Genomic DNA, 42,024 nt, shown 5'->3' on the forward strand with positions numbered 1-42,024 from the left:
ATTGCATGCAAAGTTTCTGAAGGAGGTGGGGTTACGAAAGGGTGGTGGACTTTGGTAATGGGGAAAGAAAGGGAAAAGGGACAAGGGATATAGAGACCAGGGCGTTTCTCCTCTTGCTGTGGAGCGATCCCTGCCTGGCCGCTAATACGAATACGCGGCGAGGGTGGGGCGTCCGAACTTTATACCTTCGGGAGAGATGCTTTAGTATCAATGGGATACATTGATAATAATACGCATGGAAACGTAAATTTACACGTGTTTTGGATGAGACAAGATCCAGCGGGAATCAATCATTCCGCAAATCTGAGCAATTTGGTTGGGGAGGCTGTAGATGGTGGCCGAGGTCGGACTTGAACCGACATGAGGTTGCCCTCGGCGGATTTTGAGTCCCAGTCCCCAATTTTCTAGCTATTGAAAATGCAGTGTTTACAGCGACTTAGCGGACTCGCTGATGCGGTTCCATGCGGTTCTGTGAGGGGTTGTTCTGGATGTTTGGGCACAGTTTTGGGCACAGTAGAAGAGCGATAAACGCAGCGGACTTTCGGCGGATTTTCATCGAACTGTAACAATACAAAAGTCCGTTGCGGTTGCCTTGGCAAGGGCTCAGGAGCCTTCATTGTAAAAGTTTTTGGCAGGCCGACGCTCTCGTTTTCAGGCGCTCACTCAACCTCGTGATCGTAGCGTGCGACAGTCCCTCTCCCTCAATCTGCTTCTGAACATCCATTGCATGGTCAGGGAGAGTAGAGGCCATTACCCGGATGCGATCTATGATCGTGACCTGGTCCAAGTGGAGTTCGGTCGCCAACTTTTGCCAGTGCCGTAATCCAATGTTCCTTAAGCGATATTCACCGCCGATCTTCATGGCGAGTTTCACTCTCCGCAAATCCACTGTGCGATACGGAAGGATACTTGCCAAGTCGTAGATTGGCGCTAGTCGCACTCCGGCCCCCTTGCCTAGCAGCAGCGAATAGTTCTTGGCATGGGCATCCGTCCCCGCTATCAGCCAGTTGAAGGCTATGGCATCGACAAACGACTGCACATCTTCATCAGGGCTACTAGACTGGTTTCGTAACAATTCCACAATTCTGCGTACACCTGGGCCGCCATCGTTCTCGTATTTGCGCGTAGTGTGAAGGCCAAGAGCCTGACACATATCCTCCTGATGAATGCGGGACCACCCGCGCCCGTTGCGCACGCGGTCATAACGCTCTACCACGATTGCTATTTCATCTTTGAAATGTAAGACCCTGGAGTTCGGGACAATGAGGCCAGAGGCTCTGGCTAGTTGCAAGGAGAAGTGCTCGTTTTCTGCATGTCCGTCCCAGTCTCCCGTCGGTGGCTTCAGGATATGCGTGGTTGGAGTACGACCGGAAGGAACTCCCCATCGCTTGCGCTCGAAAAGGAGTGCTGTCTTAGGCTGTGCGCCAGCCAAGCTGAAGCGGCCCGTATCGCGCTCGGCCCGCCACGCAGAATGGTCAGCTCGCAACGCACTCAGGCGATCTGCTACATCGTCCTCGGTAAGCCACGCAACTTCCTTGGCGGTTGGCTCCCCACGCAATGTCACCAGACGTTCTGGACTGACGAACTGGACGGCACCCGCACAGTCTTCGCCTACGTTGGCAATCAGTCGAAAGACATTCCGTGGCGACACATGAAATTGCCTTCCCCAACTCTGGAGGACACGGTCGTTGTCGGGGAGTAGGCCCCATAAGAATGCTTCGATTCGTGCGTGGCCGTGAGTAGCCGAGCCTAGCGGCATTGAAAGCGATAGGGGGTAAGCGTTTGGATCGCTGCGCCAAGTATCGTTATAAGTGAATGAGAGTCTGGCGTTCTTGTAGCTGACGTTCCCGACTTCTCGGCTATCCAGCAGGACGATAAGTTCATTTGTCATGGGCGCTTCTTCAAGGCGTTAAGAACGCTGTTGATGTCTCCCGCTTTGGCTTCGCTGTTGGTGGAAGCTGCTGGTGAAGGATCGATCTGGAGGTCAATTGACACTCCAAGGGTCTTCAGCGTGCGCAACAATAGACCAATTTCAGCACGAGGTTTACCTTGTTCAACCTCGATAATCCACTTTCGGCTCGTTCCTGCCGCCTCAGCCAATGCACCTTGATCCATACCAAGCTTGGTACGACGCTCCCGGATGAAAGCCCCTAAATCAGTGGCGGTTCGGATACGCATAACATCGACCTCGGCTACTGTCCTCTTGCAGAGTAACCGAACGGTGACATTTTGTAAAGAGAGCGAACGGTGACATCACAGCATGACACCGGACGGTGACATTTGGAAGAAGTCGCCTCTTCTGGCATTTCCAGAATAGCTATTCGCCTCTCTCTACACGGAATGGGCTTTGCTGCTCTCGCGCATCCGTCCTTGTTTTCATGACTGCCTCAATTTCATCTACATGCCAGGGACGAAAATCGTGGGTATCCGCTCCAACATCCATCGACAGGGACAGGGGATCGTCCGGCAATTTGCCGTGTCCATGCCTATACGCAATTGTTTTGCGTGCCACCTCTATAAACTGGTGCAAATGGATGGACCCTCATTATGAACAAAGTCGATCACGAGCGTTCGATCTCTGAGGCATCTTTAGCAGAAGTGCGACGGCTGCGGGAAGAGAACGTCCGTTTGCGTAGCCTCTTGACTGCAAATGGCATACCAATTCCAGAGGCCCTTATATCCGTTACCGAAAGCCCTCAAGTTGCAAGTGCAGTACCTGGAGTTCGCAAGCAAGAAGTGGGTAAGGCGGAACAGCGAATCGCTTTGTTTCGCAGTCTGTTTTTCGGGCGGGACGATGTCTACGCCATCCGCTGGGATAACGCCGACGGGCGATCTGGGTATATGCCCAAGGCAGATCGCGACTGGAAATCGTATCTAGGTGCCAAAGAGGAGGATCGCAAGAAGGTTGATCGTCTAACCCGGAAATATAGGCCACTAACCGATGACGTTATCCGTGCGCATCTTGTGGGGGAGCAAACCGTCGGGCTTTATCCTCTCCTCCAGGATGAGACCTGCTGGCTGCTGGCGGTCGATTTTGACAAGAAGACATGGCAGCAAGATGCCACCGCGTTTCTCGCGGCCTGTAGCGAACAGGGCGTGCCAGCGGCAATGGAACGCTCACGGTCAGGAAATGGTGGCCATGTCTGGATATTCTTTGAGAGGGCACTCCCAGCCACAACCGCACGAAAACTTGGCTCTTTAATCCTCACTCGAGCCATGGAGTTTCGACACCAGATAGGACTGGATTCCTATGACCGATTCTTTCCCAATCAAGACACGATGCCAAAGGGAGGGTTTGGCAACCTAATCGCTCTCCCACTGCAAAAGGTTCCGCGCGCAAACGGGAACAGTGTTTTTGTTGATGCAGAGTTCCGCCCCTATCCAGATCAATGGCAATTTCTCGCCAGCGTTGAAAGGATGTCTGCTAACGCCGTCGACGCAGTGGTACTTGAAGCGCAAAAGCGCGGAGACCTCATCGGTGTCAGATTCAGCGTTGGCGAAGACGAAGAACTCGATCCGTGGATGTCTCCGCCGTCACGAACGAGAACGGAACGTCAAATACCTGGACCCTTCCCAACACAAGTACAAATTGTTCGATCAAATCTTGTGTACATCGAGAAAAGTGGACTGCCTGCCGCAATGTTGAACCGGCTACTACGCTTGGCAGCTTTTCAAAATCCAGAGTTCTATAAAGCCCAGGCTATGCGGCTCCCCACATTCAACAAGCCGCGCGTGATTGCTTGTGGCGAGGATCTCACAAACTACATCGCGGTGCCGCGCGGTTGTTTTGCGGAGGTAGTGCAACTGTTTGAGGCGCACCGCGTCGCGACAGTGGTTCGTGACGAGCGGTTTGCAGGCCATCCAATCGACATAGAGTTCTCCGGCCAGTTGCGTCCGGCCCAATTGGATGCCGCGTCCATAATCTCCGGACACGATGAGGGGATTCTCTGCGCGCCCACGGCTTTTGGAAAAACCGCTTTGGCCTCTTGGTTGATTGCCGCACGAAAGGTGAATACGCTTGTGCTGGTCCATCGCCAGCAACTGCTCGATCAGTGGCACGCTAGGTTAGCAATGTTCTTCAAGCTCCCTACCAAGTCAATTGGTCAGGTAGGCGGCGGGAAGAACGAGCGCAGCGGTTGCGTAGACATTGCCATCATCCAAAGCACTCAAGACAAGGCAGGAGTGAAAGACTTCGTGGCGGAGTATGGTCAGGTCATTATCGATGAATGCCACCATCTATCTGCATTCACCTTTGAGCAGGTGATGAAGCAGGTAAAGGCAAAATACGTCCTCGGCCTAACGGCAACTCCCGAACGCAAAGATGGACATCAGCCCATAATTTATATGCAGTGTGGCCCGATACGATACAAGCTCAGCGCCCGCTCGATGACCGCAGCGTCACCCTTCGAACATGAGGTAATCCCGCGATTGACAGAATTCGGTTTGTCGCCAGAACAGACTGACGCGACAATTCAGGAATTGTACGCCGCGCTTGTAGACGATAGCGCCCGCAATGAGCTGATCGTCGGCGATCTATTGCATGCAGTCCAAGATGGGCGCTCACCGCTACTCCTCACTGCCAGAACTGAGCACCTGAAGTATTTCGAGACAGCTCTCGCGAATCAAGGGGACAGCGTATTTGTGTTGAAAGGGGGTATGGGGAAGAAGCAGCGGCGGGCGATAGCGGAGGCAATTGCGGCCGTACCGGAAGATGCGCCAAGAGTCATCTTGGCAACTGGCAGCTACATAGGAGAGGGCTTTGATGATGCTCGCCTGGATACGTTGTTCCTGGCGATGCCGATTTCATGGAAGGGCACATTGCAGCAGTATGTTGGACGCCTTCATCGGCTTCACGACGCGAAGCGCGTTGTCAGAGTCTACGACTATGTTGATTCCAATGTCCTCATGCTGGCAAGAATGTATGCACGTAGATTAAAGGGTTATAGTGCCATCGGTTACCGGATTTGTAACACTCCCTATGAGTTCGTAGATTGCCCTGATCAAGAATCCTCGCGGCATCGAACGCGATCTGGCGAAGCTGTCAGGCAATGGACTTGAGATGGTCTGCATAATCACACCCTAATTTATGCAGATGAGAGAGGCTTACTGATGCAGTTCGCGCTAGTGAACGGAATGGCAGTCGAACCTTCTCCAGGTTTGAAAGGTATTTGTAAAAACTGCGGTTCGGAAATGGTCGCAAAGTGCGGGCAGCATAAGCTGTGGCATTGGGCACATAAAAGCAGAGTGCATTGTGATCCCTGGTGGGAAGCTGAGACTGAATGGCATCGTGCGTGGAAAAATCATTTTCCGAAAGAATGGCACGAGAGCATTCTCTTCGACCCCAATACCGGGGAGAAACACATCGCGGACGTGAGAACGGAGCATGGCCTGGTCCTCGAATTCCAACACTCCCCGATGACGCCTGCGGAGATGAAGTCCAGGGAGGACTTCTACAAGAATATGGTGTGGGTTGTAGATGGTTGCAGAGGCGAGCTGGATGCGGCGCACTTCAATCTGAGCTTAGGTGGCCGGATAAATGAGAGCCCGGTTGCGCATTCACTTCATTGGTACGGGCGCGGCAAGCTCTTTCATAACTGGATACAAGCAACGAAGCCAGTCCTTATCGATTTCGGGGGGGCAAATCTCTGGCGTTTGGTGATGTTCGATACTTCCACCCAAAAAGGAGCCGTTGGCCCGGGGGGGAAGGAGTATTTCATCCAGGATTTCATGCAAGGAAATCCTCTGGCGAGAATCGTTCGCTAACTCCTTACCGTGGATGACGCCGTATCGTGGCGCGGAACAAATTGCCGTCCCTGTCGTTCTCGAACTCAATCGACGGATATTCACGCAGGGCTCTCAAGATGCCGGTGCCCAAGCCGCGATAAGGAAGTAGCTTCGTGGCAAAAGATGCGAGGATCGGGTTTCGGATATTGGAATTGCCGGTTTGAATATTTGCCACGGTCAGGTTGTTGGGAAGGTGCCCCGGACTGATGATCTCCACGCGGTCATCAAAGACGAACACGCGTATGGGGGCGGAGACAAAATAGTCACGGTGCATCAGGGCATTAGCAAGTAATTCCTCCAGAACGATCCGTGGGATTTCTAACTCTCCAGTCGTGTTTACCCCCTGCTCTCCTTGATCCCTGCGCAGATTGCGGGTAATAAAGCCCAGTGCATCGTCAAACTGCGCCTGAAGCTTTCCGGTTATATCAACGCTGTCGAGATATGTCGTGACGTGAATATCGTTGCCGGGATAGCAGACGGCCTTAACATGGAAGACTGGCAGGAAAACTTGAGGCTCGCGCGCAAATAGTAGTGCTCCTGCAACCGTCAAGACGCCATTATTGACAAGGCGCATGTTGGTAAGAACCTGGCCCAACGACAGCTCTTGCTGGTCCAGCTTCCTCTCATAGCGGGAGCTATAAAATCTTCGGAAATAATCAAGGTCTATGTCAGCGATGGATGATCCGGTAACGGGGATGTCGTCACCATGCACGAGCTGCGCCGCCTGGAACATGCGCTGCATTTCCTCACGCGCCGTCACCTTTCGCTTGTCACTGCCGCTCTTAACCCAGATCGCCCCGGAGTTGTCCATGTAGGGTTTGGCGATCCCGTCAGGTATCGTCACGACGACGACGATGCCGTTTGCCACTGGCACGTTTTCAGTCACTGGATTGATCGCCGGGCGTATCTGAGTGGAAGCTGCGTTGCCGATGAGTTGATTTATCCGCTGAATATCAGTGGCATCGAGCGCCTCAATGCTGCCGTCATCCGCCACACCAATGAGGAGCTGCCCCCCGCCGGAATTTGCGAAGGCGACTATCTCACTTGCAAGAGAAACAGCATTCGTCACATCAGCCTTGAACTGATGGCGGGTATCCTCTCCACGTCCAGCTATTTCAAGAAGTTCTACTGTTTCCAAATCTCGTAAATCTCCTTTCGGCGCTGGAAGGCTTCGCTGCCTCCCTCCATGATGCTGACGATGGCTTCCTGCAAGGTGGGGGAATCAATGCTTCCTGCGGTCGCCTGAATCGCATCCTGCGTATAGGAACAGGCGATGATTTGCTCCGCATCGCCCAGCACAGGAATATTCGGATTGTGGGTCGCAAAAATGAACTGGGTCTTCATCTTCAACTTCCTGACCAACTTGATCACGTCTTCATAGATCGTCTGGTTGTCAAGATCGTCTTCCGGCTGATCGATGATGATCACATCGTTTTCGTGCTGGCTCAGGACGAACAGAATCAAGGCCGACGCACGTTGCCCGAGCGAATGATTCTTCAGGTGCTTGCCGTGGTATTTGATGGCGTAGGCATTGGGTACTTGCCACGTCAGCATGGCGCTCAGATTTTCGTGCAGATACTCCTCGAAGGTCCCTGCCGAAGCTCCGACCGATGTTTTCGCTTTATCCAGTTCGCGGTATATCGCCGCGCCATCGGCAAACGAATTCGCCAGCTCCGTAAGAGTAGTCTCGCGCAGCTTGCTGCCGCGAAAGATGTCCTTCAAGTAGCGTACGAATGCCGCTTTATCACCTTTATAGTCGATTTCGATCTGAAGCGCGGTTTCTTGGGCATTGATCTTGTCCAGCTCTTGCTTAATCAATCTGAACTCTTGATGCCACAGCTCGTTAAGCGCGGTCAAAGCGGCGGAAAGCTGCGTCTGGAGCGTCGTTTGCTGCTCTTTTTCCTTCGACAGCGCTTTAAGTATTTGCGCTGCATTTTCGACGGCCTTCCGCTGCCGCAGAAATTCATCGGGCTTGATGGCCGTAGCGCCGCTGGACTTCAATTCGTCGGAGAGCTTTCTCGCAATCTCCGCGAATTCTTCCTTCAGCTCGTTTCGCATAAGCTCGAATTGCTTAACCTTCGCCTTCAGTTCTGTCGATGCCGTTTTGGCCTGTGCGACGGTCTTCCTAAGCTCGGAGAAGCCTTTCGCCACGAGGTCAAATATCGCAAAGACCTCCACAAAAAAGGCCTGGTTTTGCTTGGAGGTGTATTTTTGACGGCTGACAAACTCATCGGAATGCTGCGCTATCAGGTCTTCAAGTTCCTGAATGTAACCGGTGACGAATTCGCTGAGGTCTCTAACCGTGCGGTCGTCCTGCTCGAAATCGACCTGTTTCTGAAGTTTCTCTTCAACCCCGTGCTGCTTGAACACTTTCAGGCGAAACTCGGCATCCTGCTTCTTACTTTCATACTCCTTCTGCTTCTCTCCCACGTCGGACAGCTTTTGCAATCGGCTGGTGATTTCGACGACTGCCTGCCGTTGCACGGCGATGTTTTGCCGAACATCTGCGAGCTTGTCCCCGACCAGTTTCTCTACCAGATCGTTTTCGAACCCCGCGCCTGTGTTGGAGAGGTCCTTCTGGCCGAAATAAATGGGCTTGTGCAGCACCGTCTCGCGGATGTTGATGCCAGGCTGTAGCTTGCCGTTGAAATATACATCCGGTTGCTCGCCCACGATTCGCCTTACTTCATACTCCTGGCCGTGGCGGTCGGTGGCGCACAGCGTAATCTTGCCGCCGCTGCCCAAGGCATATTTTGCCGACTGCTCCTTATACTCTTTGTCCGCCGCGTTTTTGCCGAAGGGAATATCCAAAGCATATCGCAATGCTTCGATAATCGTGGATTTTCCGCTCCCCCGGATGCCGATAAGCGTATTGAGCTCCGGCGAGAAATCCAAGGTCTTGTCGTCCAGCTTGTCGCCCTGAAATTCGACGCTCTTGATGAAAGAGTTCTCTTGCTTCGGCTGTTCCAGGGCAACACGGTTGGCGCAATCCATGAGCGCGAACTTCACCGCTTCGAAGGTGAACGCACCAATCTTTAGGTAGGTATGCTTGCCTTTGCCAATGTCGCTGATGGATTTGCAGTCGCAGCCCTCGACCTCGGCGGGATACCAGTCTCCCAACCACTGCTTCACCTGGACGCGCTTATCGTGGGTACTGATTTTTTGAAAGGCCGCGCAGCGCTGTCGGAACAGCTCGGACTTGCCGACTTCCGTGAGGCGACCGCCGGAAAGGCCGCCCCATAGCCCATTGCTGGCCTCCACGTGGGCGCAGACAAGAAAGTAGTCCTTGTTGAATTTATCGAGTTCGCGGATCGTCTCAGTGAGATCGTGGTTCGATCTGCCGTTTTCATGCTCGAAATTGGCCTGGCCCGCGAAGGTGACGCTCAAAAAGCTCTGGATATAGTTGGCGTTCTCTTTGTTCGAGATCCATTCGCTGCTGAAGATCACCAGGATATGAATACCGTTTGAGCCGTCCTTGACGGACAGTTCGACCCCAGGGAGCAGACAGATTTCCTCTTTCTTCGCGTGTTTCGACAACGCTTTGAAATCTTCCCGGTCAAACTTGTTGTGGTTTGTGATGGCCGCTACTCGAATGTTGGCCTGTTTCAAGGCCGCGACATATTCCGAGACGAAATAGTTCGAATCGCCTGTATAGCTGAATTCCTTATCGGCGGCGGTATGCATATGAAAATCCGCCCGCACCCAAGTTGAACCGTGGGCAAAGAGCGATGGGGTAATGACGGGACTACTCATTGCTGGCCGCTCCCCTCGTGTTGCCGGTGCCGGATTGTCCGGCAACATACAGCTCAGCCGCATCGCGCACGATCCAGGCGAGCGAAACCTTCTTCAATTTGGCGAGATTCTCAAGGCTGCGATAGAGCTTCGGGGGGAAGGTGATGGATGCCCTCGGCTGGTGTCCTGCCCTTTTGACTTCCTTTGCGCCCCGTTTTTCGTCCATGTTGAATATCCTTCTCTTTGCACCACGTTACACCGGCGCGGTGCACAACGCAATTGAGGAGTCTTTTCGAGAGCTTCCGAGGATTATTGGCTATCAAAGAGAATGCCGTCGTCATTGGTGACTTCGCAGATGGCGCGGATGACTCTCTCTATGTCAGCGATGGAAGTGGAGCCCCGCCAAGCAAGTCCAGGTCTTTCGTTGGTCGATGGACTTCCCCTCTCCATAGCGTAAAGAGCGTTGCTCCTTTGAGCACAAAGCGATCTCCGTAAGTCGATACCTCCAGCCGATACAGGTATCGCTCGATTGCGAATCTGCCAAGCACTCTCTGATAGTCTTCGCCCTGCTCCTTTGACAGGGAGAGGAGCCTAGCGCGGATGGATGCCGCCGAATTCTTGTTGGGTTCTCGCGTCATATGGCCTCCATATATGGGCGGATGACATTACTGACGCGGCAAGTCTTAGCGTAACAGTAGATGTCATTGATAGTGGCCTTCCTCTGCGAAAGGCAATCTCTTAGCGCCTCGATGGCGATGTCAAGGCCGATCTTGTTCCGAAATTTGAAGCAGTCCGCGACGGTCTTTGCGGCGGAGTAAACGCGGACAGAAACGCCCTCGACGCGGTAGGTCTCAATGCCTTCTGTGAGGGATGGCCCGGACAGCCGAGCAATCCTGAGCGAATGAGACTCCAGGGCCGGTGTTCTGGCTCCCTTCCCCAGCGCAATCCATATCGAAGACGGGTTCTGAGTCGTGATCTCGTGGAAAGCGAGCGCCGTCAGAAGGCAGAGGACAGCTCCTGGAACTCGCTTCGTCACCTCAGCGTAGGAATGTCTCTCTGTGACAGCAGCGTTTGGCAGAGTGTACACACCCCGGCTAGATCGGCTGAGTTTGCCCCGCCGGTACAGACGCAGAAGATATTCGCGGGGAATGCCAAGCGCTTCAAGATCGCGGGGTCTGACGATCCCGTGCTTGCCGACATAACGCATTGTCTTCATCATGTTGTTTGTCATCGCCGATTGTCTCAAAACGTCATTAGTTGATTATAAAGGATGACGTATTGCAACATCGTTACAGGCTAAGGCTCAATCCAAGCTGTTCTACGATCTGCTGAACTGGCTGAGGATCGAGAGTTTTCGCAATCGCTACATCCTCAAGAGCAACAGACTTTGATACATCACGGCTCAGTTCTTGGCCCAGCGTTGCCGCGTCGTTCGTGTAAATCTGTACCTCGTACTGCGCCCGCGAGACAGAGACGTAGGCCATGCGGTTATTCAGCAGCCCGCCGTGCGCCTGGTCGGAGTCAACCTGGATGAGCACACGGTCGGCGGTCTGGCCCTGGCTGCTGTGACTCGTCACTGCATACCCGTAGTCGAGATGCGGATGCTGTCGCGCGTTGAACTCGACCTCACGCCCCGAGTCCATCTTCAGTTTCAGGTTGCCGCCGCCGTCGATCTGCTCCACCGTGCCCAGCTCACGATTGGCTAGCTTTTGCTCGTGATACGGGGCGGTCAACTGCACCCGGTCACCCTCGGCGAACGTGCGCTCGGTGTCGCGGTAGATCGTCACGCCCTGCAAGCGGCGCGGATCGTAGCTCAGCTCCTCGCCGTTCTTTCTTGTCACCGTGACGGTGTTGCTCTCGCGGTCGGTGTGGGCCACACGCGCATACTCTCCGGCCTCGATTCCCAGCGGCTTCGACCCCTTCGAGTAACGGATGACATCGCCGGTTTCATAGTTCTGTGCGTGCTGCCGGTCGGCTCCGGTGATGTCCTGCCGCGCGTAGAGCACATGCACCCGATGCTCTTCGATTTTGACCTGGCCCGCGTCCTGCATCGCTCGATGGATGCTGCTGTTGATCTCTCGGCGCGATTCGTTGTCGGGCGAGATGACCACCCGATTCAATCGCTCCAAGCACCTCATCACTGGCACCGAAGACTCCATCGAAGAGTTTGAATTTTTCGTCTAAGAGCTGATAAACCCGAACGTCGGCGGCGTTGGCTTTGTTAAGAAAATTCACCACCACTACGTCAAACTTTTGGCCGTAGCGGTGGCAACGGCCTATGCGCTGCTCAATCCGCTGCGGGTTCCACGGAAGGTCGTAGTTGACGACCAAATTGCAGAACTGAAGATTGATACCCTCTGCGGCGGCCTCCGTCGCAATCATGATGCTGGCTTCTTCGCGGAAGTAATCGACCAGGGCAGCGCGTTTGTCAGCCGTCGGTGAGCCGGTGATGCGGTCCGTACCCTTATGCCGATCCATCCATGCGCGGTAGATGGTCTGACTCTTCTCATCCGTGTTCGATCCATTGAAGAGAACGACTTTCCCGGCAAACTCAGTCTGTTCCAAAAGACGATAGAGGTACTCCTGTGTTCGGCGCGACTCTGTAAAGAGTAGAGCCTTCTGTTGAAGAGTTCCCGGCTGGCCCGACTGCGCGACGGCTGCGGCGGCAAAACCGCGCTTGAGAGCCGTTAGGAGCTGTTCGCCCTTGGAGTTGCGCTGGATACTCCGCGCAAGCTCATGGAACTCCCTGAGCCGTGCAATCTCTTCCCGTCTCTCCTTGCGCTGCTCCTCGCTTAGCGGAGTTTGTTTCGCGGCAATGGCCTCACCTTCGGAATCCTCATCGTCTTCTGCCCACTCCTCTTCAATCTCGGGCATCAGCTCGAAGTTTTCGGCAAAATCTTCAACTAGGATTGCCGAGGAGTCGCTTACCCGCTCGGCTTCTTCAAGTTTCGCTGCAAGGCCAGCGAGTGTATCCGAGATAGCGTAGGTCGAACTGGCGAGCAACTTGCGAAGCATGAGAGTCATGAGCTGTCGCTGACTCGATGGCAGTGCATAGAGGTTGGGACTCTGTAAGTAGTCCGATACGAGGTCATAGAGCTTCTGCTCCTCGGCGGTCGGGACGAACTCCTGTACAAGCGCATGGCGGCGGGTGAAAGCGACGTACTGACTTACCTGTCGGCGAAGGGTGCGCTGGCAAACTGGCCGGATACGCTCTCGCAGTGAGCTGTATTCCTCCTGGCCTTCCTTGGCCGAGGTCTTCGACGCTGCCGCCCTGGTGAATTGAGCACGAAAGCTGCGAAGGTCACCGAAGATGAACTCGTCCACAATGCTGACGAGGCCATACAGTTCCAACAGCGAGTTTTGCAAAGGTGTTGCCGTGAGCAAGACCTTCTGGCGAACCGCAAGGGCACTCTTGATCGCAACAGCAATTTTGTTGGAGGACTTGTAGACATTCCTGAGCCGATGAGCTTCGTCTATAACGACCAAATCCCAGGCCGTCTGACGGAGATAAGGCTCCTTAGATCGGGCAAACTGGTAGGAGCAGAGAATGATCTTCGACTGGTCGAAAGGGTTGAGATTGCCGCCCCGGATGGCTTCGTTGAAAGTCTTGGCCTCAAGAATTGCCGTGGGCAGAAAGAACTTGTCGCTGAGTTCCTGGCTCCACTGCTTGCGTAGGTTTGCCGGGCAGATGCCGAGCAGTTTCCGGCTACGCTCCGCCCATCGCTGCGCTAGAAGGATACCGGCTTCGATAGTTTTGCCGAGCCCCACTTCGTCAGCGAGAATCGCTCCTTTAGAAAGCGGTGAGCGAAAAGCGAAGAGCGCTGCTTCAATCTGATGCGGATTTAGATCGACTTGAGCATCTGAAAGAGCGGACGCGAGTTTGTCCACGTCGTCCGAACTGGACCGTTTCGTCAGCTCATGCGCAAAGAGCTTGGCGTGATAGGCCGTCAGACTCATCGGCTCGCAGTATTCTCCGTGCACCAAGTTTAGAGCACTCCGTAACTTTGGGCACAGTTTGGGCACAGAAAAACGCATCCGAAGATGCGTTGATTTGGTAAATCATTGATCTTATTGGTGCCGGGAGGGGGGGTCGAACCCCCACGAGGTTGCCCTCGGCGGATTTTGAGTCCGCTGCGTATTCCAGTAACTATAGCTCTTTCAGCATGATAGCTACGAGACGCTGGAAACTGTGTAAGAAAATGTGTAAATTCCAACTATTTTTTACAAAAATCAGCCTCGGCCCCGACTGATCACCTGAGGTATCTTTTCATTGATTTTTGGGGAAGACGCTAGATGGTGGCGGGTATCGGAATCGAACCGATATGAGATTGCTCTCGGAGGTTTTTGAGACCTCTGCGTCTGCCAGTTCCGCCAACCCGCCAATACCTCTATTAGACCATACAAAAAGCTGATCCGAAGACGAGTCGAGCCTGCTGTGGTTACCAATTTCACCACTCGGCCACCATGAAGATCGTACCGCAGCGGGTCAGAAACTCCATGGCATTAGCGAATCCCTACGCATTATGGAGTAATCGGGGCGGACTGCTCCATACAGCTTAATGAGGTGTACCAGGGCCCGTGCAGGAATCCGGGATGCAGCCCATAGCATACGGGATCGCCTACGCGCGTCGTGTTGTAAGTTCGCATCGGAACATCCACGTCGTCGGTGTAACTGATCGGTCCCCAGGGAGCAACGCGGAGGAAATAGCGTGTCCCCTTGCTTGAGTGGCTCTCGCTCTTCTTCAGCACCCAAGTGGCATAAGGACGCGGGGCCGAATGGTCCAGCAAGGTGTTGCCTGAATTCACGAGCCCCATGCTGTACATACCGCCGGAAATTACGAGAAAAAAGAACACACCCCAACGAGAGGGGCTTTTCCAAACCGCTGGGAAAATGGCCGCGAGGAAAGATACGAGGACAGCCAGCACCAAATACGTCAATTGGAATGTATCTACAAGATGAGTTGGGTCGTTCGAATTCTGGTAAGAAAAGGCCACTCCAATGCCCGGCCAGATAAGGAGAAAACCAAGGTCTGCGCGCGGATCGGGCTTTCTTTTGAAGACCGCGAACAGAAGCGGAAAACGGCGAAGGAGCAGGATTCCGGCGATTGGGCAAACGAGCAACACAATTAACGAGGCTTTGTAGACCGGCGCATAGCTTACAAACATCACCGGGACGCTTGCAACACCGGCGACGACACTGATCCCAACTGCCCACGCTTTCGCTAGACTAAACGCCTTTGAAGCGCCGCTCTCCGGTTGCGTTGGAGATTCCTGAAGGCTGACCTCTTTGGTAATCTCGTCGGCATCGCGCCCATCTAAATCAGGCAGGCCTTTGAACCACTCCTTCAGACTGTCATTACATGCGAAGAAGTCGGAGACGCTGAAACTGCCGCGATCTTGCTTCAGATAAACGCGCGTCCAGCGACCGTATTGATTTTCTATTTTCCGCAGTCCCTCGATTTCAGCGCGGGTGGCGCTACGGGTGCGAAACGCCGAGCGCACCTCGATCCGATCTTCGTCGAGGATCAGGCGCGAAGTCCATACCTGCGCGACGAGCATGAGTCCGAGGATTAGCAAGATCCCGCCAATCACCAAGACAAAGTCCCGGCCGATTGGGTTGACCGCCAACTTAAGAAAGAAGCCTGCGCCGACCAAAAAGACCCCGGCGTAAACACCTTGACTGATCTTCCGGCCGGTCGTGAGCGGGTATTCGCGGCGAGTGGTACTCGTCTGATCGAGGGGACGCATGGGATTTTGAGTCTGCTGTGGCTGCCAATTTCACCACTCGGCCATGGGAAGATTGTATCGCAGCAGTAACTCGGCTGCTCTCGGCCAACCCACTTTTCTATTCAAAGTACTGAGGAGCACTTATGCTCCTCATGACCTGTCCTCACTTTGCAGGGCAGAATCGCCTGTGGTTCCGGGCGGATTTAGAGGACCGCGGAATTTGCAATGCTCCGTTAACCGGAAATTTTCTTTGCAAAGATGATTCGGTAAACAACCTACAGCGTTTTCCTTACATCTCAACTGTGCAGGCGCACCGTCAAGGGGAATACGGAGCCCTCGTTAACAAAAACTTCACTTTAAAAAGTATCGCAAAATGGTACAACAGGGTAATAATCCCTGGTTTCGATTGTCATGAAAAATCGGAGGGACCGCGAATTGTTCCAGAAAACGTGGAGTTGTACTCGGTTTAAACAGACCGACGGTCAATACCTGCTTTCTGCGGATAAAAGTTCAAATGAGAACCGGCTGGTTCGATTGAAGCCTGAGTTCGAACAATCCTTAGGAAACTACAAAGTCAAACTGAAGACTCTTTCTCAGTCCTTCTGAGACACAGAGAGAATCTTGCAGGCGCTATTGCGCTCAGCAAGTCTCGATGCAGGACAACTGTTGGAAAAATGCGGAGCCTTGGTCTCTTGTTCTGCTGGCAACCACCAACGATGTAAAAAAGACGAAAGACGTCAAAGAATCTAACCAGACTGTTTAACAGTGCTACTGATTCAAGGAGAGTTTGTGGCGACAAATCTGTCTTCCACGCATGTGCGTATTCTGTTGGAGGAAGAAGGTTATGCAGCATGGGAGTTACCTGATCCCGTGTATGTGGAGTATCCGGGCGTGCCGTGGGAATCCTGGCGCTACCGGTATGCCAAGCGCGCGGTAGATATTTTTGGCGCCTCTCTCATGCTTGCTCTGTGCGCGATACCTTCGTTGGCAATTGCAGTTGCGATCCGGCTCACCTCGGAAGGACCTATCTTTTATCGGGAGGAGCGGATTGGTCGTGCCGGCCGCACCTTTCGAATTTGGAAATTTTGCTCGATGCGCCCGAAAAGCTCCGGAAGCGCGGCATTTGATGCAGCGAATATTGACGATCAATGGCGCCTTTCCAAGGGCAGGAGCAGCGAGGCCGACCCGCGAATTACGCCTGTCGGCGGTTTTCTGCGCAAATGGAGTCTTGATGAGCTACCGCAGTTGTTGAATGTGCTGCGTGGAGAAATGTCGTTGGTTGGACCACGGCCCATCGTTCAGGCGGAAACCGGCTTTTATCGTGACCTGCTGCCCTTTTATCTGGCGGCAACACCGGGACTGTCGGGACTGTGGCAGGTCTCCGGACGCGTCCAGCTTGATTACGAAAAGCGCATCAAGCTGGACGCTTTCTATGTGCAGACATGGAATTTGACCACGGACTTCTATCTGCTGGTGCGTACTGTCACAGCCGTGCTGTCCCGGGCCGGTGCTCAATAGAAAGGCCCGAACCACTCCGCACGATTCAGCCAAGACACAAAGGCCGGAGTACGTTTATTGCAGCGGCGCGGATAATAGAGCGCTGAGCGTCTGCGGACCTTGAAGGGTCGCCATCCCGGCCTGCCTCGGCGGCAATTTGGAGGGGCAGATTAAAGTATCCGCACGGGCGTAACTTGCTCTGCCACAGCGTTCCTAGTTTCTGTCCCTGCTTTCCACAAGCGCGTACTTTGACACGACCCGCGCAGGAATTGTGAATATCATGCGACAATGGGATCAGAGCGATGAATCCTATCCCCTCTGCTGCTGTACCTCCCGAGCCCGTTGCGCTGACCCCGGAGCTGTTAACTCAGCACAGTATTACTCCGGAAGAGTATGACCGCATCCTTAAAGCGCTTGGACGCGTTCCCTCCCTCACAGAGCTTGGCATTTATAGCGTGATGTGGAGCGAGCACTGTTCCTACAAGTCCTCCAAGGTGCATCTGCGCCGGCTGCCCACAAAGAGCGACCGCGTCGTCCAGGGGCCGGGTGAGAATGCCGGCATCATCGACGTGGGCGATGGATGGGCCTGTGCCTTCAAGATCGAGAGCCACAATCACCCCAGCTACATTGAGCCGCACCAGGGCGCCGCAACCGGCGTGGGCGGCATTCTGCGCGACATTTTTACCATGGGCGCGCGGCCGCTGGCGGTCATGGATTCGCTGCGCTTCGGCCCCATCGATTCCGACGCCGCAGTCGGACCGGAACTCATTCGCAAGAACCACTCCATTGTGGAAGGCGTCGTTGAAGGTATCGCCAGCTATGGCAACTGCTTTGGCGTGCCCAACCTCGGCGGCGAAACCAAGTTCGAGCCCTGCTACAGCGGCAATCCGCTGGTAAATGCTTTCGCGCTCGGCCTCGTCCGCCAAAACGAAATCTTTTACGGCAAGGCCAGCGGCACCGGCAATCCGGTCATCTATGTCGGCGCCAAAACTGGCCGCGACGGCATTCACGGCGCCACCATGGCCAGCGAAGAATTCAAGGAAGGCTCTGAGCAGAAGCGGCCCAATGTGCAGGTGGGCGATCCCTTCATGGAGAAGCTGCTTCTCGAAGCCTGTCTCGAAGCCATGAAAACCGGCGCAATCGTCGGCATTCAGGACATGGGCGCGGCCGGCCTTACCTGCTCCACCTGTGAGATGGGCGCGCGTGGCGGCGTGGGACTTGACGTAGAGCTCGACTTCGTTCCGCAGCGCGAGACCGGCATGACCTCCTACGAGATCATGCTTTCTGAAAGTCAGGAGCGCATGCTGCTTGTCGCGGAAAAGGGCCGCGAAGACGAAGTCCTCAAGGTATTTGCCAAGTGGGGTCTGGATGCGGTCGTCGTCGGCACGGTCAAGCCGGAGTCGCGGCTGCGCATCCGGCATCATGGCGTGCTGGTCGCCGACATCCCCAATGAGTCGCTGACCGATGACGCGCCGCTTTATCACCGTCCCGTCGGTACATGGAAGTCGCCTCTGCCTGCCGAGCCTCCAGTGCATGCGCAGGAAGAGCTCGCAAAGGACCGCGATTACACAGCCGATCTCAAGAAGCTGCTGGGCAGTGCAAATATCAGCTCCAAGCGCTGGGTGCATGAGCAGTACGACACCATGGTGCAGACCAACACGGTTCAGGGGCCTGGTGGTGAAGCCGGCGTCATGCGAATCAAGGGCACCGGAACGCCCGGTCACGAGCGCGGCCTCGCAATGGCTCTCGATGGCAACGGCCGCTGGTGTTATCTGGACCCCAGGTTGGGCGCAATGCACGCCGTGGCCGAAGCCGCCCGCAAGGTCGCTCTGACCGGAGCGGAACCCGTAGCCGCCACCAACTGCCTCAACTTCGGCAACCCTGAAAAGCCCGAGATCATGGCCCAGCTTTCCGCAGCTATTGACGGCATTGCAGAGGCCTGCACAGTGCTGGGCACGCCCATCACCGGCGGCAATGTCTCGCTTTACAACGAGACCCGCGGCGAAGGAATTTATCCCACTCCGGTTCTCGGTATCGTCGGCATACTGGATGACGTGACAAAGGCCGTTCCGGCGGATTTTCAAGCTGTGGGTGACACGATCCTGCTGCTCTGGCCCGTGCCGCGCGGCGAAGAACCAAATCCCGATCTGAAGGTGCCGTTTACGCCGGAGCCCATGCGGTATCCGGTCGTGGAAGCAGAGGCGGAAGTGGTAGCGGATGCCGACCCCGAAGAACCCGAAGCGACAGCCAGTGCTGAGCTTGCGGCCTTCGGCAGTTCGGAATATGCAAAGGTTGTTCTCGGTGGAGTCTGGGGTACGCCTCCCGCGCTCGATCTCGATGCCGAAGCCGACCTGCACACGCTGCTTGGCGCCGTTGCCGATCGCGAGTTGGTGCATTCGGCCAAAGACATCTCCGATGGCGGCATTGCCATAGCGCTTGCAGAGTCCGCGATTCGCAGCGGTATCGGCGCAAAAGCCGATCAGGATGAATCGCTGCTCATTCATCCGCTCTTTGGACTCTTTGCCGAGCCGGCTTCAACCGTGATACTGACAGCGAAGTCCGCCGATGTGGATGAGATTGAAAAGCTCGCCGATGAGTATGGCTTTCTCGCTGCGCGCATTGGCGTCACAGGCGGCGACAGTCTGGAAATCAGTGTGAACCACGAGCCATTTATCTCGGCTGCGCTTGCGGAACTCCGCGAGCCGTGGGCGGAATCTCTTGAAGCCGCGATCCACAACGAGGTGTTGGCATGAGCCGGTTGATGTATCAGGGCGTTCCGGGCGTGGAAGACACTTCTGTTGCGGAAGCCCGACTGTGCGCGGTTCACGATACGCAATCACCAGATGAAGATCCCAAGCTGCGTGAGGAATGCGGCGTCTGCGCCATCCACGGCCACCCTGACGCAGCGCGGCAGGCCTATCTTGCGCTCTACGCCTTGCAGCATCGCGGGCAGGAGTCGGGTGGCATCGCCACGGCAGACGGCCACCAGCTCGCAAACATCAAGGGCATGGGCCTCATCTCTGAGATCTTCACGGATGACGTGTTGCGCAAGCTGCCCGGCTCCATGGCCATCGGACACACGCGCTATTCCACCACTGGTGACTCGGCTCTGCTGAACGCGCAACCCATCCGCGTCGAATCCACCAAGGGTCTCATCGCCATTGCGCATAACGGCAACCTGATCAACCTTGGCAATCTGCGCACCAAACTGGAGCGCGCCGGCGCAGTCTTTCAGACGACCTCTGACTCCGAAATCATCGTTCAGCTCATCGCGCATTCCAAAGCCGGCACTCTGGTAGATGCCATCGCGGATTCGCTCTCGCAGGTTGAAGGCGCATTCTCAATCGTCATGATGACCCGCGACCGCGTCTTCGCAGCCCGCGATCCGCGCGGCTTTCGTCCGCTGTCGATGGGACGCATTCGCAACACAGACGGGCCGGACACCATCGTCTTCGCCTCTGAAACCTGCGCCTTCGATCTTCTCCGCGCCGAGTACGAGCGCGATGTGCTCCCCGGCGAGCTCGTCATGGTCACGCAGGATGGTGTCACCAGCCGGCAGTTTGCCAGTGGTGTGCCCCAATCGAGCTGCGTCTTTGAGCACGTCTACTTCGCCCGCCCCGATTCCAAAATCTACGGCCGCTGGGTGCAGGAAAGCCGCGACCAGATGGGCCGCCAGCTTGCACGCGAATCCAGCGTCCCGGCGGATCTCATCGTCCCGGTCCCGGACTCCGGCGTCACCGCGGCTCTGGGCTACGCGGAGGAAAGCGGCATTCCATTCCGTTTCGGCCTCATTCGCAATCACTACGTGGGCCGCACCTTCATTGAGCCGGAGCAGCGCGTCCGTGACTTCGGCGTCAAGCTCAAGCTGAATCCGGTCCGCAATCTCCTGGAAGGCAAGCGTGTCATCCTCATCGATGACTCCATCATTCGCGGCACCACTTCACGCAAAATCGTTCGCATGGTGCGCGGCGCGGGCGCCACGGAAGTCCATCTTCGCATCAGCTGCCCACCCACCATCTCGCCATGTTTCTACGGCGTGGACACGCCTAGCAAGCGCGACCTGATCGCCGCCAATCAATCCGTCGAGGAGATTCGCCAATACATTGAGGCGGACTCGCTGGCCTATCTCTCTCTCGACGGCATGCTCAAATGCTGTGACGGCGGCGAGGGCACCGGCTACTGCGTGGCCTGCTACACGGGCGAGTACCCAACGCAATGGGTCGATGTGGATGAAATTCTGCCCGCTGCCGCGAGCGTCTAAATATAGTTGTAAGGCCGTTTTAAGTCAGTGACGAAAACACTTGACGCCCAACCCCTCCCGTTGTGATAGCATCCGGTACTTAATCAGGCAGCGCCGGTTGCGTCTCTTTGAACAGGCGTAATCTCTGCGCCGCCGGAGTCTCTCCGCATGGATGAGGCAGGCCCCCAAGCCGGATACCGAGTTGTCCAACTCGGCTCGCCGGACGCCCCAACGGACGCCCTCCTGAATTCCTCGCGCCCGCGCCTCAGCCTCCAGTTTGATCCGCTTATTCCATCTCCCAACTCCGAGGGAAACCAGCCATGAAAACCTATCCGGGAAGTGAAATCCGCAATGTCGCCGTTATAGGCCATTCGCACAGCGGCAAGACCACGCTGGTCTCGGCGCTGTTACACGCCGCGCACATGACGCCTGCGCAGGGGCGCGTGCAGAACGGCACTGCCGTCACAGCCTACGACGAGGAAGACATCGCCCGCTGCACCACGATGCAGAACGCCGTGGCCTTTGCCGAGTGGCAGGGTGTCAAGATCAACCTCGTCGATACGCCCGGCTTCCATATCTTTTGCCATGAAGCCCGCGCCGCGCTGCTGCCCGTCGAATCAGCCGCAGTCATCGTCAACGCGCAGAACGGCGTTGAAGCCGTGACGGAACGCGTGTGGAAGTATGCCGAGGAGGCGAACATTCCGCGCATCGTGGTTATCAATCAGATGGACCATCCCAAGGCCGGTGGCAACGGCGGGCTGGCCTCTCTGATTGAAGATCTGCATGATCGCTGGGGCCGCACCTGCGTCCCGGTGCAGCTGCCGATTTCCGATGGGAAAGGCTTTCATGGAGTAGTAGATCTGGTCACGATGGAGGCCTTTTATTACACCCCGAACGGCGATGGCCAGGGCAAAATCGGCGAGATTCCAGCCTCTCTGTTCGCGTCCGCCAAGGCCGCGCATGAGGCCCTGGTGGAACTGGTGGCCGAGGGCAAAGACGAGCTGATGGAAGAGTTCTTTGCCCAGGGCACAATTCCCGAGCAGCATCTGATCTCCGCACTGCATGAGGCCATCCGGGAAGACCGCATCTTCCCCGTGCTCTTTGTCAGCGGGGAGACAAATGTCGCCGCGGACCATCTGCTGGATTTCCTGAAGGTGTATGCTCCCGCGCCCATTGAGCGCGCGCCATTTGCAGTACACGCGCCGGCGGCGTTCGCTGCGACTCAGCCCAGTGAAAGCGGCGGCGTAGCAGTAGCCACAAATGGGCACGGCAGTGGACATAGCGGCCAAGGCTCGGGCTTAGGTGAAGCGGCCCTCGGCGGAATCGGATTTCGTCCCGTTGCAGACTCGGAACCGGCGTCACTGGTTGTGTACAAAACCATGAGCGATCCCTTTGCCGGTCGCATCAGCTTCTTCAAAGTCATCAGCGGCGTGGTCAAAAACGATGCCACACTCGAAAATTACACCCGCCGCGGGCAGGAGCGGCTCTCGCATCTCAGCGTGATGCAGGGTCGCAAGGCCGTGGAGGTGACGGAGTTGCACGCAGGCGATCTGGGCGCAGTAGCCAAGTTGCGCGACACGCTGACCGGCGACATGCTCGGCCAGAAGGGCGCAGAGATTCAGGTAGACCTCTATCCATTCCCTGAACCGGCCATGACCTACGCCATCGAGCCTAAATCACGTGCCGATGAAGACAAACTCGCACCCGCAATCCACAAGCTCATGGAAGAAGACCTCCTCATCCGCTTCTACCGCGATCCGCAGACCAATGAGTTCCTGATCGCTGGAGCAGGTCAGCCGCACATTGAGGCAATCGTCTCCCGCCTTCGCAAGCGTTATCACGCGGAAGTCACGCTGAAATCCCCCAAAGTGCCGTACCGTGAGACGATCCGCGGTAAGACAGAAGCCCAGGGCCGCCACAAGAAGCAGAGCGGCGGGCACGGGCAATTCGGCGACTGCAAAATTCGCATAGAGCCGTTGCCACGCGGATCAGGCTTCCAGTTTTCGAGCGAAATCTTTGGCGGCTCCATTCCGCGGCAGTTTGTTCCCGCAGTAGAGAAGGGAATTGTCGAATCCGCCTCGCGCGGCTGGCTCGCCGGCTATCCGGTTGTCGACTTCAAGGCCACGGTCTATGACGGCAGCTATCACGACGTGGACTCAAACGAGCTGTCCTTCAAGATGGCGGGCCGCATCGCCTTCCGCAAGTGCATGGAGCAGGCAAAGCCCTGCCTGCTTGAGCCCGTCATGAAGGTGGAAATCGAAGCCCCCGACCAGTTTGCCGGTGCCCTGATGGGCGACCTGAACAGCCGCCGCGGCCGCGTCCAGGGCATGGAAGCGCGCGGAAAGGCCACCATCATCAACGCCGAGGTCCCAATGGCCGAAATGCTCACCTACGGCACCCATCTCACCTCCATGACCCAGGGCAAAGGCACCTACCGCATGGAGATGGATCACTACGACGTAGTGCCGCAGCCTGTAGCCGAAAAGATTCTCGCCAACGCCAAGCGCCCCGTCGATGAGGAAGAAGAATAGCCAGCATTCGTACTAATCCTCGCCAGTTATCTTTGCCAGATATTCAGCTGGCGAAACTACCGTAACGCCGTCACGCGCTGCTTCGGGAAAGTGCTTGAGATTGCCAGTTATGAGCCATGCGCTAGCGGCAGCGGCAAGCGCGATAAACGGTTCATCCTTCCTGTCCGGTAGCGGATGCGGCCAGGAAGGAGTGTTGGGAAAGTGCGTGCTGCGCGCAATTAACAGGTCAAGCCACGGCGGAGGAAATTTGAAGCGCGCAAACTTCGCTCGGTGTGCGACTCGGAGGTATTCCTGCATGACATACTCGCATGTCACTGTATGCACAAGCCGCGGCAATACCCACTCGTTCACAATTCTGCCCGGAGCGCCGAGAGGATTCAACCTTGCTGAGATAATGACGTTGGTATCGAGAACGATGGTCCACATCATGCACTCTTCAGCAGTTCTTGTGCGGCCTGCTCGGCACGGTACGCCCGAATCTCCTGTTCGATCTCTTCATCCGTGATTGGCGGAAGGGTTTTGGCAACCTCCCAGTCCTCCCGCAAACTCGCCCGCGCAATCGCCGTTTGCAGGTCATCCTCCTGCGCCGCAATATCCCCCATCGCCGGCACCAGAAAATACGCCGGTCCTTTTTGTCCCGTCAGCAGAACCGTCTCTCCCTTCGGCACCTTCTCCAATGCCTTCGCGCCGCGCGTACGAAACTCCCGCAATGACACCAATCGCATGATCCTCTCCGGTTTTTAGTGTAGCCATTTTGGCTACGCACAGCAATTCCTATCCGCATAAGACGGATTTTTCCGTCGGCGCCGAATCCCCTCCGGCTCGATAAACATCTGAGAGAATGATGATTGTGAGTCAGAGCATAAATTCTGTCGCTAAGCGCGCGGCAGTTGTCATTTTATTTGCGGCCGTTTGCGCCATGCCGGTCCTCCGTGCGCAGGTAAACCCATCTTCTGACTCCAATTACTCTTCCGCCGCCAACGCCTTTTACGGCAGCGTAACGGTGCAGCCGGTAACGGACGAAGAGCTGAAGCTTTCGCTCGACGATGCCGTTCGGCGCGGCCTGGACACCAACCTCGGCCTCAAGCAAGCCGAGTACTCTGAGAAGAATCTGCGCGGGCAGTACAACCAGGCCGTGCAGCAGTTTTTGCCCACAATCTCCCTCGTCGGCGATGCCGGCTACCACATGTACAACCTCGAGGCGTTGGGTTTTGGGCCGAGCCTCGTTGCCAAAGTCCTGCCCATTCTTCCCCCCGGCACAGACATCTCCGGTTTTTCATTTATCACCCGCGCTGAAGTAACCGAAGGGCAGTTCAAATACGAGCAGACGCTCTTCTCCGGCCCAGTCATCGCCGGCTTTAAAGCCGCAGGCGCCGGAATGCGAGCCGCCTATTTCGCCAAGATGTCTGCCCGCGGCGAAGTTGTCCAGCAGGTAGCTTCGGCTTACCTCCGCGCCATTGCCGCGGCCAGCGCTGTGGAGAATGCGCGTGCTCTTGAAGAGTCAGACCGCGTGTCATACAACAATGCGCATGAGGCCCATGTGGGCGGCACTGCCGCCAATCTCGATGAGCTCCGCGCGCGGGTGCAATACCAGACTGAGCAGCAGGCCCGCATTCAGGCCGAAAACGGGCTCCAGAAAGACCTGATCCTGCTCAAGCGCGAGATCGGCGTCGATCCCGGCCAGAAGATCGTCCTCACAGACCGCGCACCATACAGCGAACTCGCTGCGCAAACGCCGGAAGAAGTCCGCGCCATTGCCTACAAAAACCGCCAGGATTACCAGAACCTCACCAATCAGGCTCTGGAGCTGAAAGCGGCCCATCAGGCCTATCGCGCGCAGCGCCTGCCCACGCTCAGCTTCAAGGGCTTCTACGGCGTCACAGAGGTAGCCAGCATCGGTTCGCACGGCAATTTTGCGGCCACGGGAGAACTGAAGTTTCCCATCTTCCGCGAGGCAAGCCTGCGGGGTGATATCGATGCCGCGCATGCGCAGTGGGACTCGGCTGAGGCGCAGCTCAGTGACCTGCGCGTCAAGATCGATCAGCAGGTGCGCTCGGCGCTGCTTGACGTGGCAGCAGACAAGAAGCTCGTCGATGTGGCCCAGTCCAACGTCGAGTTGGCCACGCGCGCGCTAAGTGACGAGACCGATCGCGTGAACGCAGGCGTGGACGACACGCTGCCGCTCGTGGATGCGCAGGCGTCGCTCTCCACCGCGCAGAACAACTTCGTCGAAAGCCTCTATCGGTACAACCTCTCCAAGCTGGCCCTGGCCCGCGCCGCCGGCATACTGGAGCAGCAGTACCGCGATTATCTGGGCCGCTGATCCGGCTGCAAATCCGGCGTTCATCACATCTGTACCCCCACCTTGTAAGCTGGTATCCGGAGGATCACTTCCCCTATGTCCAGCAAGCTCACCGTCGAATATTTCGTCGAGCCGGACTCAGCCTCACTCGCGCGCCGCGCAGCAGAGCAGTTTGTCGAAAAAGTACAGCAGGCAGTCGCGGCACGCGGCCTCGCGCGCATCGCCATCAGCGGCGGATCAACGCCGAAAGCCGCATTCCAGTTGCTCGCCAATCCTGCCGAGCCATTCCTCTCCGCCATGCCGTGGGATAAACTCCAGCTTTACTGGGTGGATGAGCGCACCGTTCCGCCCACGGACGCCGACAGCAACTACCGAATGACAAAGGAATCGCTGCTCGATCACGTGCCGCTCAAGCCCGAGCAGATTCACCGCATGGAAGGCGAGCTTGAGCCCGAAGTCGCCGCCGCCCGCTATGAATCCGAGCTGCGCAACAGCTTTCGCCTTGAAGGCGCCGAAACCCCCACCTTCGACCTCGTCGCGCTCGGCATGGGCGACGATGGTCACACCGCCTCGCTCTTTCCGCATACGGATGCCATTCACGAGATGGGCAAGCTCGTTACCGCCAATCACGTCCCGCAGAAAGACACCTGGCGTATCACCCTCACCTGGCCGGTTATCAACCAGGCCCGCAGCGTGTTTTTCCTCATCGGCGGCGCAGATAAGACCGAGCGGCTGAAGGAAGTCTTCCTCGGGCCGCGTGACGTCGAAACGCTTCCCAGTCAACTCATCTGGCCCGCAAGCGGTATACTCACGTTGTTTCTGGATAAGGTCGCCGCGGCGCTCTTACCTGCACCCGATGCGGAAGGCCGCGGAATTTTGGAGAGAGTGCGATGATTCTTGCCGGCGATGTAGGCGGCACTAAAGTTCACCTTGCGTTGTATGACTTTGCCAACGGGCAACTCATCCATATACGGGATGAAAAATATCCGGCCAGGGAATATTCCGGGCTGGAAGAGATCGCAAAAAAGTTCCTCGCCGCAGACAAGCCCACATCGGCCTGTTTTGGCGTGCCTGGCCCTGTGCGCGACGGCCGGCTGCGCCTGACCAATCTGCCTTGGACTCTCGACAACCGCGAACTGCAAACCGGCCTCGGCATTCCTTATGTCTTTCTCATCAACGATCTCGAAGCCAACGGCTACGGAATCGCCGAGCTTAAGCCCGACCAGATTTACACCCTCGCCGAAGGCGACCCAGGCCAGATCGGTAACCGCGCTTTGATCGCTGCCGGCACAGGTCTGGGTCAAGGCCTGCTCATGTGGAACGGGCGGCATCACATGCCGTACCCGTCGGAAGGCGGCCACGCCGACTTTGCTCCCCGCAATGAGGACGAGATCGACCTGCTGCGCTTCCTCAAGCAGAAATACAACGGACGCATCAGTTGGGAGCGCGTCCTCAGCGGCATGGGCATGACAAACATCTTCGAGTTCCTGCGCGACGTGCGTGGCCTTGAAGTGCCGGCATGGCTGGGCGAGCAGATCGCCGCCGCGCATGATCCCAACTCCGTCATCACGGAAAACGGTCTTGCCGCCAAAAGCGAAATCTGTGAAAAGACGCTCGATATGTTTGTTTCGGCTTATGGCGCCGAATCAGGCAACCTGGCACTCAAGATTCTTTCCGTCGGCGGTCTTTACATCGGAGGAGGCATCGCGCCCCGCATTCTTGAGAAGCTCAAGGACGGTACCTTCATCAAGGCTTTTACAGACAAGGGCCGTTTGAGCCAACTGCTCATCAATATGCCAGTGCGCGTAATTCTTGAGCCGTATGTAGCCGTGATCGGCGCAGCGGCTTATGCTGAGGCACGCGCAGCGGAAATCAGCGGCGTCTCGCCCCGTGCCGCCTCCATCGAGTCCTAGGAACCTCTGAAACGACGAACGCCTCGGGCCGCAAGGCTCGGGGCGTTTTTCTTCGCGCTCACCGTTTCAGTGCCGTACCCACATTCGCAATCGTCCCATGATAGAAATACTGGCCCAGGCCCACCGTAAACAGCCAGCACCCATAGAGCGCATGCTCAAAGCTCGATGTCGCCAGCGATCCTGTTTCCCCGTAACGCCACGCAAAGAGCAGCCCTCCCGCAAACGTGAGCCCCACCGCAAGCCAGTTGCGGAAGATCAGGTGCATAAACGCAAAAGCCGCCGCGCTCGCCACAATCATCGCCCAGCGTGAAGGAAAGATCGCGCTGTAGCGCTCAAAGAAAAAGGCCCTGTAGATAATCCCCTGCGGATAAACCGACAACACCGGATAGGCCGCCATCACAATCGCCCAGAATCCCGGATTGCTGCGCACAAAACTCCACTCCAGCTCCGGCGCAAACCTTCGCACGCCAAGCCAGATCGCCAGCGCCACAATCGCAAAGATCGCGAGGATCAAACCCGCACGCCCCGGCAGCGCGCCAATATCCCACATCCGCGCCCGATCGAAGTGTGTATCGCGTACTAGCCGCCACCACGCATACGCCGCAATCACCCACAGCACCGGCAGCGCAGGAATCCTGACCGGCGCAAAGCGATACCCCAGCGGCAGCGCCACAAAGAGAACAAAAAACTCGGCAATGAGAGCTATGCGCGACATTACCGCCCAAGCGAGTAGATCACGTTAGCCGTGGTGTCTACTTCCACCGGCTCGCCATTGAGCAGATATGGCCGATAGTGCCACTGTGAAACCGCGCCGAGCGCAGATGCAGCCAGCGATGCCGAGGGCGCTGAGACCACCTGCATATCGTGGACCCAGCCATCGCGTCCTATCACCGCGTGAATAACAACAGTGCCGCTGATACGCGCGTCCTTTGCATCTTGAGGATAGATCGGCGACGGCCTGCTCAAAGCCAATCCCTGTGCCTCTTCAGGAGAAATTGTGATTCCATCACGCAATGCGGCCATGGCCTTTGCGTCGTCATCTAGATTCTGGTTCGCTGCGGAATCCTTTGCTCCAGCCTCCTCAACCTTCCTGGGAGGATACGAAGCCTTCACATCCTGCGGAGGCGAAAGCGCGGCATCTTGTGGAGAAATGCCGTTGGTCATCTCGACGGACGCCGTGAGCAGCTTTTTCCGGCTCGACGAGAGAATCGTAATCTGCTTCGGTAGATAGCGGCCTTGCACCTTCGCGATCTGATTAAACTCAATAACAGGTGCCGCGTATGCAAAATACGCAACCAGGGCAGGTTGCGATGGCACAAAGCAGTAGGTCGGGAACAATCCGATCGGAGTCGCGCCGACCCCTGTCATCTTAGGCCCCACCATCACGCATTGCATCATGTTGGCGTCTTTTCCGTAGGTTCGCTTTTCGAACTGAGTATGGTCGGAATTCACAGTCCGCTCGCTCGGCAGTGGAGAAAAGAACGCCTGCTCCAGCTTGCTCTCGACATAACTAAGCGCTTCGCTTGAGCCTTGATGCGCGTGGCGGTGGCCTGCAACCTCCCAGGTGGTATAGCTCACACTGCCGCGCGTCCATGAACTTCGATGCGCTTCAGGCGAAGCCCACCAATATTCAAATGTGCCCTGCTCGGTTGGAGCTTCCTTCTCGTCATAGAGCTGATAGCTGACTCGCAGATGCCAGGGTTTCAGATCGGCGGAAGAAAAATCGTAGAGTGGCCGTGCCGCCTCAAGAATTGCGCGCGGATCGGCAGGAAGCGGAGATACACCGGTCTGCTGGCCCACGCAAAAACTGGCCGCGCAAAAAGCTACAAGCAAGAAACTAAATCGCATGGTGCCGAAAGGGTAGCATGGTGCTCATCACCGAACCAATCGCCTCTATTCCGCTTCACTGCGCCTCATGCAAAAAGTTATCCAGAATCTCCCGGTACAACGCGCACTGCGGCGCACGCAGCAGCGACGCTCGCGCTTCCGCATGACCATCCAGCATGAACTCAAGGTAGCCGCCCGCTTCCGTCAACCGCGGCCAGTCAGGAACATCCTTCGCATTCGGATTGCCCGTCTTCGCAAAGTTGGTCCAGTAAGTCTCCATCAGATCGGCCAGCCGCATGTCGGCATCGGTAAATTTACCGGCGATATTCCCAGACTTCGGAAAATATCCAAACACATACGGCAGGTCCGCGGAGTGAACAGCCCCCTGTGCCTCCTGTCCCGGAATCGGGTGATCGAACTGATACAAATACACCGGCTGCTTCGCCTTGCTCTGCCACGCCCCCTCCGTCGCCACCGGACAATGAAAACGCATATCCGCGGCCCACTGGTCGCTAGCCTTGCCATAAAGCGGATCGGAAGCAGCGTCGCTCACCGGATAAAGCTTCAACGCTTCCTCCGCATGGCTGCCCGCAATCAATTTGATGTGTGCAGCCAGCCGCTCCGGCGTCAAATCATTTCCAAATTCGCGTGTCGTCACGCCCAGCAGCATTGGAATCTGCGACTGATGCCCGCCGGCAAAAACCTCCGCAGGCGATTTCGTAATGACCCACCCATCCACAATCGGTCCCACATGCGGCCTGCGCTTGACATCGGGATCTGACACAGCCTTCAGCAACTCCTCAGCGCTGAGCCCGCGCAGAAATTTCACGGCAGCCTCGCCCTCCGGCGCATTCATGGTGGACGCAAATGCAACCCCATCCTTCTCAGCCTGCGCCAGCGGAGGCACCGGCGCCAGGAACGCCGCACCGCTCTCGGCAATCGCCTTATGAAATTCGTTCTTCGCAAAGGAAGTCATCAGCAGACTGGTGTCAATCGCGCCCGCGGACTGGCCAAAGACCGTAATGTTGTTCGGATCGCCGCCAAATCGCGCAATATTCTGTCGCACCCAGCGCAGCGCCAGAATCTGGTCTTCCAGCCCATAATTTCCGCTGCTTCCATGCGCTGACTCGCGCGTAAGACCCGGATGCGCAAGAAATCCGAAGACACTCAGGCGGTAGTTCACCGTCACCAGCAGAATGCCGTGACGAATCAGCGTTCCATCTTTATACAGCGCCCCGGAAGCCGATCCGCCTGCATTCGCCCCGCCATGCAGCCACAACATCACCGGCAAAGGCTTTTGCTGCGCCGGCCATTCAGGCGTAATCACGTTCAAAAACAGGCAGTCCTCTTTACTCGTGGCCGCATCATGGCGATTCCACGCTCCCAAATCCGGCTGCGCACACGGCGAGCCAAACTGCGTAGCCTCACGAAGACCCGTCCACGCCTTTGCAGGAATCGGCTCATGCCAGCGCAATTCGCCCACAGGAGGCTCGGCATACGGAATGCCGAGAAACTCCGCTCCACCACCTGCGCGTGATACGCCGCGAATCTGTCCAGCGGATGTGCCAATCACCAGCGGATCAGGTGTTTGCTGGCCGTGTGCGGTCAAAAGCGTGGCTGCCAGAACAAATGCCGCTGCAATACGGAAACGGTTCACGATGTTTTCTCCAGATAAGCAAATCAAAATGGGCAAAACAGGCAAAGCAAACTACGCGAGAATTCTAGCAATCCGACCCAACAGAACCAGTAACTGACCGGCAGGATGCAGCTATCCTGAATGCAATGGGCTTCACGCACACCGTCGGCAACATGCGCCACCTCTTCCCGGATCTGTCCACGCTGCTGGCCAAAGCCACGCCCGAGCGCAGCGGCGACATCCTCGCCGGAATTGCAGCGGAATCAGCCGAGGAGCGCGTAGCCGCGCAATGCGCACTCGCCGATCTACCGCTCCAGCGCTTCCTCAACGACCAGGTCGTCCCATACGAAACCGACGAAGTTACACGGCTCATCATCGACACCCACAACGCGGCAGCCTTCGCACCCGTGCGTTCCTTCACCGTCGGCGAGCTGCGCAACTGGCTGCTCTCGGACGATGCCACGCCTGAGCGCCTGGCCGCACTCGCTCCCGGCCTCACGCCAGAGATGGCCGCAGCCGTAAGCAAGCTCATGCGCCTGCAGGATCTCATCGCCGCGTCTGCAAAGATCCGCGTCATCACGTGCTTTCGCACCACGGTGGGCCTGCCCGGTCGCTTGAGCGCGCGCCTGCAACCAAACCATCCCACAGACGATCCCGCGGGAATCGCCGCTGCCATCCTCGATGGTCTTCTCCTCGGGTCAGGCGACGCCGTCATCGGCATCAACCCCGCCGGTGACAGTCCAGCAGCCACAGCGCATCTCCTGCATCTCATCGACGCACTGCGCCAGCGTTTTTTCATTCCCATACAAAGCTGCGTTCTCGCTCACATCACAACACAAATGGCCGCCCTTGAATTGGGCGCGCCCGTCGATCTCATTTTTCAATCCATCGCCGGAACTGAAGCCGCCAATCGCAGCTTTGGCATCAATCTCGCACTTCTGCGCGAAGCCGATGACGCGGGCCGAAAGCTCAATCGCGGCACCGTCGGCCAAAACGTAATGTACTTTGAAACCGGCCAAGGCTCAGCACTCTCCGCCAACGCGCATTACGGCACCGGTGGTTTAGGTGTAGATCAGCAGACACTCGAAGCCCGCGCTTACGCCGTAGCCCGCGCCTTCTCGCCCATGCTCGTCAACACAGTCGTCGGCTTCATCGGCCCCGAGTATCTCTACAACGGCAAGCAGATCACGCGCGCCGGACTTGAAGATCACTTCTGCGGCAAGCTCCTCGGCCTTCCCATGGGCTGCGACGTCTGCTATACCAATCATGCCGAAGCCGACCAGGACGATACAGACGCACTTCTCACACTGCTCGGAGCCGCAGGCGTCAACTACATCATGGGAGTGCCCGGCGCGGATGACGTCATGCTCAACTACCAGAGCACCAGCTTTCATGATGCGCTCTACGTGCGTCGCATTCTCGGCCTCAAACCCGCGCCCGAATTCGAAGCATGGCTCGCCGGCGATAACTTCGCCCGCCTCGCACTGGAAGCAACGCATCCGGAGAGGCTTCTGACCGCATGAGCGATCTCGTCCATAACGGCATCGTCGCAAAACTGCAGTCGCTTACTCCGGCGCGTGTCGGTCTGGGCCGCACAGGCATTAGCCTTGAGACACGTGACGTGCTCGCCTTCCAACTCGCCCACGCCCGCGCACGCGACGCAGTCCATGCGCGTCTCGATGCCGCAGGCCTCGCCGCAGCCATCAAGGCCGAAACCAATTCCGTCGTACTACAGCTTCATTCCGCGGCAGCCAATCGCGCGGAGTATCTGCAACGCCCCGATCTCGGCCGGCTACTAAGTGACGACAGCCGCAAACTACTCTCCGCGCAACCACGCGACGCAGAGCTGGCTCTCATCATTGCCGACGGCCTCTCCTCACTCGCCATCGAGCGTCACGTCCCAGCCGTACTCAACGAACTGCTTCCTCGCCTCGCCATCGTGAGCCTTGCACCCATCTGCATCGTCGAACAGGGCCGCGTAGCCATCGGCGATGAGATCGGCCAGACGCTCGATGCACAGCTTTCCATCGTATTGATCGGCGAGCGCCCCGGCCTCAGTTCGCCAGACTCGCTCGGGGCCTACATCACATGGCAGCCACGGTCAGGCCGCACAGATGCCGAGCGGGTCTGCATCTCAAACATTCGCGCCGAGGGGCTCAGCTACGCGCAAGCCGCCGCGCAACTTGAGCACGTCATTGCCGAAGCACGCTCACGCCGCCTCACCGGCGTAGCTTCCCAATCGATTCCAGCCTCGCTCCCCGCAGGAGAAGAAAATCTATGATGCGTTATCTGCGTATTGCCGCCGTTGCGCTTTTAATTATCGCCGCCGTACTCTACGCAGCCGACTGGCTCACATTCAAACTGCGGGGCTCGCCCACGGACACGATAACGGTAAGCCTCTTTGTCGCCGCGTCGCTCAAAAATGAAAAGCAGGAGATCGACTACCAGGGCCAGGAGCAGTGGACCTGCACGCGAAGCCTCTTCCCGTTTCCGCCATATCAGCAGAATCAGTCGAGCCCCTGCTGGTATCTGCGCGCGCACACCAACCAGACCACAACTTACTGAGGCGGCGGCGCAGGTTTCTCAACAGGATTCTTAGGCCGCATCTGGCGCACCAGTACTTCATCCGCAGCGTTGGTCAGCATGGAAGCCTTATCGAACTCCGCCTTGGCCTCCGCCGTTTTGCCCATTGCCTTGTATAGCCGCCCCAGGCGCATGTGGACATTCACTTCATTCGGCTGTTGTTTGTCAGCCAGCAGCAATTGGCGCAAGGCCTCAGCATTCTGTCCCGCATCGGCAGCCACGCTGCCGAGATCGAGATGCACCCGCCACTGCGAGGGATCCGCCCGCTCAGCCTGCTCAAGAAATGGCAGAGCCTTCTCCGGCTGGTTCAACTGCATATACGTGTCGCCGAGATACATCATGGACTGCGTGTGTTTGGGATCGTTCGCCAGCTCCGCCTGAAACTCCGTTGCAGCCTCGTCAAGATGCTTCTGTGTCCATAGCAGATAGCCAAGACCGAAATGCACCTCCGGCTCATTTGGATTGGCTTTCACAGCCGCACGAAACTGCTCAATAGCATCGCCATGATCATGCAACTCATCCGAAGCTTCTCCGGCCAGCATGTCGGCCTCAGCCGACTCCGCATTCAGCGCAAGAATCTCCTTATACGTATCCAGCACGCACTGGTATTGCTTCGACCACAGGCAGGTATGTGCAAGTGTCATCAGAAGAGTCAGATTCCGCGGATCGCGCGCCGCGGCTTTCTTGAACAGCGGAACAGCCGGAGCATATTCCTGTGCGCCATAATGAGACATAGCCAGCAGAATGGTATAGCGTTGAGCGTCCGGAGAATCAGGCGCCGCAGACTTGAGAAGTTGCGCAAACACCGGCACGGCCTCCTTCATCTCGCCGCCTTTAAACAGCGCAAGCCCAAGATTCAGGCGCACACCAGGCAGTTTGGGATTGAGGACAAGCGCCTTGCGATAATAAACAGCGGCATCCTTGTAGTGTTCCTGGTGACTGGCGATAAGTCCGAGATGTGCAAGCGCCTCGGCATTGCCTGGCTGAGCTTTCAAGATCGCGTGCCACGCAGCTTCAGCATCGGCAGGCTTGTCCTGCTCTTCCAGATTCAATGCTGCTTCGCGGCTCGGCGCGGCATTCGCACTTGCCGCGTTCTGCGCCAACGCGGGCGCGACAAATAAAAACGAAATCAAAGCGAGAGATAAAATCCGTGGCACGCTTGCCTCTATTAAGACTGCGGAATTGATTTTCTCAGTTGTCCCAATCTTCTCGCAAAAAGACATGCGACGAAGATGCATCATCAGTCGTTACAAGGGATGCCGGACTTCTGCAAAGAAAAAGCGCGGCAGGCAAAATGCCCGCCGCGCCAGGTTGAAAATCGCAATTTAGAACAGGAACTTGCCGCCAAACTGCAATGTGCGAGGATCGTAAACGCTGGTTGCCTGCCCGAAGTTCTTATCCTCCAGCGTTGTGTCTAGTCCGTTGAATTCGGTGTGGTTGAAGGTGTTGAAGGACTCGACGCGGAACTCGAATCGGGGGCCTTCATGCGAGGTGAGCGCAAAGCTCTTGAACATGGCTATGTTCCAGTTAAAGAGCCCAGGGCCGACTACAGCATCCTTGCCCGCAGTGCCGAAGCCTTGGTTGGCGCCGCCATCCCAGGGTGCCGTGGGAGAAGAAAAGGCCGACGATTTGAACCACGCCGTCTGAGTCTTCGGTCCCTTGGTTCCGCCGGAGACGTCAGGCCGGTTGACCGTTCCGCCGCCAAGGCCCACAATATCCGGACCGTTGTAGTAGGCTTGCAGCGGCGATCCTGCTTCCGCCACGGTAACGCCGGAGATCTCCCATCCGCCCAGCGTGGTGCGGGCAAGAGCATTGCTGTTCCGGAAGAATGGCAGCTTGTAGTCATAGTTGACGTTGAAGATATGCCGGCGGTCGAGCACGCCCGAGCCGCGGTCATACGCGATGTTGAACGGATTTGAGACAAAGGCCTGCCCGCCGGCTGCGTTGGTCGATCCCTCGTCGCCGCTGGCGATGTCGATTTCATGCGACCAGGTATAGGAGAACTGTGCATTGAGGCCGTGCTTGTTTTCAAGGCGCAGTCCAGCCTGCAGCGAGTGATAGTTGGAGTTGGTGACGCTTTCCACCTGCGAGATTCCACCGTAGCCGGAGTAGATTCGGTACTGGTTGGAGAGGCCGCTGTTATTTGCCACTGCCTCGCGGTTGTCGTAGGTGCCGTTGGTCGGGTCGGTCAGCGGCAGTGTGTTAATGCTGCGCTCGTTGTTCTGGTCCCAGCCAACCGATCCAACATACTGAACTATGGCTACAACGGATGGCTGAAGCTGCTGTTGAATACCCAGGCTGAACTGCGCCGTGCCTGGATTCGGATAGTGGGTGTCAAGGCTTCCAGGGCTGCTCGGGTTAAGCGGGGTGGTGGCTTGCGCGCCGGTTGCAGCGCTCTGGTTGGGATTGCTGAAGTACACGCCGTTCACCTGCGCATTCACCGCAAACGGGGCATTCGAGCTCAAGCCGTAGATGTCGTTGCCCTGAACGCGTTCATAGAAGACGCCGAAGCCGGTGCGCAGAACTGTTTTGCCGGTGCCGAACACATCGAAAGCAGCACCGACGCGAGGCTCCAAGGTGTTGTAGTCGTTGTTCACCAGGCCGCGCGCCGTGTTGCTCGAGCCGGCTAACGCAATGCCATTCAAGTAGAAGGGCGTTCCATTGACGTTCTGAACTCCCGGTCCGGTTGGATTCAGAGAGCCGGTTGTCGGGTCCGGAACCTGCGCAGCCGCGGCGGTGAACAGCGCCGGATTAAAGTTCGAAACGCGGTTGAACTTTTCATAGACACGCGGCAGAGCGTCGTAGCGCACCCCAAGATTCAGGGTCAGGCGCGGCGTCAGGTGCCAGTTGTCCATGCCATAAACGGAGTAAGTGTTATTCAGCCAGTGAGCGGTAGTCAAATTCTGGAGCTGCGTGAACTGATCCGCAAAACCCATGAGGAAGTTCAGGTAAGAGTCCCCTGAATAGTCCGATCCAAAGTTATAGGTTCCCTGGACAAGCGACTGTTGCTCCTGGTTTTTGTCCACGCGCATATAAGAGACGCCAAACTTCAAGCCATGTCTGCCTCTCTGCCACGACAGATCGTCCCGGACCTGGTAATCCAGAAACGCGTTGTGCCATGGATCGTAGTTCTGCGTCCATGCCGTATTCAGCGTGCCGGAGAATCCAACTCCAGGCAGTTCCTTGAGCGCATTGTTGCCCGTGAAACCGGAAAGAGGCTGCCCTGTCCAACCCGCCGGCTGCTGAGAGATGCCCACCGGGCTCCATACGATTGTGTTTCCGTTCACGTTGAGAGCCGTCTCGTTGAGCAGCGTTGGAGAAAGATCCTGGCTCAACTTGATCACCGAGGCCCACGACGGGTTGGCAAACACCGTGCCCACCGTGTAGTAGCTGCTGCCGCTCCATTCGCTGGGATAGATGGTTTGCGACATCTGGTCATGAATCCAGTGACCCATCAAGTGGTACTTGGAGCTGATGTCATGATCGATGCGGACCACGTCCTCACGAACGTAAGTGGGCTGTTTAGGCGCTGCAATAACCAGCGGATTGTCTGTGCTTCCGGTGCCGTTTGTCGCGTGCGGAATTGCCCCTGTTCCCATGAACAAAACCGCGTTGGGATCCAGCACGCCGGCCGGAATCGTATAGGTCCCATCCGCGTTTGCCGGGATCGGCTGCCCAGGCACCCAGTTGGCTGGATACTCGGCGAGCTTATTCGGGTCTGAAGTCACAGGCACCAGCGGCGCTGTTTTCAGGTTCCACGCGTTGTAGTTCAGAGCCTGTCCCGCAGTCGGGAAGTCCGCGTCGGGAACCGTTGCCGTCGATACCGGACTGGCGCCCTGGATATAACGACGCCACTCCTCGCTCTCGAAGAAATACGTCCGGCTCTTCGATCTCGGATAGATGCCGGGAATGACTACCGGGCCGCCGATATCGAAGCCGAAGATATTCAGTCGAAGTTCCGGCGTGGGCGTATTCGATTGCTTGGAAAAGTAATTGCCGGCATCGAAAGCATCGTTGCGGTTGAATTCCCAGGCGCCGCCGTGAAGGCTCTTGCTGCCGGACTTGATCACCATCGTAATCGTGCCGCCGGAGCTGATGCCGTAATCCGGGCTGTAGTTGCTGCTCAAAACCTGGAACTCGCCAAGAATATCCATGGTGGGCATCACGTCGAATTTGCCGCCCGAGCCGCGGTCATAAGCCTCGCCGCCGTCAATCAGCCAGTCATTGTGATCCGGGCGCATGCCGTTAAAGCTAAGCCCGAAGCCGCTGCCCTGCGCCGTGACGCCGTTGAAAGAGGGAATCATGGCGGAAACACCCGTGCCCAGCGTCGTCAGTGAAACCATGTTGCGGCCGTTGGTAGCCAGTTGGGTAATCTGGTCGCCGGTAATCAGGTTGCTGACTTCATTGGTTTCCGTCTGCAGATGGAGCGCGTCGGCTTCCACCGTAACCGTCTGGTTGTTGGCGCCGATTTCAAGCACCGCATTTTCGGCCACCGTCGCGGCCACGTTCATCACAACGTTGGTCTTCTGGTACTGCTTGAACCCGGAAGCCTCAACCTTCAGCGTGTAGGTGCCGTGGTTCAATCCGGAAAAGTCGTAAAGACCCGCACCGTTACTTGCCGTCGAGCGCGTTTCCCCGGTGGCGGGGTTGGTGATGGTGACTCTTGCATTCGGTATCACAGCGCCCGTGGGGTCTGTGACGCTTCCTGTCAACTCAGCATTCTCCTGGGCGTATGCGCCCAGAGAAGTTGCTAGAGCTAGTAGCAGAATTAGAAGAATGGGTCTCCCTGGCAATTTGATTCTCATCTGACCTTCCTTTTTCAAAAAGGCATGATGCCCGGTTGCGACTTCGTTTTTGTTGGTCTGGATTGTGGCCTGTCTCACAATCCAACCTGGAGAACGATCGTTGTCCTGTTCTCCCATTTCTCACCGCGCTGCTTTCAGGGACCGCCTGAGCACTCCGGAATTACGGAGGAATCCACGAAAACGAACAATGAGGATTTGCTGGCTCTGTTTTTTGGTAGACAGCTACTTAATCGTTTAAGTTGGTGCCTCCAAAAAAAGCGGCCTTCCAGCCGTATGAAATTTAACTCCCGTTTGAGAGGTATTGTCAAGAAATTGTCACAGAATTGTCTTGGAATTGTCGTGCCTTTCATGAATTATTGGAACTAAATGAATTACTTAAGTCGTAAAGAAATAAGCTAAACGCTTACAGCGGCTTGCCGCCGAAAAATGCCCACGCAGAGACCTGAAAGAGCTGCATATCGGCACTCTTTAAGATGCAAACGCTTCATCAAAAGGTTACTTGTGTTGTATGCCGGCTAACCCATCCGGGCCATATCGCGCAGTTGCCGCGCCGTCGCCTCCAGAAACGTCTCCGTGCTTATCTCCGGAGGCATCTCCAGGCCCGATTTTGCCCTCAGCGCAGCCGAGATACGCTCCGCCAGAGCCGCCCGCGTGCTCAGCGGCATATCCAGCCGCCGGGAGAGAAAATTCTCCAGCACCTCCAGATCGCCCGAGGCAAGTTTGGCGATATTCCCAGGCGGCAGGCTCACGCGCATGTGTGGCTCAGGCGGCAGGGCCTGCGGAGTCACGCCCGAGCTAAAACTCGCCGCCGTAAAGGTGCGCGAGCCCGAATCGCCCCACAGCGGAGCCTCCTGCGGCCGATCCCGTACAACAATCGTTCCCGCAACCATGTCCCCCAGCCGCTGGTTCTGCCGTGTCACAAAGACAGACACAATGCCCACCGCATAAAACGTAGGAATCTGATCCACAATCCGAATGAAGTTGCGGGCCATCGATTCCAGAATGCCGATAGGACGCCCCGATCGCTGAATCACGCGAATCCTGGCAATCTTTTTGCCCGGCGTCTGCCCATTCCAGAAAGCCTCAAAGAGCGTGAAATAGCCCCACTGCAGCAGAAAAAGCAGAAAGATGACAATCCCCGTGATCCACTGCTCAGACAGGCGGCTGAAGGCATGAAACGCCGGAGCTAAAAGGCTGAAGACAATGATCAGCACGAAAAAGCTCACGATCCAGAGCAGCGTATCGATCAATATAGCGATAAAGCGGCTGCCGATGCCCGCCAGCGGCATCTCAATCGCCACCAGCTCCGGCGTATCGATGGCGTGGTGTTCCGGATTCAGGGCCTCTGCGTTAACCTGATCCAGTCCCATCTGTTCCAGTCTCGTTTGATCCAGTCTTGTCGAATTAGGGCTCGTACTCATGGCAAATACTATTGTCTCCAACCTCTGGCTTCAAAAGCGGCGTCCTTACTGGAGCCGCCTCGAAGCCTTGCTCGCGGCGGTCAACTCCGCAGGCATCAAACAGCTCTCCCGCGCCGAAATGCGGGAGATGGCCTTGCTCTACCGGCAGGTAGCCTCCGATCTCTCCGTGCTCCGTCGCGACGCAACCGCACAGACCTATGCTACGCATGTCAATCAACTGTTGGCTCGCGCCCACCATATCATTTATGCCGGTCGTAAAACGAGCGCCCTGCATCTCTTCCGTTATCTGCGCGACGAGTACCCGGAAATCTTCCGCCGCAATTTAGCCTACGTCGGGCTTTCCGTCGGCATCACGCTGGCCTGTTGCGCACTCGGCGCTATCCTCACCAGTACCCACATCGACTTCATGCGCCACTTCCTCGGCCCGCAGATGATCGCCACCATGGAGCGCCACGAAATGTGGACGCAATCTGTCGTCAGCGTCGCTCCCACCGCCACCAGCGCCATCATGACCAACAATCTCTCGGTCAGCTTCGTGACCTTCGCAGGCGGAATCACCTTCGGCCTCCTCACCCTGTTCTCGCTCTATAACAACGGAATGATGCTCGGCGTCATCGGCGCAGCCTGCCACCATTACGGCATGTCTGTCGCGCTGTGGAGCTTCGTCGCTCCTCACGGCTCGCTCGAGCTTCCCGCAATCATGCTCGCCGGCGCGGCAGGCCTGCGCCTCGCACACGGAATGGTCTTCCCCGGCGCACTCCGCTGGAAAGACGCCGTCGCCCAGAGCGGCATGGAAGCCTCACGCCTCGTCTCCGGCACCATCCCCATGCTTGTCGTAGCAGGCTGCCTCGAAGGCTTCTTCTCGCCATCCTCCGCCCCCGTCTGGCTCAAGTTCACGGTAGGCGGCATGCTCTTCGCCTTCCTCAACGCCTGGCTCTTCGGCGCAGGCAAAAAGCCTGCGGACAGCACGCCCGCAAGCTAGAACTTCAGCCTCCTGCCGAAATAGCTTGGGACTCGCAGGTTCAGCCGCAAATTTAACTTGACAGCCGTGAAGTGCTTTCGAATAATTGCCGACGCGCCATCTCAACAGACGAATGACACAACGAAAGAAGTATTGCCGCATGGCTGTGCTGAGTTCTTTTTTGCCATACCTGTGTCCCAGATCGGTGGAATGTCAGTTAAGACGTCCACATATGTTCTTCGTGAGGGCGCAATCGACTCGCAATTTTATGAGCGGAAGAGAACCTCATCTTCGCGCGGACAAGCCTCGTCTATCCGCTGCATGCTGCTTATCCTCGTTTCCGTCCTGATAGCCATCTATAGCACGGGCTGTGGCAGCACCAACGCAGCCGGGTCCATCCAATCCGCCTCAGCCCCAGGGGAACACGCAGGTTACTCTTCTGGCATCCAGCACGGCAAACGATCAGCTCACGCAGTTCAATCTCTTCTTTAACAGCATCACCCTCACCGGGAAGTCGGGAAACACCGTGACTCTATTCCCCGGCTACGAATACGATGAATTCATGCATCTCAACGGAGGCTCGGAGCCTCTGTTCACAACCACTATCCCCCAGGACACATACACCTCTGCGACGGCTGCCATCGGGACGGCCCTCTTTGACTGCATGGGCGCTGCTTCCCCAACTTCCGGAGACGAGGTTGCAACCAGCATTTACGGTTATGATGGCAATACGCCTGATTCCAACGTCCAGATAAACCTGCCCGCGCCAATAGAAGCCAGCGGCAGCGCCATGACGCTTCTGCTCAACCTCCAGGTCTCGCAATCGGCAAGCTGGCAAGTAAGCGAATGCTTCTTGCAGAGCGGCGAAACAGGGATTATACCAATAGACTTTGCAGTCACTCCAACCTTCAGTCTTACGGACGCAGCCTCGGCGCAAACCGCTATGAATGGCCTTTCCGGGCTCATCGCCTCCGTGAATGCCTCTTCGGGAAGTTTCACCGTCACCACGGCATACGGCACACAGCAGGAGATCTTACAGAGCGGCAGCACGGTCACCGTCAGCAG

Annotated in this window: 32 protein-coding genes and 1 tRNA gene; 14 read left to right on the plus strand and 19 right to left on the minus strand. The window is 56.8% G+C overall.

Features of this window, described 5'->3' with window-relative positions:
• Positions 1 to 613: 613 nt before the first annotated feature.
• Positions 614 to 1,891, minus strand: coding sequence for a type II toxin-antitoxin system HipA family toxin (locus ABSG47_RS06420; RefSeq protein ID WP_424167904.1), 1,278 nt, complete (start codon positions 1,889 to 1,891; stop codon positions 614 to 616).
• Complete coding sequence (locus tag ABSG47_RS06425) at positions 1,888 to 2,178, minus strand: helix-turn-helix domain-containing protein (protein ID WP_424167906.1); 291 nt, start codon at positions 2,176 to 2,178, stop codon at positions 1,888 to 1,890. The genes ABSG47_RS06420 and ABSG47_RS06425 overlap by 4 nt, the downstream gene beginning before the upstream one ends.
• Before the next feature lie 369 nt (positions 2,179 to 2,547).
• On the opposite strand from ABSG47_RS06425, the gene ABSG47_RS06430 reads away from it, so the two are divergent.
• Together ABSG47_RS06430 and ABSG47_RS06435 are read left to right on the plus strand one after the other, a co-directional pair.
• Positions 2,548 to 5,058, plus strand: a complete 2,511-nt coding sequence (locus tag ABSG47_RS06430; protein ID WP_424167908.1) for a TOTE conflict system archaeo-eukaryotic primase domain-containing protein — start codon at positions 2,548 to 2,550, stop codon at positions 5,056 to 5,058.
• Positions 5,059 to 5,133: 75 nt separating this feature from the next.
• Positions 5,134 to 5,763 carry a competence protein CoiA gene (locus ABSG47_RS06435; protein ID WP_424167910.1) on the plus strand — a complete coding sequence of 210 codons (630 nt, stop codon included), beginning with the start codon at positions 5,134 to 5,136 and terminating at the stop codon, positions 5,761 to 5,763.
• 4 nt (positions 5,764 to 5,767) lie between these two features.
• Here ABSG47_RS06435 and ABSG47_RS06440 read toward each other — a convergent pair whose 3' ends face one another.
• The 9 genes from ABSG47_RS06440 to ABSG47_RS06480 form a co-directional block, all read right to left on the minus strand.
• On the minus strand, positions 5,768 to 6,922 hold the full coding sequence (locus tag ABSG47_RS06440) for an RNA-binding domain-containing protein (RefSeq protein ID WP_424167912.1): 1,155 nt from the start codon (positions 6,920 to 6,922) through the stop codon (positions 5,768 to 5,770).
• Complete coding sequence (locus ABSG47_RS06445) at positions 6,910 to 9,537, minus strand: TrlF family AAA-like ATPase (protein WP_424167915.1); 2,628 nt, start codon at positions 9,535 to 9,537, stop codon at positions 6,910 to 6,912. Before ABSG47_RS06445 ends, ABSG47_RS06440 begins: the two co-directional genes overlap by 13 nt.
• A complete protein-coding gene (locus ABSG47_RS06450) occupies positions 9,530 to 9,742 on the minus strand; it encodes a ribbon-helix-helix domain-containing protein (protein ID WP_424167917.1) in 213 nt (70 codons plus the stop codon). Before ABSG47_RS06450 ends, ABSG47_RS06445 begins: the two co-directional genes overlap by 8 nt.
• Before the next feature lie 148 nt (positions 9,743 to 9,890).
• On the minus strand, positions 9,891 to 10,154 hold the full coding sequence (locus ABSG47_RS06455) for a nucleotidyl transferase AbiEii/AbiGii toxin family protein (protein WP_424167920.1): 264 nt from the start codon (positions 10,152 to 10,154) through the stop codon (positions 9,891 to 9,893).
• Positions 10,151 to 10,747: a type IV toxin-antitoxin system AbiEi family antitoxin domain-containing protein gene (locus ABSG47_RS06460; protein WP_424167922.1), complete on the minus strand. Its 597-nt coding sequence runs from the start codon at positions 10,745 to 10,747 to the stop codon at positions 10,151 to 10,153. The genes ABSG47_RS06455 and ABSG47_RS06460 overlap by 4 nt, the downstream gene beginning before the upstream one ends.
• A gap of 58 nt (positions 10,748 to 10,805) precedes the next feature.
• Positions 10,806 to 11,528, minus strand: a complete 723-nt coding sequence (locus ABSG47_RS06465) for an ATP-binding domain-containing protein (RefSeq protein WP_424167925.1) — start codon at positions 11,526 to 11,528, stop codon at positions 10,806 to 10,808.
• Positions 11,464 to 13,473, minus strand: a complete 2,010-nt coding sequence (locus ABSG47_RS06470; RefSeq protein WP_424167927.1) for an SNF2-related protein — start codon at positions 13,471 to 13,473, stop codon at positions 11,464 to 11,466. The genes ABSG47_RS06465 and ABSG47_RS06470 overlap by 65 nt, the downstream gene beginning before the upstream one ends.
• A 337-nt stretch (positions 13,474 to 13,810) precedes the next feature.
• Positions 13,811 to 13,897 (minus strand) — tRNA-Leu (locus tag ABSG47_RS06475).
• Positions 13,898 to 14,037: 140 nt separating this feature from the next.
• Positions 14,038 to 15,264, minus strand: coding sequence for a PH domain-containing protein (locus tag ABSG47_RS06480; protein ID WP_424167930.1), 1,227 nt, complete (start codon positions 15,262 to 15,264; stop codon positions 14,038 to 14,040).
• 807 nt (positions 15,265 to 16,071) lie between these two features.
• Between ABSG47_RS06480 and ABSG47_RS06485 the strand changes: the two genes are divergently transcribed.
• The 4 genes from ABSG47_RS06485 (at position 16,072) to ABSG47_RS06500 (ending at position 23,511) form a co-directional block, all read left to right on the plus strand.
• Positions 16,072 to 16,761: a sugar transferase gene (locus tag ABSG47_RS06485; RefSeq protein WP_424167932.1), complete on the plus strand. Its 690-nt coding sequence runs from the start codon at positions 16,072 to 16,074 to the stop codon at positions 16,759 to 16,761.
• Positions 16,762 to 17,042: 281 nt separating this feature from the next.
• Positions 17,043 to 19,493, plus strand: coding sequence for a phosphoribosylformylglycinamidine synthase subunit PurL (gene purL / locus ABSG47_RS06490; RefSeq protein ID WP_424167934.1), 2,451 nt, complete (start codon positions 17,043 to 17,045; stop codon positions 19,491 to 19,493).
• A complete protein-coding gene (purF, locus tag ABSG47_RS06495) occupies positions 19,490 to 21,001 on the plus strand; it encodes an amidophosphoribosyltransferase (RefSeq protein WP_424167937.1) in 1,512 nt (503 codons plus the stop codon). The genes purL and purF overlap by 4 nt, the downstream gene beginning before the upstream one ends.
• Before the next feature lie 299 nt (positions 21,002 to 21,300).
• Positions 21,301 to 23,511 carry an elongation factor G gene (locus ABSG47_RS06500; protein ID WP_424167940.1) on the plus strand — a complete coding sequence of 737 codons (2,211 nt, stop codon included), beginning with the start codon at positions 21,301 to 21,303 and terminating at the stop codon, positions 23,509 to 23,511.
• A gap of 12 nt (positions 23,512 to 23,523) precedes the next feature.
• Here ABSG47_RS06500 and ABSG47_RS06505 read toward each other — a convergent pair whose 3' ends face one another.
• Both ABSG47_RS06505 and ABSG47_RS06510 read right to left on the minus strand, forming a co-directional pair.
• Positions 23,524 to 23,940 carry a putative toxin-antitoxin system toxin component, PIN family gene (locus ABSG47_RS06505; RefSeq protein ID WP_424167942.1) on the minus strand — a complete coding sequence of 139 codons (417 nt, stop codon included), beginning with the start codon at positions 23,938 to 23,940 and terminating at the stop codon, positions 23,524 to 23,526.
• Positions 23,937 to 24,236 carry a prevent-host-death protein gene (locus ABSG47_RS06510; protein WP_424167944.1) on the minus strand — a complete coding sequence of 100 codons (300 nt, stop codon included), beginning with the start codon at positions 24,234 to 24,236 and terminating at the stop codon, positions 23,937 to 23,939. The genes ABSG47_RS06505 and ABSG47_RS06510 overlap by 4 nt, the downstream gene beginning before the upstream one ends.
• Before the next feature lie 194 nt (positions 24,237 to 24,430).
• On the opposite strand from ABSG47_RS06510, the gene ABSG47_RS06515 reads away from it, so the two are divergent.
• The 3 genes from ABSG47_RS06515 to glk all read left to right on the plus strand — a co-directional run bounded on the left by ABSG47_RS06515 (position 24,431) and on the right by glk (position 27,726).
• Positions 24,431 to 25,834, plus strand: coding sequence for a TolC family protein (locus tag ABSG47_RS06515; RefSeq protein ID WP_424167947.1), 1,404 nt, complete (start codon positions 24,431 to 24,433; stop codon positions 25,832 to 25,834).
• 75 nt (positions 25,835 to 25,909) lie between these two features.
• The gene (gene pgl / locus ABSG47_RS06520; RefSeq protein WP_424167950.1) at positions 25,910 to 26,707 is read left to right on the plus strand and encodes a 6-phosphogluconolactonase; all 798 of its coding nucleotides are present in this window, start codon (positions 25,910 to 25,912) and stop codon (positions 26,705 to 26,707) included.
• Complete coding sequence (gene glk, locus ABSG47_RS06525) at positions 26,704 to 27,726, plus strand: glucokinase (RefSeq protein WP_424167953.1); 1,023 nt, start codon at positions 26,704 to 26,706, stop codon at positions 27,724 to 27,726. Before pgl ends, glk begins: the two co-directional genes overlap by 4 nt.
• 58 nt (positions 27,727 to 27,784) lie before the next feature.
• Here the strand turns inward: glk and ABSG47_RS06530 are convergent, their stop codons facing one another.
• The 3 genes from ABSG47_RS06530 to ABSG47_RS06540 all read right to left on the minus strand — a co-directional run bounded on the left by ABSG47_RS06530 (position 27,785) and on the right by ABSG47_RS06540 (position 31,210).
• Positions 27,785 to 28,441 carry a CPBP family intramembrane glutamic endopeptidase gene (locus ABSG47_RS06530; protein WP_424167955.1) on the minus strand — a complete coding sequence of 219 codons (657 nt, stop codon included), beginning with the start codon at positions 28,439 to 28,441 and terminating at the stop codon, positions 27,785 to 27,787.
• The gene (locus ABSG47_RS06535; RefSeq protein WP_424167957.1) at positions 28,441 to 29,559 is read right to left on the minus strand and encodes an energy transducer TonB; all 1,119 of its coding nucleotides are present in this window, start codon (positions 29,557 to 29,559) and stop codon (positions 28,441 to 28,443) included. Before ABSG47_RS06535 ends, ABSG47_RS06530 begins: the two co-directional genes overlap by 1 nt.
• Before the next feature lie 70 nt (positions 29,560 to 29,629).
• Positions 29,630 to 31,210 carry a carboxylesterase/lipase family protein gene (locus ABSG47_RS06540; protein WP_424167960.1) on the minus strand — a complete coding sequence of 527 codons (1,581 nt, stop codon included), beginning with the start codon at positions 31,208 to 31,210 and terminating at the stop codon, positions 29,630 to 29,632.
• Positions 31,211 to 31,335: 125 nt separating this feature from the next.
• Between ABSG47_RS06540 and ABSG47_RS06545 the strand changes: the two genes are divergently transcribed.
• The 3 genes from ABSG47_RS06545 to ABSG47_RS06555 are packed head-to-tail and all read left to right on the plus strand — an operon-like array spanning position 31,336 to position 33,754.
• On the plus strand, positions 31,336 to 32,712 hold the full coding sequence (locus ABSG47_RS06545; RefSeq protein WP_424167963.1) for an ethanolamine ammonia-lyase subunit EutB: 1,377 nt from the start codon (positions 31,336 to 31,338) through the stop codon (positions 32,710 to 32,712).
• A complete protein-coding gene (eutC, locus tag ABSG47_RS06550) occupies positions 32,709 to 33,470 on the plus strand; it encodes an ethanolamine ammonia-lyase subunit EutC (protein WP_424167965.1) in 762 nt (253 codons plus the stop codon). Before ABSG47_RS06545 ends, eutC begins: the two co-directional genes overlap by 4 nt.
• Positions 33,467 to 33,754 (plus strand): hypothetical protein, encoded by a 288-nt coding sequence (locus tag ABSG47_RS06555; protein WP_424167967.1) that lies wholly within the window; start codon positions 33,467 to 33,469, stop codon positions 33,752 to 33,754. The genes eutC and ABSG47_RS06555 overlap by 4 nt, the downstream gene beginning before the upstream one ends.
• Here the strand turns inward: ABSG47_RS06555 and ABSG47_RS06560 are convergent.
• From ABSG47_RS06560 to ABSG47_RS06570, 3 genes are all read right to left on the minus strand, one after another.
• Positions 33,748 to 34,929 carry a tetratricopeptide repeat protein gene (locus tag ABSG47_RS06560; RefSeq protein ID WP_424167970.1) on the minus strand — a complete coding sequence of 394 codons (1,182 nt, stop codon included), beginning with the start codon at positions 34,927 to 34,929 and terminating at the stop codon, positions 33,748 to 33,750. The genes ABSG47_RS06555 and ABSG47_RS06560 overlap by 7 nt on opposite strands.
• Positions 34,930 to 35,097: 168 nt before the next feature.
• Positions 35,098 to 38,484, minus strand: coding sequence for a carboxypeptidase-like regulatory domain-containing protein (locus tag ABSG47_RS06565; RefSeq protein WP_424167973.1), 3,387 nt, complete (start codon positions 38,482 to 38,484; stop codon positions 35,098 to 35,100).
• A gap of 608 nt (positions 38,485 to 39,092) precedes the next feature.
• The gene (locus ABSG47_RS06570) at positions 39,093 to 39,947 is read right to left on the minus strand and encodes an RDD family protein (protein ID WP_424167975.1); all 855 of its coding nucleotides are present in this window, start codon (positions 39,945 to 39,947) and stop codon (positions 39,093 to 39,095) included.
• Between the two features lie 49 nt (positions 39,948 to 39,996).
• Between ABSG47_RS06570 and ABSG47_RS06575 the strand changes: the two genes are divergently transcribed.
• Together ABSG47_RS06575 and ABSG47_RS06580 are read left to right on the plus strand one after the other, a co-directional pair.
• A complete protein-coding gene (locus ABSG47_RS06575) occupies positions 39,997 to 40,980 on the plus strand; it encodes a stage II sporulation protein M (RefSeq protein WP_424167977.1) in 984 nt (327 codons plus the stop codon).
• Between the two features lie 349 nt (positions 40,981 to 41,329).
• Positions 41,330 to 42,024 (plus strand): hypothetical protein (locus ABSG47_RS06580; RefSeq protein WP_424167980.1); only part of this gene is annotated, 695 nt, incomplete at its 3' end.

This window comes from Occallatibacter sp. (genome assembly GCF_049510455.1).
GTDB lineage: Bacteria > Acidobacteriota > Terriglobia > Terriglobales > Acidobacteriaceae > Telmatobacter.

What these genes read in the sequence shown, in the direction of transcription:
- ABSG47_RS06420 (WP_424167904.1), bottom strand. Translation starts at nt 1,891, where the DNA reads ATGACAAATGAACTTATCGTCCTGCTGGATAGCCGAGAAGTCGGGAAC.
- ABSG47_RS06425 (WP_424167906.1), bottom strand. Translation starts at nt 2,178, where the DNA reads ATGCGTATCCGAACCGCCACTGATTTAGGGGCTTTCATCCGGGAGCGT.
- ABSG47_RS06430 (WP_424167908.1), top strand. Translation starts at nt 2,548, where the DNA reads ATGAACAAAGTCGATCACGAGCGTTCGATCTCTGAGGCATCTTTAGCA.
- ABSG47_RS06435 (WP_424167910.1), top strand. Translation starts at nt 5,134, where the DNA reads ATGGCAGTCGAACCTTCTCCAGGTTTGAAAGGTATTTGTAAAAACTGC.
- ABSG47_RS06445 (WP_424167915.1), bottom strand. Translation starts at nt 9,537, where the DNA reads ATGAGTAGTCCCGTCATTACCCCATCGCTCTTTGCCCACGGTTCAACT.
- ABSG47_RS06450 (WP_424167917.1), bottom strand. Translation starts at nt 9,742, where the DNA reads ATGGACGAAAAACGGGGCGCAAAGGAAGTCAAAAGGGCAGGACACCAG.
- ABSG47_RS06455 (WP_424167920.1), bottom strand. Translation starts at nt 10,154, where the DNA reads ATGACGCGAGAACCCAACAAGAATTCGGCGGCATCCATCCGCGCTAGG.
- ABSG47_RS06460 (WP_424167922.1), bottom strand. Translation starts at nt 10,747, where the DNA reads ATGACAAACAACATGATGAAGACAATGCGTTATGTCGGCAAGCACGGG.
- ABSG47_RS06470 (WP_424167927.1), bottom strand. Translation starts at nt 13,473, where the DNA reads ATGAGTCTGACGGCCTATCACGCCAAGCTCTTTGCGCATGAGCTGACG.
- ABSG47_RS06480 (WP_424167930.1), bottom strand. Translation starts at nt 15,264, where the DNA reads ATGCGTCCCCTCGATCAGACGAGTACCACTCGCCGCGAATACCCGCTC.
- purL (WP_424167934.1), top strand. Translation starts at nt 17,043, where the DNA reads ATGAATCCTATCCCCTCTGCTGCTGTACCTCCCGAGCCCGTTGCGCTG.
- purF (WP_424167937.1), top strand. Translation starts at nt 19,490, where the DNA reads ATGAGCCGGTTGATGTATCAGGGCGTTCCGGGCGTGGAAGACACTTCT.
- ABSG47_RS06500 (WP_424167940.1), top strand. Translation starts at nt 21,301, where the DNA reads ATGAAAACCTATCCGGGAAGTGAAATCCGCAATGTCGCCGTTATAGGC.
- ABSG47_RS06505 (WP_424167942.1), bottom strand. Translation starts at nt 23,940, where the DNA reads ATGATGTGGACCATCGTTCTCGATACCAACGTCATTATCTCAGCAAGG.
- ABSG47_RS06510 (WP_424167944.1), bottom strand. Translation starts at nt 24,236, where the DNA reads ATGCGATTGGTGTCATTGCGGGAGTTTCGTACGCGCGGCGCGAAGGCA.
- ABSG47_RS06515 (WP_424167947.1), top strand. Translation starts at nt 24,431, where the DNA reads ATGCCGGTCCTCCGTGCGCAGGTAAACCCATCTTCTGACTCCAATTAC.
- pgl (WP_424167950.1), top strand. Translation starts at nt 25,910, where the DNA reads ATGTCCAGCAAGCTCACCGTCGAATATTTCGTCGAGCCGGACTCAGCC.
- glk (WP_424167953.1), top strand. Translation starts at nt 26,704, where the DNA reads ATGATTCTTGCCGGCGATGTAGGCGGCACTAAAGTTCACCTTGCGTTG.
- ABSG47_RS06530 (WP_424167955.1), bottom strand. Translation starts at nt 28,441, where the DNA reads ATGTCGCGCATAGCTCTCATTGCCGAGTTTTTTGTTCTCTTTGTGGCG.
- ABSG47_RS06545 (WP_424167963.1), top strand. Translation starts at nt 31,336, where the DNA reads ATGGGCTTCACGCACACCGTCGGCAACATGCGCCACCTCTTCCCGGAT.
- eutC (WP_424167965.1), top strand. Translation starts at nt 32,709, where the DNA reads ATGAGCGATCTCGTCCATAACGGCATCGTCGCAAAACTGCAGTCGCTT.
- ABSG47_RS06555 (WP_424167967.1), top strand. Translation starts at nt 33,467, where the DNA reads ATGATGCGTTATCTGCGTATTGCCGCCGTTGCGCTTTTAATTATCGCC.
- ABSG47_RS06570 (WP_424167975.1), bottom strand. Translation starts at nt 39,947, where the DNA reads ATGGGACTGGATCAGGTTAACGCAGAGGCCCTGAATCCGGAACACCAC.
- ABSG47_RS06575 (WP_424167977.1), top strand. Translation starts at nt 39,997, where the DNA reads ATGGCAAATACTATTGTCTCCAACCTCTGGCTTCAAAAGCGGCGTCCT.